The organism is Micromonospora sp. NPDC049049, assembly GCF_040649115.1.
Lineage (GTDB): Bacteria > Actinomycetota > Actinomycetes > Mycobacteriales > Micromonosporaceae > Micromonospora.
This window is the reverse complement of sequence record NZ_JBEZEX010000036.1, coordinates 1-56777: the sequence shown is the minus strand read 5'-3', so window position 1 is coordinate 56777 and position 56777 is coordinate 1. Positions and strand designations below refer to the sequence as shown.

At 71.8% G+C, this 56777-nt stretch carries 50 protein-coding genes and 2 tRNA genes (1 of these 52 running past the window's edge); 28 read left to right on the top strand and 24 right to left on the bottom strand.

The genetic code is table 11. The features are described 5' to 3' along the window. A protein-coding gene (locus AB0B68_RS27840; protein WP_357201534.1) for an ATP-binding protein crosses the window boundary here: on the bottom strand, positions 1-1016 show its 5' portion. Its footprint begins 409 nt before the window's first position; only the first 1016 of its 1425 coding nucleotides appear in the window; the start codon lies at positions 1014-1016; the stop codon falls past the left edge of the window. Positions 1017-1090: 74 nt separating this feature from the next. Further along, positions 1091-1747, bottom strand: coding sequence for a response regulator transcription factor (locus AB0B68_RS27835; RefSeq protein ID WP_355007020.1), 657 nt, complete (start codon positions 1745-1747; stop codon positions 1091-1093). A gap of 95 nt (positions 1748-1842) precedes the next feature. Between AB0B68_RS27835 and AB0B68_RS27830 the strand changes: the two genes are divergently transcribed. Next, positions 1843-2970 carry a hypothetical protein gene (locus AB0B68_RS27830; RefSeq protein ID WP_357263791.1) on the top strand — a complete coding sequence of 376 codons (1128 nt, stop codon included), beginning with the start codon at positions 1843-1845 and terminating at the stop codon, positions 2968-2970. A 67-nt stretch (positions 2971-3037) separates the two neighbouring features. Here AB0B68_RS27830 and AB0B68_RS27825 read toward each other — a convergent pair whose 3' ends face one another. Next, positions 3038-3664, bottom strand: a complete 627-nt coding sequence (locus tag AB0B68_RS27825; RefSeq protein ID WP_357201494.1) for an SGNH/GDSL hydrolase family protein — start codon at positions 3662-3664, stop codon at positions 3038-3040. Between the two features lie 146 nt (positions 3665-3810). On the opposite strand from AB0B68_RS27825, the gene AB0B68_RS27820 reads away from it, so the two are divergent. After that, the gene (locus AB0B68_RS27820) at positions 3811-6111 is read left to right on the top strand and encodes an ATP-binding domain-containing protein (RefSeq protein ID WP_357263788.1); all 2301 of its coding nucleotides are present in this window, start codon (positions 3811-3813) and stop codon (positions 6109-6111) included. A gap of 90 nt (positions 6112-6201) precedes the next feature. On the opposite strand, the gene AB0B68_RS27815 is transcribed toward AB0B68_RS27820, so the two are convergent. After that, the gene (locus tag AB0B68_RS27815; protein WP_357263785.1) at positions 6202-6621 is read right to left on the bottom strand and encodes a hypothetical protein; all 420 of its coding nucleotides are present in this window, start codon (positions 6619-6621) and stop codon (positions 6202-6204) included. Positions 6622-6812: 191 nt separating this feature from the next. On the opposite strand from AB0B68_RS27815, the gene AB0B68_RS27810 reads away from it, so the two are divergent. Both AB0B68_RS27810 and AB0B68_RS27805 read left to right on the top strand, forming a co-directional pair. Beyond that, complete coding sequence (locus AB0B68_RS27810) at positions 6813-8855, top strand: glycerophosphodiester phosphodiesterase family protein (RefSeq protein ID WP_357263782.1); 2043 nt, start codon at positions 6813-6815, stop codon at positions 8853-8855. Positions 8856-9033: 178 nt separating this feature from the next. Beyond that, positions 9034-9411 (top strand): hypothetical protein, encoded by a 378-nt coding sequence (locus AB0B68_RS27805; RefSeq protein WP_145784774.1) that lies wholly within the window; start codon positions 9034-9036, stop codon positions 9409-9411. Between the two features lie 67 nt (positions 9412-9478). Here AB0B68_RS27805 and AB0B68_RS27800 read toward each other — a convergent pair whose 3' ends face one another. The 3 genes from AB0B68_RS27800 to AB0B68_RS27790 all read right to left on the bottom strand — a co-directional run bounded on the left by AB0B68_RS27800 (position 9479) and on the right by AB0B68_RS27790 (position 11947). Next, entirely contained in the window at positions 9479-10447 is a 969-nt protein-coding gene (locus AB0B68_RS27800) for a sporulation protein (RefSeq protein WP_357263779.1), read from the bottom strand. Between the two features lie 418 nt (positions 10448-10865). Then, positions 10866-11087, bottom strand: coding sequence for a DUF397 domain-containing protein (locus AB0B68_RS27795; protein WP_355007027.1), 222 nt, complete (start codon positions 11085-11087; stop codon positions 10866-10868). Beyond that, positions 11084-11947 carry a helix-turn-helix transcriptional regulator gene (locus AB0B68_RS27790; protein ID WP_357201512.1) on the bottom strand — a complete coding sequence of 288 codons (864 nt, stop codon included), beginning with the start codon at positions 11945-11947 and terminating at the stop codon, positions 11084-11086. The genes AB0B68_RS27795 and AB0B68_RS27790 overlap by 4 nt, the downstream gene beginning before the upstream one ends. 330 nt (positions 11948-12277) lie before the next feature. Between AB0B68_RS27790 and AB0B68_RS27785 the strand changes: the two genes are divergently transcribed. Both AB0B68_RS27785 and AB0B68_RS27780 read left to right on the top strand, forming a co-directional pair. Next, positions 12278-12550, top strand: a complete 273-nt coding sequence (locus tag AB0B68_RS27785) for a DivIVA domain-containing protein (protein WP_357201515.1) — start codon at positions 12278-12280, stop codon at positions 12548-12550. Between the two features lie 86 nt (positions 12551-12636). Further along, complete coding sequence (locus AB0B68_RS27780; protein WP_357201537.1) at positions 12637-12873, top strand: hypothetical protein; 237 nt, start codon at positions 12637-12639, stop codon at positions 12871-12873. A gap of 28 nt (positions 12874-12901) precedes the next feature. Here the strand turns inward: AB0B68_RS27780 and AB0B68_RS27775 are convergent, their stop codons facing one another. After that, on the bottom strand, positions 12902-13678 hold the full coding sequence (locus AB0B68_RS27775) for a DeoR/GlpR family DNA-binding transcription regulator (protein WP_357201518.1): 777 nt from the start codon (positions 13676-13678) through the stop codon (positions 12902-12904). Position 13679: 1 nt separating this feature from the next. Further along, positions 13680-15698 carry a beta-galactosidase gene (locus AB0B68_RS27770; protein ID WP_357201521.1) on the bottom strand — a complete coding sequence of 673 codons (2019 nt, stop codon included), beginning with the start codon at positions 15696-15698 and terminating at the stop codon, positions 13680-13682. A 282-nt stretch (positions 15699-15980) separates the two neighbouring features. On the opposite strand from AB0B68_RS27770, the gene AB0B68_RS27765 reads away from it, so the two are divergent. From AB0B68_RS27765 to AB0B68_RS27735, 7 genes are all read left to right on the top strand, one after another. After that, positions 15981-17309 carry an ABC transporter substrate-binding protein gene (locus tag AB0B68_RS27765; RefSeq protein WP_357201524.1) on the top strand — a complete coding sequence of 443 codons (1329 nt, stop codon included), beginning with the start codon at positions 15981-15983 and terminating at the stop codon, positions 17307-17309. Positions 17310-17330: 21 nt separating this feature from the next. Next, positions 17331-18287, top strand: a complete 957-nt coding sequence (locus tag AB0B68_RS27760; protein ID WP_357263776.1) for a sugar ABC transporter permease — start codon at positions 17331-17333, stop codon at positions 18285-18287. After that, on the top strand, positions 18284-19198 hold the full coding sequence (locus AB0B68_RS27755; RefSeq protein ID WP_355007034.1) for a carbohydrate ABC transporter permease: 915 nt from the start codon (positions 18284-18286) through the stop codon (positions 19196-19198). Before AB0B68_RS27760 ends, AB0B68_RS27755 begins: the two co-directional genes overlap by 4 nt. Continuing rightward, positions 19195-21330, top strand: a complete 2136-nt coding sequence (locus tag AB0B68_RS27750; protein ID WP_357263773.1) for an alpha-galactosidase — start codon at positions 19195-19197, stop codon at positions 21328-21330. The genes AB0B68_RS27755 and AB0B68_RS27750 overlap by 4 nt, the downstream gene beginning before the upstream one ends. Before the next feature lie 94 nt (positions 21331-21424). Then, the gene (locus AB0B68_RS27745) at positions 21425-21826 is read left to right on the top strand and encodes a YciI family protein (protein WP_210786655.1); all 402 of its coding nucleotides are present in this window, start codon (positions 21425-21427) and stop codon (positions 21824-21826) included. Between the two features lie 3 nt (positions 21827-21829). Continuing rightward, positions 21830-23110, top strand: a complete 1281-nt coding sequence (locus AB0B68_RS27740; protein WP_357263797.1) for a sigma-70 family RNA polymerase sigma factor — start codon at positions 21830-21832, stop codon at positions 23108-23110. Positions 23111-23587: 477 nt separating this feature from the next. Next, positions 23588-23908, top strand: a complete 321-nt coding sequence (locus AB0B68_RS27735; protein ID WP_112585076.1) for a multidrug efflux SMR transporter — start codon at positions 23588-23590, stop codon at positions 23906-23908. A gap of 55 nt (positions 23909-23963) precedes the next feature. Here AB0B68_RS27735 and AB0B68_RS27730 read toward each other — a convergent pair whose 3' ends face one another. After that, positions 23964-25325 (bottom strand): cellulase family glycosylhydrolase, encoded by a 1362-nt coding sequence (locus tag AB0B68_RS27730; RefSeq protein WP_357263771.1) that lies wholly within the window; start codon positions 25323-25325, stop codon positions 23964-23966. 374 nt (positions 25326-25699) lie between these two features. On the opposite strand from AB0B68_RS27730, the gene AB0B68_RS27725 reads away from it, so the two are divergent. From AB0B68_RS27725 to AB0B68_RS27715, 3 genes are read left to right on the top strand one after another with little or no spacing between them, the layout of a single operon-like run. Further along, on the top strand, positions 25700-26662 hold the full coding sequence (locus AB0B68_RS27725) for a TIGR03557 family F420-dependent LLM class oxidoreductase (protein ID WP_357204517.1): 963 nt from the start codon (positions 25700-25702) through the stop codon (positions 26660-26662). Further along, a complete protein-coding gene (locus tag AB0B68_RS27720; protein WP_357204516.1) occupies positions 26659-27534 on the top strand; it encodes an alpha/beta hydrolase in 876 nt (291 codons plus the stop codon). The genes AB0B68_RS27725 and AB0B68_RS27720 overlap by 4 nt, the downstream gene beginning before the upstream one ends. Next, on the top strand, positions 27531-27659 hold the full coding sequence (locus AB0B68_RS27715) for a hypothetical protein (RefSeq protein ID WP_256443305.1): 129 nt from the start codon (positions 27531-27533) through the stop codon (positions 27657-27659). Before AB0B68_RS27720 ends, AB0B68_RS27715 begins: the two co-directional genes overlap by 4 nt. A gap of 24 nt (positions 27660-27683) precedes the next feature. On the opposite strand, the gene AB0B68_RS27710 is transcribed toward AB0B68_RS27715, so the two are convergent. From AB0B68_RS27710 to AB0B68_RS27680, 7 genes are all read right to left on the bottom strand, one after another. Next, a complete protein-coding gene (locus AB0B68_RS27710; protein ID WP_357263768.1) occupies positions 27684-28319 on the bottom strand; it encodes a hypothetical protein in 636 nt (211 codons plus the stop codon). Positions 28320-28384: 65 nt separating this feature from the next. Continuing rightward, the gene (locus AB0B68_RS27705) at positions 28385-29194 is read right to left on the bottom strand and encodes an endonuclease/exonuclease/phosphatase family protein (RefSeq protein ID WP_357263765.1); all 810 of its coding nucleotides are present in this window, start codon (positions 29192-29194) and stop codon (positions 28385-28387) included. A gap of 8 nt (positions 29195-29202) precedes the next feature. After that, complete coding sequence (locus AB0B68_RS27700) at positions 29203-30693, bottom strand: phosphatase PAP2 family protein (RefSeq protein WP_357263762.1); 1491 nt, start codon at positions 30691-30693, stop codon at positions 29203-29205. Between the two features lie 68 nt (positions 30694-30761). Continuing rightward, positions 30762-31763: a YihY/virulence factor BrkB family protein gene (locus AB0B68_RS27695; RefSeq protein ID WP_357204508.1), complete on the bottom strand. Its 1002-nt coding sequence runs from the start codon at positions 31761-31763 to the stop codon at positions 30762-30764. Beyond that, on the bottom strand, positions 31756-32760 hold the full coding sequence (locus AB0B68_RS27690; protein ID WP_357204506.1) for a diacylglycerol kinase family protein: 1005 nt from the start codon (positions 32758-32760) through the stop codon (positions 31756-31758). The genes AB0B68_RS27695 and AB0B68_RS27690 overlap by 8 nt, the downstream gene beginning before the upstream one ends. Positions 32761-32853: 93 nt before the next feature. Beyond that, positions 32854-33432 (bottom strand): Clp protease N-terminal domain-containing protein, encoded by a 579-nt coding sequence (locus AB0B68_RS27685; protein WP_357263794.1) that lies wholly within the window; start codon positions 33430-33432, stop codon positions 32854-32856. Then, entirely contained in the window at positions 33432-33668 is a 237-nt protein-coding gene (locus AB0B68_RS27680; protein WP_357263759.1) for an HTH domain-containing protein, read from the bottom strand. Before AB0B68_RS27680 ends, AB0B68_RS27685 begins: the two co-directional genes overlap by 1 nt. A 152-nt stretch (positions 33669-33820) precedes the next feature. Between AB0B68_RS27680 and AB0B68_RS27675 the strand changes: the two genes are divergently transcribed. The 3 genes from AB0B68_RS27675 to AB0B68_RS27665 all read left to right on the top strand — a co-directional run bounded on the left by AB0B68_RS27675 (position 33821) and on the right by AB0B68_RS27665 (position 37999). Beyond that, entirely contained in the window at positions 33821-34681 is an 861-nt protein-coding gene (locus tag AB0B68_RS27675; RefSeq protein WP_357263756.1) for a universal stress protein, read from the top strand. 67 nt (positions 34682-34748) lie between these two features. Continuing rightward, the gene (locus AB0B68_RS27670) at positions 34749-37142 is read left to right on the top strand and encodes a phosphoketolase family protein (RefSeq protein ID WP_357204521.1); all 2394 of its coding nucleotides are present in this window, start codon (positions 34749-34751) and stop codon (positions 37140-37142) included. A gap of 11 nt (positions 37143-37153) precedes the next feature. Continuing rightward, complete coding sequence (locus AB0B68_RS27665; protein WP_357204502.1) at positions 37154-37999, top strand: universal stress protein; 846 nt, start codon at positions 37154-37156, stop codon at positions 37997-37999. Positions 38000-38045: 46 nt separating this feature from the next. Here AB0B68_RS27665 and AB0B68_RS27660 read toward each other — a convergent pair whose 3' ends face one another. After that, complete coding sequence (locus AB0B68_RS27660; RefSeq protein ID WP_357263753.1) at positions 38046-40391, bottom strand: heavy metal translocating P-type ATPase; 2346 nt, start codon at positions 40389-40391, stop codon at positions 38046-38048. A 232-nt stretch (positions 40392-40623) separates the two neighbouring features. Here AB0B68_RS27660 and AB0B68_RS27655 point away from each other — a divergent pair, with 232 nt between their 5' ends. Further along, complete coding sequence (locus AB0B68_RS27655) at positions 40624-41607, top strand: nitroreductase (RefSeq protein WP_357263750.1); 984 nt, start codon at positions 40624-40626, stop codon at positions 41605-41607. A gap of 40 nt (positions 41608-41647) precedes the next feature. Then, positions 41648-43378, top strand: coding sequence for a GAF domain-containing sensor histidine kinase (locus AB0B68_RS27650; RefSeq protein WP_357263747.1), 1731 nt, complete (start codon positions 41648-41650; stop codon positions 43376-43378). Positions 43379-43393: 15 nt separating this feature from the next. On the opposite strand, the gene AB0B68_RS27645 is transcribed toward AB0B68_RS27650, so the two are convergent. Continuing rightward, the gene (locus tag AB0B68_RS27645) at positions 43394-44032 is read right to left on the bottom strand and encodes a response regulator transcription factor (RefSeq protein WP_124860098.1); all 639 of its coding nucleotides are present in this window, start codon (positions 44030-44032) and stop codon (positions 43394-43396) included. A gap of 193 nt (positions 44033-44225) precedes the next feature. On the opposite strand from AB0B68_RS27645, the gene AB0B68_RS27640 reads away from it, so the two are divergent. Then, the gene (locus AB0B68_RS27640) at positions 44226-45200 is read left to right on the top strand and encodes a nitroreductase (protein ID WP_357263744.1); all 975 of its coding nucleotides are present in this window, start codon (positions 44226-44228) and stop codon (positions 45198-45200) included. A 15-nt stretch (positions 45201-45215) separates the two neighbouring features. Here AB0B68_RS27640 and AB0B68_RS27635 read toward each other — a convergent pair whose 3' ends face one another. From AB0B68_RS27635 to AB0B68_RS27625, 3 genes are all read right to left on the bottom strand, one after another. Further along, on the bottom strand, positions 45216-46208 hold the full coding sequence (locus AB0B68_RS27635; protein ID WP_357263741.1) for an NAD-dependent epimerase/dehydratase family protein: 993 nt from the start codon (positions 46206-46208) through the stop codon (positions 45216-45218). Between the two features lie 93 nt (positions 46209-46301). After that, positions 46302-46769, bottom strand: a complete 468-nt coding sequence (locus tag AB0B68_RS27630) for a hypothetical protein (protein ID WP_357202241.1) — start codon at positions 46767-46769, stop codon at positions 46302-46304. After that, a complete protein-coding gene (locus AB0B68_RS27625) occupies positions 46766-47284 on the bottom strand; it encodes an RNA polymerase sigma factor (RefSeq protein ID WP_357202238.1) in 519 nt (172 codons plus the stop codon). Before AB0B68_RS27625 ends, AB0B68_RS27630 begins: the two co-directional genes overlap by 4 nt. Before the next feature lie 203 nt (positions 47285-47487). Here AB0B68_RS27625 and AB0B68_RS27620 point away from each other — a divergent pair, with 203 nt between their 5' ends. The 4 genes from AB0B68_RS27620 to AB0B68_RS27605 are packed head-to-tail and all read left to right on the top strand — an operon-like array spanning position 47488 to position 55067. Beyond that, complete coding sequence (locus AB0B68_RS27620; RefSeq protein ID WP_357263738.1) at positions 47488-48420, top strand: ABC transporter ATP-binding protein; 933 nt, start codon at positions 47488-47490, stop codon at positions 48418-48420. Continuing rightward, positions 48417-49139 carry an ABC transporter ATP-binding protein gene (locus tag AB0B68_RS27615; protein WP_357202232.1) on the top strand — a complete coding sequence of 241 codons (723 nt, stop codon included), beginning with the start codon at positions 48417-48419 and terminating at the stop codon, positions 49137-49139. Before AB0B68_RS27620 ends, AB0B68_RS27615 begins: the two co-directional genes overlap by 4 nt. Before the next feature lie 7 nt (positions 49140-49146). After that, positions 49147-52311 (top strand): ABC transporter permease, encoded by a 3165-nt coding sequence (locus AB0B68_RS27610; RefSeq protein WP_357263735.1) that lies wholly within the window; start codon positions 49147-49149, stop codon positions 52309-52311. Then, positions 52308-55067, top strand: a complete 2760-nt coding sequence (locus AB0B68_RS27605; protein WP_357263732.1) for an FtsX-like permease family protein — start codon at positions 52308-52310, stop codon at positions 55065-55067. The genes AB0B68_RS27610 and AB0B68_RS27605 overlap by 4 nt, the downstream gene beginning before the upstream one ends. 74 nt (positions 55068-55141) lie before the next feature. On the opposite strand, the gene AB0B68_RS27600 is transcribed toward AB0B68_RS27605, so the two are convergent. Continuing rightward, a tRNA-Val gene (locus AB0B68_RS27600) sits at positions 55142-55216 on the bottom strand. A 26-nt stretch (positions 55217-55242) separates the two neighbouring features. Next, a tRNA-Gly gene (locus AB0B68_RS27595) sits at positions 55243-55315 on the bottom strand. Positions 55316-55461: 146 nt separating this feature from the next. Here AB0B68_RS27595 and AB0B68_RS27590 point away from each other — a divergent pair. Continuing rightward, positions 55462-55704 (top strand): DUF6458 family protein, encoded by a 243-nt coding sequence (locus tag AB0B68_RS27590; RefSeq protein WP_091400768.1) that lies wholly within the window; start codon positions 55462-55464, stop codon positions 55702-55704. Between the two features lie 238 nt (positions 55705-55942). After that, positions 55943-56677 carry a GNAT family N-acetyltransferase gene (locus AB0B68_RS27585; RefSeq protein ID WP_357263729.1) on the top strand — a complete coding sequence of 245 codons (735 nt, stop codon included), beginning with the start codon at positions 55943-55945 and terminating at the stop codon, positions 56675-56677. Positions 56678-56777 lie beyond the last annotated feature (100 nt).

The following is a 56777-nucleotide window of genomic DNA, read 5'->3' as shown; positions in this document are numbered from 1 at the left end:
TTGGCCAGCACGCGACGCAACTCCTCGACCGTGCCGATCGTCCAGAGCGGGCCCGTCGGCGGCTTCACCCGCACCGGCGGCGACGGGTAGCGGGCGGCAACCTCGGTCAGCAACGCGCCCAGCTCCACCGGGCCGGTCCCCCGGGTCGGCGGAGTCTCGTCCAGGCGGGCCAGCAGCAGGAGATCGTCGACCAGGCGGCTCAACCGCTCGGTGTCGGCGAGCAGATTGGCCGTCACCGCCGTCCAGTCCGTCCGGTCGGCGAGGTGCTGGGCCACCTCCAGCTCCGTCCGGATGTTGGTCAACGGGCTGCGCAGCTCGTGCGCGGCGTCGGAGACGAAGGCCCGCTGCCGGACGCGGGCGGACTCCAGCCGGCCCAGCATGCCGTTGAGGGTGACCGCCAGACGGTGGATTTCGTCGGCCGACGCCGGCACCGGCAGCCGGCCGGCGCCGGCCCTCCCGGTGATCTCCTCGGCACCTCGACGTAACGCCTCGACCGGCCGCAGGGTCGCCCCCACCACCCGCCACGCCACCCCGGCCAGCACGGCCACCAGCAGCGGGAACGCCACCAGCAGGATGGTCCGGACCACGTGGGTGCTGTGCCGCACGTCGGCCATCGAGCGGGCGACCAGCACAGTGAGCGGGTCGGCCGCGGTGCCGGCGGGTACGGCGACCACCCGGACCGGGCCGACGAGCCCGACCCGCTCGGCCGGCACCTCAAGCCGCTGCCGACCGTCGCGGTTCAGCCGCTCCGGGCGGACCATCGGCACCAGACGGTCGGCGTCGATCGAGGCCGCCCGGATCCGTCCCTGCCCGTCGACGACCTGCACGCGGACCTGTCCGCCGGCCACCGGCAGCGGGTCGGGCAGCGCGTCCTCGGCGGCGAGCAGGGCGACCGCGTCGGCGGTGCGGAACGCCTCGGTGTCGACAGTGCGCTGGAGCACGAAGCCGAGCGCGCCGAGCAACACCACCCCGCCCACGGCCAGCCCGATGGTGAGACCGACCACACCGATCGCCATGAGTCGCCCGCGCAGTCCGAGGACCGGCATCCAGCCGGGCCTGACCCGACGGGTGGTGGCCGGGCCTTCGGCGGTCACGTCGCCAGCCGGTAGCCGGCACCCCGGACCGTCTCCAGCCGGTCCCGGCCGAGCTTGCGGCGCAGGTAGCCGACGTACACCTCGACGGCGTTCGGCGCGGTCTCCAGGCTGGCGTCCCAGACGTGGTCCAACAACTCGACCTTGGAGACGACCTGGCCCGGCCGGCGCATCAGGTAATCCAGCAACGCGAACTCCCGCGCGGTCAGCGCCACCTCGGTGTCCGCCCGGGTCACCCGTCGGCGGGCCGGATCCAACCGCAGGTCACCGACGGCGAGGACGGTCGGGCGCTCCGGCGCGCCCCGACGCAGCAGGGCCCGGAGCCGGGCCAGCAGCACCACGTACGAGAAGGGTTTGGTCAGGTAGTCGTCGGCGCCGCAGTCGAGGCCGTCGGCCTGGTCGTACTCGCCGTCCTTGGCGGAGAGCATCAGCACCGGAAGCCAGTGCTGTTCCGCGCGCAGCCGCCGGACCAGCTCGTACCCGGAAAGGCCGGGCAGCATCACGTCGAGGATCATGGCGTCGTACCCGCCGTGCCGGGCCGCGTCCAGGCCCGCCGGGCCGGTCGTCGCCACGTCCACCGCGAACCCCTCCGCCTGGAGACCCCGTTGCAGGGCAGCCGCCAACCGGGCCTCGTCCTCCACCACCAGCACCCGCACAGCTCAAGGGTGCCACCCGGGTCAATCGGAGCGGTTCGGTGTCCTCAGCGCGTTCACAGCACGGACGAGGCAAGATGGCCGCAGGAGGTGCCACCATGTCCGTCCTGAGAAGCCGTCCCGTCCTTCGCTGGCTGGTTCCGGCCACCGCGGCCGTCGCCGTCATCGGCGGTGGCGCGGCGATCGGCACGTTCGCCGCCGAGGCCGAGCCGAGCCTGCCGCCCCGAACCGCCGCTCAGCTCCTGGTCGACCTGCAGACATCCCGGCTGGAGGGGTTGTCCGGGACCGTCGTGCAACGCGCCGACCTCGGCCTGCCGTCCCTCGTCGGGCTGGTTCCCGGCAACGAGCTGACCACCCTGCTGACCGGCACCCACACCCTGCGCGTCTGGTATTCCGGGCCGGACAAGCAGCGGGTCGCGCTGATGGACACGCTGGGCGAGCAGGACATCATCCGCAACGGCCAGGACCTGTGGACGTGGCAGAGCCGCAGCAACACCGCCACCCACCGCACGCTGGGCGGCGACGCCGGAGCCTGGAAGCCCGCGCCGGAACCGGCAGCGAGCCTGCCGTCCACCCCGCAGCAGGCCGCCGACCTGGCGTTGAACGCGATCGACCCGAGCACCGAGGTCAGCGTGGGCCGGTCGGCGACCGTCGCCGGACAGGACGCGTACGAGTTGGTGCTCCAGCCGCGCGACCAGGCCTCCCTGGTGCACCAGCTGCGGATCGCCATCGACGCCAAGCAGCACGTGCCGCTGCGCTTCGAGGTGCTCGCGAAGGGCAGCGACCGGCCGGCGTTCGAGGTGGCCTTCACCCAGGTCGACTACCGCCGCCCGGACGCCGACCAGTTCCGCTTCAACCCGCCGCCCGGCGTGACTGTCGACGAGGAGAAGGCCGAGCGCCCGACGGGCAAGCCCGGTCACGTCGAGCCGGCGGGTGACCCGCAGGTCCGCGCTGTGGGCGACGGCTGGACGACAGTGCTGGTCGGCCGCCTCGACGGGGCCGATGCCGACCGGAAGCCCGCCCCGAAGCAGGCAACTCCCCCGGCCGGAGCCGGGCCGGACCTGGACATGTCGAAGCTGCTCGGCGGGTTGCCGGCGGTCAGTGGTGACTGGGGCAGCGGTCGGCTCCTCACCAGCAAGCTGTTCAGCGTGCTGCTCACCGACGATGGCCGGGTGCTCGCCGGAGCGGTGACTCCGGAGCGGCTCTACGAGGCCGCGCGCGGCTGATCTCCGCGGTGTTCGCGCCGGGTCGACCTCACGGTCGGCCCGGCGCTTCGCTGTGGGTCAGCCCGGGTCAGGAGACGCCGAGGGCGCTGAGATACGCGTCGGCGAGGACCGCGTGGCCGGGCAGGTACGGGTGGACCCGGTCGTCGGCCCAACGCGTCGCCGGACTCACCGCCAGCACCCGGTCGAACGCCGCCTGGTTGGGCACGTGCACCGCGTCGAACTCGGTCGCCAGCCCCGCCATGACCGCCGCGTACCGGTCGGTGTCAGCGCGCTGCGGGACGCTCCGGTCGGGCTCGATGAAGAACGGGTCACCGAGGATCAGTCGGCAGCCGGTCGCGTCGACCGCCCGACGCAGCAGGTCGCGCAGCGTGCGCTCGTACTCCTCGATGCCGACTGCCTCATCCGGCCGGTCACCGTAGTGCCGCCAGATGTCGTTGATGCCGATCAGCACCGCGAGCCAGTCGGGGCGCTCGGCGATGGCGTCGTCGTCCCAGCGGGCGGCCAGGTCCCGCACCGTGTCGCCGCCCACACCCCGGTTGACCCATTCCAGCTCCAACTCCGGGTGCCGCGCGTCGACCAGGGCCCGCACGAGACTCACATATCCGCTGCCGTAGGGCGCGGCGACGTCACGTCGACCACAATCGGTGATGCTGTCCCCGATGAAGACCACCCGTTGGCCGGTCCGCAGGATCATCTGCCGTCACCTCGCGATCACCGGCGCGCCGGACCGCCCGGCTTGGTGAGAACCGGCGGAACGCGCTATCTTCAACAGTTCGAAGGCACAAAAAAGAACGGCTAAAAGCCGTTCCTGCAAAGGATTCTAATCTTTAGGGAGACGGCTTGTCAAGGCACTCCGGCGGTTCCGGCGAATTGCCGCTCGACGACGAGATCGGTCGCGAGCAGGAGTACGTCTCGATGCTCTACAACCGGCTGGACCAACTGCGTCAGCAGGCCGCCCACCGGCTCACCGCCGAGCTGCACAACACCGGCGGCACCCTCCAGGACCGCTCGCAGCGCGACAGCTCGGTAGCGATGTACGCCGATCAGGTCGAACAGTTCTCCGCCGTGGAGAACGGGCTCTGCTTCGGCCGTCTCGACGGCGACGACGACTCCCGCCGCTACATCGGCCGGATCGGCATCTTCGACACCAGTGGTGACTACGATCCGCTGCTGATGGACTGGCGGGCACCCGCCGCCCGGCCGTTCTACCTCGCCACCGCCGCGAACCCGCAGGGCGTACGCCGTCGCCGGCACCTGCGTACCCGGCAGCGCAAGGTGACCGGGCTCAACGACGAGGTGCTCGACATCGACACCGCCTCCCCCGGCGCCCACGAGGAGCTGACCGGTGAGGCGTCGCTGCTCGCCGCGCTCAACGCGGGCCGTACCGGCCGGATGCGCGACATCGTCGAGACCATCCAGGCCGAGCAGGACGAGGTCATCCGCGCGGAACTTCCGGGCGTGATGGTGGTCCAGGGCGGCCCCGGCACCGGCAAGACCGCTGTCGCGCTGCACCGGGCGGCGTACCTGCTCTACACGCACCGGCGGGAACTCTCCAGCCGTGGCGTGCTGCTGGTCGGCCCGAACGCGACCTTCCTGCGCTACATCTCCCAGGTGCTGCCGACGCTGGCCGAGACCGGCGTGCTGCTGCGTACCCAGGGTGATCTCTTTCCCGGGGTGAGCGCCCAACGGACCGAGCCGGCCGAGACCGCGGCGCTCAAGGGCCGGGCGGTGCTGGCCGAGGTGTTGGCGCTGGCCGTACGGGATCGGCAGTGGGTGCCGGACGAGCCGCTGGAAATCGAGGTCGAGCGGGAGACGCTGACCCTCGACCCGGAGATCGTGCGCGCGGCCCGGGATCGGGTCCGCCGCGTCGACCGACCGCACAACCTGGCCCGCGCGCTGTTCGACGTGGAGATCGTGCACGCGCTCGCCGACCAGGTGGCCGAGCGGATCGGCGCCGACCCGCTCGGCGGGGACAACCTCCTCGACGAGGCGGACCGCGCCGAGATCCGGCGCGAGCTGCGCGAGGAGACGGAGATCCAGGCCGCCCTGGACCGGCTGTGGCCGGTGCTCACCCCGCAGCAACTGCTCGCCGACCTGTACGCCGACCCGGACCGGATCGCCGCCGCCGCGCCGATGCTCAGCGAGGACGAGCGGGCGCTGCTGCGCCGCGAGCGCGGTGGCTGGACGCCGGCCGACGTCCCGCTGCTGGACGAGGCCGCCGAACTGCTCGGCGAGGACGAACGCGCCGCCGCCGCCCGGCGGGACCGCATCCGGATGATGGAACGGGAGTACGCGGAGGGCGTGCTCGAGATCGCCAAGGGTTCCCGCTCGATCGACGTCGAGGACGAGGCCGAGGGCGGTGAGATCCTCGGCGTGACCGACCTGATCGACGCGGATCGACTGTTGGAGCGGCAGGAGGAGGCCGACCGGCTGACCACCGCGCAGCGCGCCGCCGCCGACCGCACCTGGGCGTTCGGCCACGTGATCATCGACGAAGCTCAAGAACTCAGCCCAATGGCCTGGCGGCTGTTGATGCGCCGCTGCCCGAGCCGGTCGATGACGATCGTCGGCGATGTGGCACAGACCGGCGCGCTGAGCGGCACGCCATCGTGGGCGGACGCCCTCGCCCCGTACGTCGAGCAGCGGTGGCGGCTCACCGAGCTGACGGTCAGCTACCGCACTCCGGCCGAGATCATGGCGGTCGCCGCCGACGTACTGGCCGAGATCGACCCGGCACTGCGTCCGCCGCGCTCGGTGCGGAAGAGCGGCGTACCGCCGTGGGACCGGGCGGTCCCCGACGGTCGGTTGGCGGCGGAGTTGGTCGCCGAGGCCACCCGGGAGGCGGCCGGGCTCAGCGAGGGGCGGCTCGGGGTGCTCGTGCCGGCCGGCCTGGTGGGTGAGTTGGGTGCGGCGGTGACCGCCGCCCTGCCGGAGGCTGCCGTCGGCGAGCATCCGGAGCTGGAGAGCCGCGTGGTGGTGTTGACAGTCGCCCAGGCCAAGGGGTTGGAGTTCGACTCGGTGCTGGTGGTCGACCCGGACCGGATGGTGGCCGAGTCCCCCCGCGGACGCAGCGACCTCTACGTGGCCCTGACCCGCGCCACCCAACGCCTAGGAGTCCTCCGCCCAACCCCAACCCGCTGAGTCGATCATGAGGTTGACGTGGACTGTGATCTTCCACAGCCACGTCAACCTCATGATCACGCCGCCAAGGGGGGCGGTGGGTCGGTGGGGTTAGTCGGTTGATTTGTCTCTGATGGACTTTGCTGGGGCGGTCGCCGACGTTGACTGGTCGCTGGTGCCGCCGCCCATCGGGGTGCTCAGGCCGCCGGTCGTGGCATCGCCGGTGGTGGTCGGTGCGACAGTGCCCGGGTGTCGCTCCGGTTGCCGGGCCACCCGCCGTACGCTCGCCGGCCCGGCAGTGCCACCGGTGGTGGTCACCGCGCCCTGCCCACCGACGGGGCCACCGTCGCGCAGCACCTGTGGGTCGATCCGTTCCTTCGCCGGGTCGAACGGGTCATCGCGCTGGATCTGACTCTCCACATCGGTGCGGGGCACCGTCACCTCGTCGAGGGCGCCCTTGCCGTACACACCGCCGGCGATCCGATCCTCGGCCTCGCGGGCGGCGTCCTGCCGCATGTCGTCCTCACGCACGTCCATCACCTCGCAGAAGCTGTGGAACTGACTGCGTGCCCGACCATCGGCCGACCAAACCCGGCGTGACCGGGAGGTCGTCCACGGCGGTTCACCGTCACGCCGTCCGCTGGCCGCCTGCCCGCAGCCCGAGATGTCCATGCTGTCCCGCGACCGGTGGGAGATGCCCGCCGGCAGGAGGGGATGACAGCGTGCGCACAGTACGCCGTACCGCCGTCGCTGCGCTGGTGGCCGCGACAGTGACGACCGGGCTCGCGGTGCCCGCTCAGGCGAAGCCACGACCGGACCGGACATTCGACGTGCAGGCCCACCGGGGCGGCCTCGGGCTGCGGGTGGAGAACACCCTCGCCTCCTTCGGCAACGCCCTCCAGCTCGGGGTGAGCACCCTCGAACTGGACGTGCAGATCACCGAGGACGGTCAGGCCGTGGTCACCCACGACCGGAAGGTCACCGGCACCAAGTGCGTCGACACCGCTCCGGTGACGCCCGGCGACCCGGAGTTCCCGTACGTCGGGAAGTACATCAACACGCTCAGCCTGGCCCAGGTGCGTTCGCTCGACTGCGGGTCGAAGACGCTGTCGGACAAGCCCGGTCAGGTCGCCGTCCCCGGTGCCCGGATGCCGCTGCTGCGTGAGGTCTTCGCGCTGGTCAACCGCTACCGGGCCAAGGACGTGACGCTCAACGTCGAGACCAAGGTCGAGGCCGGCGCGCCGACCGAGACCGCCCCCCGCGAACAGTTCGTCCGGGTCACCGCGGGCGAGATCCGCGCCGCCGGGCTGCTCAAGCAGGTCACCATTCAGAGCTTCGACTGGGGCGCGCTGATGCGCATGCGTCAGGTCGAGCCGAAGCTGCCGCTGGTCGCGCTGACCAACTACGACTTCCTCCAGACCGGTCAGCCGGGCGCGTCGCCGTGGCTGGGCGGGCTGGACATCGACGACTTCGGCGGCGATCCGATCGAGGCGATCCGCAGCTTCGGCGCCAGCGCCTTCTCGCCGGTGCACGGCATGCCGCAGAACGGCACTGTCACCGACCCGGGCTACCAGCCGTACGTCACGAAGGAGATGGTCGCCCAGGCGCACCGCTACGGGATCAAGGTGATCCCGTGGACGGTCGACGACGTGCCGACCATGACCAAGCTGATTGACGACGGTGTGGACGGTCTCATCACCGACTACCCGGACCGGTTGCGGGGCGTGCTGGCCCAGCGCGGTTACCGGCTGCCGAAGGCGTACGCCGCGCCGTTCGACATCCAGGCGCACCGGGGCGGTCGGGCCACCCGGCCGGAGAACACCCTGCCGGCGTTCGCGAACGCGCTGTCCAACCGGGCCATCTCCACGCTGGAGCTGGACACCAACGTGACGGCCGACGGAAAGCTCGTGGTGCTGCACGACCGCACCGTCAACGGGTCGCACTGCGTCGACACCAAGCCGGTGCGCCGCGGTGACCCGAAGTTCCCGTACGTGGGCAAGCCGGTGCACGAGTTGACAGTGGCACAGCTCAAGACCGTGGACTGCGGCACGAAGACGCTGCCCGAACTGCCCGCCCAGGTGCCGGCTCCCGGTGCCCGGATCCCGACCCTCGACGAGGTTTTCGCCCTGGTGAAGGCGAGTGGCCGCACCGACATCGGCATGAACATCGAGACGAAGATCAGCCCGGTGGTGAACGACACCGAGCCGTACCGCAGCTTCACCCGCAAGCTCGTCGACGCGATCCAGCGGGCCGGCTTCACCAGCCGGGCCACCATCCAGTCGTTCGACTGGCGCACCATCACGTACGCCCGTCAGCTCGACGGGCGGATCGGCACCGTCGGCCTGGTCTGGCAGTACGGCCCGGCCGAGTGCGCGACCCTCGCCGACGAGTGCTCGCTGGAGGCGGTCTACGGCAACCCGTCGGTGAAGAGCCCCTGGACCGGTGGGCTGGACTGGTGGAAGTACCAGGACCTCGGCAAGCTGACCCGGGCCGCGGGCGCTGGCACGGTCTCCGCCAACTGGCAGGTGCACGACCCGAAGCAGGGCACTGTCGCCTCGGCCGACTGGTACCTGCGGGAGAACCCGGCATACTTCCACGGACCGGACGTCCGGACCCTTCAGACGCGCGACAAGCTGAAGGTGATCCCGTACACCGTCGATGACGCGACCGTGATGCAGCGGGTCATCGACCTGGGCGTCGACGGCATCATCACCGACGACCCGGGCCTTCTGGTGAGCGTGGCGATGCGCAACGGCCTGCGCTGACCTGCCGACCACGCGATCGCCGGCCGGATTTTTCCGGCCGGCGATCGGTGTTACCTGCTCCGGGGCCTCGGGTAGTCGGGGGTTGTCCCCGCCACGAAAGCGAACCGTGCCGTGGCCGAAACGCGGTAGCGGGGCGAGGGAATGCAGGTACGACTCATCGCATCCTGAGGAGGACCAGATGAGCACGCAGGCTGCTTCCACCCGGCCGATGAACCGGCCCATGAACGACCCGCAGAACCCCGCTCAGATGCGGGACATGCAGACCCAGCAGATGCCGGTGATGCATGACGGGCGCCGCAACGACATGCAGGCACCCGGTACGGAGACAAAGCAGGCGTTCAAGACCACCGAGTTCTGGATCTACCTGATCGCGGTGGCCGCCGTACTGGGCGCGTCGCAGGTCGTCGGGCAGAACTCCGCTGGGGTGGACATCTTCCGGGCCGACAACGCCTGGTTCCTGATCACCCTGCTGACGCTTGGCTACCTCGGTAGCCGAGGCCTGGCCAAGGCCGGCAGCAACCACCGCAGCAGCGAGGAGCGCAAGGCCCGGCACTGATCGGCCTTAGCTCACAGTGGCCTCCGGGAGACTCTCCCGGAGGCCACTGTCGTCGTGCGTGGACTCGTTACTCGTCGCCGCCGAAGTCGCCGAAGTCGCCCTCGAACGCGTCCTCCATCATCTCGCCGGCGATCATGCCGCCGGCGACACCGAGCGCCGCGCCGGCCACCACGCCACCCACGCCCATCCCGCCGCGGCCGTGACCGCGCCCGTGGCCTGGGCCGTATCCGTGGCTCGGGCCGTACTGGGAGCGCAGGCTGCCGTAGCGGGACGTGGTCTCGCGCAGCCAGCCGTCGACGACCTGCGCCCAGTCCACCCGGTCAGCGTCGGTGTGCGCCACCTGGTAGCGGCCGAACGCGTCGTGCCCGGCGCTGAGGAACCCACCGCGCTTGTCGCACTCCAGGATGACCTCCACACCGCGCTGGCTGGTCACGAAGGTCAGCTCGACCTCGTTGATGGTGCTCGCGTACTGCGGGGAGGCGAAGAACTCGATCTCCTGGTAGAACGGCAGCGTCTGCTGCACGCCCCGGATGTGCCCACGCTCCAGGTCGGCGTGCTTGAACCGGAAGCCGAGCCGCTGGAACGCCTCCAGGATCCGCTCGTGCACCGGCAGCGGGTGCACCGCCACCTGGTCCAGGTCGCTCTTGTCCACGGCGCGGGCGATCGCCAACTCGGTGCGCAGACCCATTGTCATGCCGTGCAGGCGCTGGCCGTACACGTCGGTGATCGGGGTCTCCCACGGCACCGGCAGCTGGAACGGGATCGAGAGCTCCTGCTTCGGGGCGAGCTGGAGCGCACCGCTGACCGCCATGCGGTGAAACTCCATGATGCCCGCGTACTCGGTGTCGTGTCCCTCGACCTCGACGCGGGTGACCAGGCCGATCACCACCTGCTCGATGGCTGCCTCAGCGTCGCCGCCGACGAGGTTGACCTGCCCGTCGAGGGTCAGGCCGGGCCGGGTGTTGGGGTTGGTCAGCACGGTGTCCACGCTGGGACCGCCCACACCGAACGCGCTCAACATCTTCTTGAAGACCATCGGAACTCCTGTGCGACGCCGACCGCTCCAGGTTGGAGTCGGACGTTGACTCGAACGGCACCCTATCCGGCACCCCTGTGAGGTGGCTGTGAAGCGCGTCCCGCTGGCGGCGCTCGATGTCCGCCTTCCGTTCAGCCCCGGCGGAGAGCGGATGCCAATTGGTGAGCCTTTAGAGCTGATGTCGCAAACGAATCAGCCGCTCGACCACCCGCCAGCCACCCGCCAGCCAGCCACCCGCGAGCCCGGCTGCCACCCGGCTTGCCCCGCCACCCACCCGCCCGTCGATCAAGAGGTTTCCGTCAACAATCACGTGCAGAATGACGCAAACCTCTTGATCACCAGATAGGTCGACTCGGCTTCCTGGAAAGCGGGGTGTCCTGGCAACCGGGTTGCCCCGGTTTGCAGGAAGCCGAGTCGATCAGGGTTGGGTGCGGGCGAACGCGCCGTCCTTCACCTCGGCGACGAACGCGGTCCATCGGTCGGCGCTGTAGACGAGGGTTGCCGCCGCGCGATCCTTGCTGTCGCGCACCGCCACCCGACCAGACCCGTCCAGCACCGGACCGGCCTCGACACAGCTACCACCGTTGCTGTCACTCTTGCTGCTGATGTGCCAGGCGACATCGGGAATGCTCTCGTTCATGACAATTCCTCCGCGATGCTCGTGATCAACTTCGTTGATTCGCTCTCGGTGAGCGCTGAGTCCAGCAGACGACCATAGGCATGAACAAAGCGCTCAGCCTTCGGCCACTCCAGGTAGAGCCGCCCTCCCAGAGACTCCACGTAGGCCACCGCAGGATACGGCTCCGGCAGACGGAATATCCAGAACGTGCCGTCGAGCCCCTGATGCAGTGCCGCGTCGAACGGCATGACTCTGATTGCCACGTTGCTCATTCGCTGCGCCTGCGCCAGGTGGTGTAGTTGTCGCCCCCGTACCTCCGGCCCACCGACCATCCGACGCAGCGCACCCTCGTCGATCACCGCCGAAATCCTGAGTGGTCGTCGTCGTCTCAGGACCGCTTGACGGCTCATCCGAAGTTCCACCCAGCGATTGATCGTGCCTTCGGTAACTCCCGGTTCTGCTGCGTTACGAATCAAGGCCTCGGCGTACTCGCGGGTTTGAAGCAGCCCTGGAACCAATGTGAGGTGGAAGCAGCAGACCTGCTCCGCGCGACCCTCCAACCAGGGATATTCGATGAAGGAGGCGTCCACGACGTCGCCGTAGTCCTCGTCCCACCGGTCGGTGCGCCACACCTCCTCGGCAAGCGCCAGGAGGCGGGCCCGCTCTGTTGCGTGGTGGAACCCGTAGAGATCCAGCAGCGCGATCACATCACCCTTGCGAATCGGCCAGTCCGCGCGTTCGTACCGACCGAGCGCGGACATGTCTCGTTGCAGATGCTCGGCGACCAACTTGAGCGTCATCCCCCGCTCCTCCCGCAGGGTCCGCAATCGCTGACCCAGCCACTGCGCACGCAAGGTTCGGATGAACGGCTTGTGCGGCATGATCCACCTCTCAAATATGTTGGCGACGCCCACGCAGGAACCATTGCTCCAGCTCCGAGCCACTGGAAATGTGGCCTTCGGGTGAGGGTGATCACCGGCCCCCGGGGACGCCCGGTGCAAACACGGCAACCGCGGCTGTGCCAACAGCCGAGAAGGTGACGAGAGACGGCCTCGCGAGTGGCATCCGCATACCGGCTCTCGTCGGGTCTCAACTAGAGCGTCGGGATGTGCGAATCCCGGCTCCGAACCGACTTGAACGAATAACTACCACGGCAAAGGGCCCTTCGCGACCCTGACCCGCCCATTGGTCGACGACGCGCGAGGTGATGAATGACCAGAGGGTCGATCTACGACGGCACGCTCCACGGCAGCACCCGGCTGGCTCGGCTACACCCGAGCCAGGTCCGCGACCGGCACTTCACCGTCGTCGGTTTCGGCCGGCGAGGCCTGGACCCCGGGGAGGTACGACGGTTCCTGCACCGCGTCGCGCTCGACCTTGCGACGTTGCACCACGATGTCGCTCGGCTCAGCGAGGAGAACGCCCGGATAAAGCGGGCGCTGCGCGACTGGCAGAGCGCCTGGTCCGAGCGGGGTCAGCCGTGAGCCCGGGCTGGGAGCATCAGTACAGCGGGCTCTTCACGCCGTTGCCGCGGTTCGCCGTCGAGACGTACCCGCAGAGGCCTCGGCATGTGATCCACCTGCCGGTGGCGGTCACCGACCTGGCCGAGGCACTGGACCTGGCGCGGACGCTGGCCCGTTCGCTGGCCTCCATGCCGCAGGTCGACCTCGGCGGCACCACCGTCTCGGCCGAGGACGCGCAGCACGTACGACATTGGGTCTTCTGCGACCGGCTCATGCCCGGTCGCCGCCGCTGCGCGCGGCAGGCCGACCACGTCGGCGTCTGCCTCCCCGACGAGGACCCCTAGATCGCGGAAGCACAGCGCGGTCCGGTCGTCAGCCCGGTTCGACGATCACCAACTCGCCGACCTGCTCGCCGATCGTGGTGCGGGCCTCGGGCGGCAGCCCACGGTCGGTGATCAGCACGTCGGCGGCCTCCAGTGGGGCGATGGTGGCGATGCCAATCGTCTCCCACTTGGTGTGGTCGGCGAGCACCACGAGTCGACGGGCGGCACCGATGAGACACCTGTTGACCCCGGCCTCCAGCAGGTTGGGTGTGGTGAAGCCGGTTCGTGGGCTGAGGCCGTGCACACCGAGGAAGAGCAGGTCGACGTTGAGCGCGCTGATCGCCGCCTCGGCCACCGGCCCGGTCAGCGCGTCCGACGGGGTACGGATGCCACCTGTCAGCACGACGGTCTGGTCGGCGCGCGGGTCCTGGTAGAGCGCGTCGGCCACCGGGATCGAGTTCGTCACCACTGTCAACCCGCGTACGTCGGAGAGGAGCGTGGCCAGCGCGGCGGTGGTGGTGCCCGCGGAGAGCGCGATGGCCATTCCCGGCTCCACCATCGTCGCCGCCCGCTCGGCGATGGCCCGCTTCTCCGCCTGTTGGCGGATCGACTTCGCGGCGAAGCCGGGTTCCTCGGCCGAGCCGGGTCCGGCGAGGGTCGCACCGCCGTGCACCTTGTCCACCAGGCCCCGGTCGGCCAACACCTCCAAGTCGCGTCGGATCGTCATGTCGGAGACGCCGAACCGACTGACCAGGTGACTCACCCGTACCCCGCCGCGTTGGCGGATCAGATCGAGGATGGCGGTCTGCCGTTGTTGGGCGAGCAACTCAGGGAACCTCCTTCACAGCGAAGGCATCGGCCCGGTCCTCACGGACGACCGCCACCTCACCGGCCGGCAGTGCCAGCTCACCGGCGCAGTATCCCCCGGTCAACAGCTCGACGCCGCGCGCCGGTAGGCGTACCTCGGTGTCGGTGTGGTTGATCGCGAACAGCCAGGTCCGGTCGGCGTCGCGGCGGCGGACCACCTCGACGCCCGAGGGTGCCGACGCCGCCGGGCGGACGTCGGCCTCCGCGAGCAGCCGCGCCACCAACCGGTCGGTGGCCGGATCGTCCAGCCGGGTGCCGACGTACCAGGCGGCGCCGTCGCCCACCCGGTGCCGGGTCAGCGCCGGCACGCCCGGCAAGGGCCCATCGGTGTACGAGGCGAGCACGTCGGCGCCGTCCGGGTGCACCCACTCGGTCCACACGTCGGCGGTGCTGCCGTCGTCCAACTGGACCTGCTCACCCGCACGCAGCGGGAAGAACTCCTCGGTCCGGACGCCGAGCAGCTCCCGGAACGCGCCCGGGTAGCCGCCCAGCCGGATGTGGTCGTCGGCGTCGACGATGCCGCTGAAGTAGGTGACCGCCGCCGTGCCACCGGCCTCGACAAAGCGGTGCAACGCGGCGACGTCGGCGTCCCGGACCAGGTAGAGGGTCGGCACCAGGACCAGCCGGTAGCCGTTGAGGTCGGTCGACGGGTGGACGATGTCGGCCGTCACACCGGCACGCCAGAGCGAGCCGTGGAGGGCGTTCAGCCGGTCGGCGTAGGTGACGTCGGCGCTGGGGTGCGAATCCAGCTCGACGCCCCACCACGCCTCCCAGTCGAACAGGATCGCCACGTCGGCGTCCACCCGGCTGCCGCGCACCTCCGCGAGGGCCTTGAGGTCCGCGCCGAGCTGGCAGACCTCGCGGAACACCTTGGTCTCCGGCCCGGCGTGCGGGACCAGCGCGGAGTGGAACTTCTCCGCCCCGGCCCGGGAGGCGCGCCACTGGAAGAAGAGCACCCCGTCGGCACCGCGGGCGACGTGCGCGAGGCTGTTGCGGCGCATCTGCCCGGGCAGCTTGGCAACGTTGCGGGGCTGCCAGTTGACCGCGCTGGTGGAGTGCTCCATCAGCAGCCACGGGTCGCCGCCGGCGACGCCCCGGGTGTGATCGGCGGCGAGCGCCAGCCCGAGGTGCGCCTGCGGGTCGGCGGCGGTCAGGTAGTGGTCGTTGGAGACGAGGTCCACGTCGGACGCCCAGGAGTGGTAGTCCATGTGTTTGATGCCGAGGCCGATCATGAAGTTGGTGGTGATCGGCTGCCGGACCAGCGTCTGCAACACCTTCCGCTCGGCGCGCAGCTGGGCGCGCTGCTCGTCGGAGGAGAACCGCAGGAAGTCCAGTTGCTGCGTCGGGTTGGCGAAGGTCGGCGCGACACGCGGCGGGTTGATCTCGGCCCAGTCGCCGTAGCGCTGGCTCCAGAACACGGTGCCCCAGGCGTCGTTGAGCCGGTCCAGGTCGCCGTAGCGCTCGCACAACCAGCCGCGGAACGCCTCGGCGCTGACGTCGCAGTAGCAGTGCACGTTGTGGCAGCCCAGTTCGTTGGAGACGTGCCACATGACCACGGCGGGATGCTCGGCGTACCGGCCGGCCACCGCGCGCACCAACTCCAGCGACCGCTCGCGGAACACGGGTGAACTGGGGCAGTACGCCTGCCGTCCGCCCGGCCAGAGGATCGCGCCGTCGGCCCGGCGGGGCAGCGTCTCCGGGTGCGCGCGGGCCAACCACGGCGGCGGGCTGGCCGTGGCGGTGGCCAGGTCGACCTGAATGCCACCGTCGTGCAGCAGATCCAGCACCCGGTCCAGCCAGCCGAACTCGAACCGCCCCGGGGTGGGCTCCAGCAACGCCCAGGAGAAGATGCCGACGGAGACCAGGTTGACCCCGGCCTGGCGCATCAGCTCGACGTCCTCGGACCAGGTTTCCTCGGGCCACTGCTCGGGGTTGTAGTCGCCGCCGAAATAGATGCCGTCACCCTGCCAACGTCGCATGACAGCTGAGGGTGCACCCGCTGGTCCAGCGAAGTCAACAGGTTCCAACATCGAGCTTCTTTCCAACGTTTGCCGGGTAACAGCCGGATCACGACTGGGTTATCAGAGGCGAACTGCCCTCTTGACAGGGCCCGACCGCAGGGTAGCTTGAGGCCCCAATGGCCGTTCGTGTTCGCCAATGTGGATTCTCGGTGGATCTCAATGTGTGATCACGACGCTGGACCTGCCTTCACCACCCTGAGGCCCTTGGGCGTAGCTCCTTCTCATCCGCAGGAGGCACAGATGTCCCGTCCCCAATCCCAAGCCGAGTACCTGGCTCGGCTCGTACCGCCCTCAGTCGCCGGCATCAACCGACGATCGTTGCTGGCCGGCGCGGCCGGCACGGGCGCGCTGCTCGGCACCGGCCTGCTCGCCGGCTGTGGCGACGACTCCGGCTCCGGCGGGTCCAGCAAGGACGTGTCGCTCGGCTCGAACCAGTCCGACCCGAAGCCGAAGGACGTCGTCGTCAAGGTCACCGACGGCTTCAAGACCTCGTCCGGTGTGCAGGTCGCGATCAACACGGTCGACCACAACACGTTCCAGGAGAACATCAACAATTACCTACAGGGCAAGCCGGACGACGTGTTCACCTGGTTCGCCGGCTACCGGATGCGCTTCTTCGCTCAGAAGGGCCTGGCCAGCGACATCAGTGACGTGTGGGGCAAGCTCTCCGGCTACTCGGAGGCCTTCAAGAAGGCATCGACCGGCGACGACGGCAAGCAGTACTTCGTCCCGGCGACGTACTACCCGTGGGCCGTCTTCTACCGCAAGTCGGTGTGGCAGCAGCGCGGCTACCAGGTGCCGAAGACCATCACCGAGTTCACCGACCTCGGCGCGCAGATGAAGAAGGACGGCCTCATCCCGATCGCCTTCGCCGACAAGGACGGCTGGCCGGCGATGGGCACCTTCGACATCCTCAACCTACGCATCAACGGCTACCAGTTCCACATCGACCTGATGGCCGGCAAGGAGGCCTGGACCTCCGACAAGGTCAAGAAGGTCTTCGACACCTGGGCCGGCCTGCTCCCCCTGCACCAGCCGGACAGCCTCGGTCGCACCTGGCAGGAGGCCGCGCAGTCGTTGCAGCAGAAGAAGAGCGGCATGTACCTGCTCGGCCTCTTCGTCGGCCAGCAGTTCAGCAACGACGAGCAGGACGACCTCGACTTCTTCACCTTCCCCGAGATCGACCCGGCCATCGGCGCCAAGGCCCTCGACGCGCCGATCGACGGCTACATGATGGCCCGCAAGCCCAAGAGCGAGGACAACGCGCGCAAGCTGCTGGAGTACCTCGGTGGCAAGGCGGCCGCGGACATCAACCTCAAGAACGACCCGGCCGTCCTCGTCGCCAACAGCGGCGCGGACGTCAACGGCTACACCGCGCTGCAGAAGAAGGCCGCCGAACTGGTCGGGTCGGCCACCGAGATCGCCCAGTTCCTCGACCGCGACACCCGGCCGGACTTCGCCTCCACCGTGATGATCCCGGCGATCCAGCAGTTCATCAAGAACCCCAAGGACATCGACGGCCTGACCTCGTCCATCGAGAACCAGAAGAAGTCGATCTTCACTGACTGACGGCGGAAGGGGGAGGACATCGTGTCCGACCTGCCCCTGATCCAAGCGGATCGCGCCGTGCCGCCGCCGGCCACGACCACCTCCACGGGTGGTCGTCGTCGGCGGCTACGGCTCTTGTCCCGCACCGACCGCGTGGTCATCACGCTGATGGTGCTCGTCCCGCTGCTGCTCGTCACCGGGTTCGTCTGGTTGCCGGCGGCAGCCACAGTGCTGCTCTCCGGCACCAACTGGGACGGCATCGGCCCACTCAACGAGATCGAGTTCGTCGGCGCCCGCAACTACAGCGACGTGGTGAACATCTACCCGCCGTTCGTGCCGGCGATCCAGCACAACCTGCTCTGGCTGGCGTCGCTGTTCGTGGTCGCCACCCCGTTCGGCATGTTCCTGGCCGTGCTGTTGGACAAGGAACTGCGCGGCAGCCGCTTCTACCAGACCGCGCTCTACCTGCCGGTGGTGCTCTCGCTGGCGCTGATCGGCTTCGTCTGGCAGCTGCTCTACTCCCGCGACCAGGGGCTGATCAACGCTGTCTTCGGCAGCAGCATCGACTGGTACGGCGACTCGAACGTCAACATCTGGGCGGTGATGGTCGCCTCCGGGTGGAGGCACGTCGGGTACATCATGCTGCTCTACCTGGCCGGCCTGAAGGGCGTCGATCCGTCGTTGCGCGAGGCCGCGGCGGTCGACGGCGCCTCGGAGCGCAGGACGTTCTTCCGCGTCGTGTTCCCGGTCATGCGGCCCATCAACATCATCGTGCTGGTGGTGACCGTGATCGAGTCGCTGCGCGCGTTCGACCTGGTCTGGGTGGTCAACAAGGGCCGTAACGGGTTGGAGCTGATCTCCGCGCTGGTCACCCAGAACGTGGTGGGTGAGGCGAGCCGGATCGGCTTCGGCTCGGCACTGGCGACGATCATGCTGGTCGTCTCGCTGGTCTTCATCACCATCTACCTGGCGACCGTGATGAGGGAGAACCGGCAATGAGCACCGCGACCGTCACCCGGCGTACCGAGGGCGGGGCCGACGCGCCGCCGCCCCGCCGCAAGCTGACCCCGTTACGGATCCTGCTGCACGGCTTCCTCATCGTCGTCTCGCTGGCCTGGCTCTTCCCGATCGCCTGGGCGGTGCTGACCTCGCTGCGCTCGTACGACTACACCGCCGCGAACGGCTACGTCTCGTTCGGCGGCTGGACCTTCGACAACTACGTCACCGCCTGGCGGACGGCGGAGTTCGGACAGCACTTCCTCAACTCGGTCTACATCACCGTGCCGGCGGTGCTGCTGACCCTCTTCCTCGCGTCCTGCGTGGCGTTCGTCATCGCCCGGTTCAGTTGGAAGCTCAACCTCGTCCTGCTCGGGGTCTTCACCGCGGCCAACCTGCTGCCCCAGCAGGCGCTGCTCATCCCGCTGTTCCGGCTGTTCACCGAGGTGCCGCTGCCGGAGTTCATGAGTGACTCGGAGCTGCTCTACGACAGCTACTGGGGCCTGATCCTGATCAACGTGGCATTCCAGTGCGGTTTCTGTGTCTTCGTGCTCAGCAACTACATGAAGGCGCTGCCCCGTGACCTGTACGAGGCGGCGATGGTCGACGGGGCGAGCATCTGGCGACAGTACTGGCAGGTCACCATGCCGCTGTGTCGGCCGGCCCTGGCCGCGCTGGCGACGCTGGAGGTGACCTGGATCTACAACGAGTTCTTCTGGGCCACCGTCCTCATGCGCACCGGCGACAAGTTCCCGGTGACCAGCTCGCTCAACAACCTGCGCGGTGAGTTCTTCACCGACAACAACCTGGTCTCCGCGGGCAGCGTGCTCGTCGCGATCCCCACCCTGGTGATCTTCTTTATGCTCCAGCGGCACTTCGTTCGGGGCCTGACCTTGGGAGCATCCAAAGGATGACGATCCTGCACCTGCGCCGGGCGCGGACCAGCCTGGTGCTCGACGCGCGCGGCCCGGGGCTGCCCCGGGTCGTGCACTGGGGCGGCGACGTGGGCGCGCTCGACGACGACGACCTGCGCCAGCTCTGCGACGCGACGGTACCGCCGGTGGTGCCGAGCAGCTTCGACGAGCCGACAGTGTTGTCCCTGCTGCCGGAGGCGAGCGCCGGCTGGAGCGGCCGACCAGGTCTGGCCGGGCACCGCGACGGACGAGACTGGTCCACCGCGTTCCGACTGGACGGGTTGGACGTGCACGACACCGGGCCGGGCGGGGCGCTGCTGACCGTGCGGGCGTCGGACCCGGCCGCCGGGCTGACAGTGACCATCGAGATCACGCTCGACCCGTACGGCCTGCTGACCGTTCGGCACCGGCTGCGCAACGACGGCGACAGCGCGTACGAGCTGCGGGAGCTGACATCGGCGCTGCCGGTGCCGGCGGTCGCCACCGAGCTGCTCGACCTGACCGGCCGATGGTGTCGGGAACGGTCCCCGCAGCGGCACCCGTGGCAGCACGGCACCTGGGTCCGCGAGGGCCGGCGCGGCCGTACCGGGCACGACGCCACTCTGCTGCTGGTGGCCGGGACCGCCGGGTTCGGCTTCGGCCATGGGGAGGTCTGGGCGGTGCACACCGCCTGGAGCGGCGACCACGTCACGTTCGCCGAACGTCGGCCCACCGGCGAGTCCACAGTGGGCGGCGGCGAGCTGCTGGCCCCCGGAGAGGTCCGGCTCGGTCCTGGCGAGTCGTACGAGACTCCCCTGCTCTACGCGGTCTGGTCCGACACCGGGCTGGACGGGCTCAGCGACGTGCTGCACAACCACCTCCGGGCCCGCCCCGGGCACCCGCGCTCCCCCCGTCCGGTGACCCTCAACGTCTGGGAGGCGGTCTACTTCGACCACGACCTGGACCGGCTGCGGGCGCTCGCCGACCGGGCCGCGCAGATCGGCGTGGAGCGGTTCGTGCTCGACGACGGTTGGTTCCGGGGCCGGCGCGACGACACTGCCGGGCTCGGCGACTGGTACGTCGACGAGGGCGTCTGGCCGGACGGCCTGCAACCGCTGATCGAGCACGTCACCGGCCAGGGCCTTCAGTTCGGCCTCTGGGTCGAGCCGGAGATGGTCAACCCCGACTCGGACCTGTTCCGCGCGCACCCCGACTGGGTGCTCGCCGTGCCGGGGCGGCTGCCGCCGGCCTGGCGTCACCAGCAGGTGCTCGACCTGGGCCGCCCCGAGGCGTACGACTACGTGCGGGAACGTCTCGACACGCTGCTCACCGACCACCCCGGCATCCGGTACCTCAAGTGGGACCAGAACCGGGACCTCACCGAGGCCGGGCACCACGGCCTCCCCGGGGTGCACGGGCAGACCCTGGCGGTCTACCGGCTCTTCGACGAGTTGCGCGCTCGGCACCCGGGCGTCGAGATCGAGAGCTGCTCGTCCGGCGGAGCCCGGGTCGACCTCGCCATCCTGGCGCGTACCGACCGGGTCTGGGCCAGCGACTGCAACGACGCCCTGGAGCGGCTCAGCATCCAACGCTGGACGGGGCTGCTGCTGCCACCGGAGCTGATCGGCACCCACGTCGGCCCGGAACGCTCACACACCACCAACCGCGTACACGACCTGGGTTTCCGGGCGGCGACCGCGCTCTTCGGCCACCACGGCATCGAGTGGGACATCGCCTCGATCAGCGCTGCCGAGCAGACCGAGCTGGCCGCCTGGGTGGCGCTGCACAAACGGCTGCGCCCGCTGCTGCACGCTGGTCGGGTGATCCGGGTCGACCACCCCGACCCGGCCGTCTGGGCGCACGGCGTGGTCGCCCACGACAACACCCGAGCGGTGTACGCGGTGGCCCGGCTGACCACATCGGTGACGCAGGTGCCCGGCGCCGTGCGGCTGCCCGGCCTCGACCCCGGCCGGCGGTACCGGGTGCGACAGGTGTCGGGCGTACCGGGCCCGGCGAGCATCCACCTGTCCCCGCCCACCTGGCTGGCGGGTGGTCTCACACTCAGCGGGGCGGCGCTGGCCCGGGTGGGTGTGCAACTGCCCGCCCTGCACCCGGAGCAGAGCCTGGTGCTGGAAGTCGACGCCGTCGGCTAGAAATTTCTTTGCTCGGGGTGTCGAGAACGGCGGGGCCGGCTTCTACCTCAGGGTGAGAGCACCGACGACGGTGCCCAGGCGTGAGGAGCCAACAATGAAGTACATGCTGCTGATGCAGTTCAGCGCCGCCGGGACCGACTTCCCGAGCATCGACACCTGGACCCAGGACGAGGTCCGGGCGCACATCGCGTTCATGGGCGAGGTCAACGCCAAGCTCACCGCCGCCGGTGAGTGGGTCGACGGGCAGGGTCTCGGCGGCCCGCAGCAGGCCCGGATCGTCCGCGCCGGTGAGGGCGGGGCACCGGTCGTCACCGAGGGGCCGTTCGCCGAGACGAAGGAGTTCCTGGCCGGCTTCTGGATCGTCGACTGCGAGAGCCCGCAGCGGGCCGTGGAGTTGGCCGCGCACATCTCCACGGCGCCCGGCCCCGGTGGTCGTCCGCTGAACATGCCGATCGAGGTGCACCCGGTGATGTCCGCCCCGGCACAGGAGCTGTGAGGGCTGAACACCGATCCCCGCATCGAGGACCTGCTGCGCGAGTTGGCGCCGCAGGTCCTCGGCGTGCTCAGCCGCCGCTTCGGTGACTTCGCCACCGCTGAGGACGCGGTGCAGGAGGCGCTGCTGGCCGCCGCCACCCAGTGGCCGACCGAGGGACTGCCGGCGAACCCCCGTGGCTGGCTGATCCAGGTCGGCTACCGGCGGATGATCGAGCTGGTCCGCGGTGAGCAGGCCCGACGCCGCCGGGAGGACCTGGTCGCCCGCCGGGATCCGGACGACCAGCGGTACTCGCCAGCCCCGGACGAGGAGTTGACCGCCGAGCGGGACGACACGCTGGTGCTGCTCTTCCTCTGCTGTCACCCGGCGCTCGCGCCGACATCGGCGGTGGCGCTGACCCTGCGCGCCGTCGGTGGGTTGAGCACCGCCGAGATCGCCCGCGCGTTCCTGGTGCCCGAGGCGACGATGGCGCAGCGGATCAGCCGGGCCAAGCACCGTATCCGGGTATCCGGGCTGCCGTTCCGGATGCCCGAGCCGGCGGATCGAGCGGACCGGTTGGTCGCCGTACGACAGGTGCTCTACCTGGTCTTCACCGAGGGCCACACCAGCACCACCGGCCCGGACCTGCGTCGCGTCGACCTCGCGGCGGAGGCGATCCGGCTGACCCGCGCGCTGCACACGCTGCTGCCGAACGACAGCGAATCAGCCGGGCTGCTGGCGTTGATGCTGCTCACCGAGGCCCGTGGACCGGCGCGGACCGGGCCCTCCGGCGAGCTGATCTCGCTCGCCGATCAGGACCGCAGCCGATGGGACGCGACGGCGATCGCCGAAGGCGTCGCACTGGTCACCCGGGCCCTACCGCGCGGGCCGGTCGGTCCGTACCAGGTGCAGGCCGCCGTCGCCGCCCTGCACGACGAGGCGCCGAGCACCGAGCAGACCGACTGGCCGCAGATCCTGGCGCTGTACGAGGTGCTGGAACGCTTGGCCGCCAGCCCTGTGGTGGCCCTCAACCGGGCCGTGGCAACTGCCATGGTGCACGGACCAGCCGCCGGCCTGGCTGCCCTCGACGCGTTGACGGACGACCCGCAGTTGGCCGGACACCACCGGCTGGCCGCCGCCCGCGCCCACCTGCATGAGATGGCCGGTGACCAGGCCCGCGCGGTCGCCGACTATCGGATCGCCGCCGCCCGCACGAGCAGCCGCCCCGAGCAGCTCTACCTGACGATGCGAGCAGCCCGACTGGCCGCCCAGCCCGGGGACTGCCCGCCTCGCGGGTGGTCGCCGTGACGAGGGCCCGTTTGGGTGCGACGGCAGCAGCCTCACGCACCACCGCTGGCAATCTTGGACAGTTTCCGTCAGCACGGAACGGAAAGTGTCCAAGATCTACCCTGCCGGCTCCTTCGCACGCCCCTGCCGGCGTCGCCGGCTTGGCCGGGACCAACGGGCGAGCCAGCGCCCCTCACTCGACGCGGATCAGCGGGCGGGTGTGTGCCGGGACGCCTTTGGAGTTGATGCCGTAAACGATTCATCCATGGCCTGAGCGCCGGGGCGACGCCGCCCGGCGGCGCGGCGGCCCGGCGCGGCGGCCCGGCGCGGCGCGGCGCCATGTGGCCGATTCGTTTGTGGCATCAGCTCCAAAGGCATTCGTCGGTAGGTGCCGGGGGGTGCGCGGACGTCACGTGCACGGGCCCGCCGGGCGGGGACCTCGCCGGCACTAGCCTGGGTGGCGATGGGCTCATCGATCACGGAGGACCGAGGGGACGCATGGCGTACGTGCTGCTGGGGATCGCCATTCTCGCCGAGGTGGTGGCGACCAGCCTGATCAAGAGCACCGCCGGGTTCAGTCGGCTCTGGCCGACGGTGGCGTGCCTCGGCGGCTACGCGCTGGCGTTCCTCCTGCTGGCCCAGGCCGTCAAGGAGATCCCCGTCGGGGTGGCGTACGCCCTCTGGTCGGGTCTGGGCACCGCGGCCATCGTGGCGATCGGGGCGGTTTTCCTGGGTGAGTCGGTGGGGCTCGCCAAGCTCACCGGCATCGCACTGATCATCGCCGGGGTGGTCATCGTGAACCTCGCCGGGGAGCACTGACCGGGACGGTTTCCGGTGGCCGGGCCCGGTGCGGGCCCGGCCACCGGTCCGACGGTCAGCTCGCCGTGCAGCTCATCGCCGGCAGGCTGTTGGTGCCGCTCCAACTGCCGAGGAAGCCGAAGCTGGCGCTGGCCCCGGGGGCCAGTCGTCCGTTGTAGTCCGTGTTGCGGGCGGTCACCGTGGTTCCGCTGCTGGTGAGCGCCACATTCCAGGACTGGGTGACGCGCTGGCCGTTGGCGAAGGTCCACCCGGCGGTCCAGCCGGTGATCGCCCTCGCGCCGGCGGTCACCCGTACCTCACCCTGGAAGCCGCCCTGCCACTGGTTGGTCACCGTGTACGTCGCCGTGCAGCCACCGCTGGGGGGCGGCGTGGTCGGCGGGGGCGTCGTCGGGGGTGGGGTGGTCGGCGGGGGCGTCGTCGGCGGTGGGGTGCCGCCGAAGACGGTGGCCTCGCGGGCGGTCTGCCGGATGCCGTTGACCCCGTTGAAGAGGCGCTGACCCCAGTCGGTCAGGCTCGCCGGATTGAAGTTGGTGGCCAGGTCGAGATACTCGACGCCGCCGCCGTTGCCGCTCCACGACCAGCCCAGCCAGCCGACCCCGTTGGCCTGGCTGTACGCGAGGATGGCGTCCTCGTCCGGGTTGCCGTCGGAGTGGTTGAAACCGAACTCACCGACCACGATGGGCAGCCCCGCCGTGCGGAACCGGCCCAGGTAGTCGCTGATCTCCGCGGCGGTGTCGAAAACCCCGTACATGTGGATGGAGAACACCGTGTTGCGGGCCGGGTCGGCGGCGAAGACCGACGCGGCGTTGTCGCGCATGGTGAACGACCAGTCCTGCCCCCAGTTCGGCGCGTCCACCATGATCGTGTGGGTCAACCCTCCGGCCCGCAGGCGCTTGATCGCGTTGGCGTTGTCGGTGGCCCACGAGCCGTAGTTCTGGTTGCCGTACGGCTCATTGCCGATGTTGACGATGACGTACCTCTCCTGGCCGGCGAGGACGTCGGCGAGGCTGAGCCAGTAGTCGACGGCGCGGTCGAGGGTGATCGCGCCGCTCTGCTCGCCGTACCCGGTGGTGTCGTGCACCTCCAGCACGCAGATCAGCCGGTTGGCCTTGCAGAGCGAGATGACGTTGGCGACGTCGGCGTTGGTGTTGCGGGTCCACCGGTCGCCGCTGGAGAGCACCACCCGCACGGTGTTCGCGCCGAGCGCCTTGACATCGGCGAACGAACTGGTCTGCTGCGGGTACCAGGTGTGCGCGTGGTTGACGCCGCGCATGATGAATTCGGCGCCGTTGGCGTCGTACAACTTGCCGCCAGCGACGGAGAACCCAGCCGCGGCGTGTGCCGGCTGGCCGAACGCCAGCACGGTGACGAGCAACGCGAGCAGTGTCGCGCCGGCGGCGGAGAGTCGAGTCTTCATGGCCTTCCTCAGGGAGGACCCCCGGTGCCCGACAGGGGTGGGGACGTGACGGGGAAGGCGGCTGCAGCCCGGCAGCCGCGCCCGGCTCCCGGCGCAGGCATCAGCGTAGGACGATGGATTGGTCCTCGCAACCGGTTCAGTTGACGGGCCCGCAGCCCGGACAGCCGCAACGGCCCACGCGGACGCAGGCCGTCACGGGGCGGTCATCCCCACCACAGGATGTGCGCCACACCCGGGTCTTAACCGGTTAAGAGCGACGGTAGGCAGGCGGTCGGCTCCCGTCAAGCATCGCGGCAACCGAACCGGACGGGAGGGTTGACCGCCGTGCACCGGGGTATCCCGGGAACGATCCGTCAGTGAGAGGGGATACCAGGATGGTCAGCGTCGGCTACACCCTGATGAGCGAGCAGGCCGGGCCCAAGCAGCTGGTGGACCATGCGGTACGGGCCGAGGCGGCTGGCTTCGACCAACTGGTGGTGTCCGACCACTACTACCCGTGGCTGGACTCCCAGGGCCACTCCCCGTACGCCTGGTCGGTGCTCGGCGCTGTCGCCCACGCCACCTCCCGCGCGGAGCTGATGTCATTCGTGACCTGCCCGATCCGCCGCTACCACCCGGCCGTGGTGGCGCAGAAGGCCAGCACCATCGGCGCGCTCTCCGACGGCCGGTTCACCCTCGGCCTGGGTGCCGGGGAGAACCTGAACGAGCACGTGGTCGGCGGCTGGCCGCACGTGCAGCAGCGGCACGAGATGTTCGAGGAGGCGTTGCAGATCATCCGGCCGTTGCTCAACGGCGAGACGCTGACCTTCTCCGGCAACCACTTCGACGTGCCCGACGCCTACGTCTGGGACCGCCCGGAACGGCCGGTGCCGATGGCCGTCGCCGCGTCCGGTCGACAGTCCGCGACGTTGGCCGCCGAGTACGGCAACGGCCTCATCTCCACCGAACCGGACCGGCACATCATCGAGATGTACGACGATGCCGGGGGCGCCGGCCAGCCCCGCTACGGCCAGGTGGCCATCTGCTACGGCCCCGACGAGGCGGAGTGCCGCAAGATCGTGCACGACCAGTTCCGCTGGTTCGGAATGGGTTGGAAGGTCAACGCCGACCTGCCCGGCCCGGAGTCGTTCGCCGCCGCCACCCAGTTCGTCCGCGAGGAGGACGTCGCCGAGGGCATCTCCTGCGGCCCGGACGTGGACGCGCACGTCGAGGCGTTCCGCAAGTTCGTCGACGCCGGCTTCACGCACGTGGCGATCATCCAGGTGGGTGGGGAGAGCCAGCCGATGTTCCTGGACTGGGCCCAGGAGCAGCTGCTGCCCCGGTTGCGCGAACTGTGAGCCAAGGCGCGGCACCCCGGCCGCCCGGGTCGACCCACCGCAGCGCCCTCGGCCGGTTCGGGCCGGCCGAGTTGCGGCTCGCCATGGCCGCGCCCCGGCCAGCCGCAGGCCTCACCAGTGAGTGGCGACTCGTCGACGGACTGCGCACCCACACCCGCCGCAGCGCCGACCCGGGGACCGGCACGCCACCCGTGGTGCTGGTGCACGGCCTGGCCGTCTCGCACCGGTATCTCACCCCGCTGGCCGTCGCGCTCTCCACCACCCATCAGGTGTACGTGCCGGACCTGCCCGGCTTCGGGCTGACCGAACACCCCCGAGGCGCGTACGACGTTCGCCGGCACGCCGAACACCTGGCCGCCTGGCTGGCCGCGTACCAATTGCCTCCGGCCTGTCTGCTGGGGCACTCGTTCGGCGCGGAGGTGGTCGCCGCGGTCGCCGCGCTTCACCCCAATGCGGTACGCGCGCTGGCGTTGGCGGGACCGACGAGCGACCCGGCGGCCCGAACCCGACGGGGCCAGTTCGGTCGTTGGCTGGTGGACAGCCTCCGCGAAGCGCCACTCCAGGCCCCGATCCTGGTGCGGGACGTGTGGAACGCCCGGCCCTGGCGGGTCCTCGCGACGCTGTCGCACTCGGTGCACAACGCCATCGAGGCGGACCTCGTCCGCGTCACCGCGCCGACCGTCGTCGTGGCCGGCGATCGCGACACTGTCGTACCGCAACGGTGGCGGGACGAGGCGACACGGCTGGTGCCGCAGGCGTCCCTGGTGGTCGTTCCCGGTGCCGCGCACAACGTGGTCACGACCGCTCCAACTGCCGTCGCTGACGCGATCCGGCACCTGCTCGCCCCTCATCCCGCACTCACGGACAGGTGACCATCATGCGCTTCGGCAACACGGAGATCCGCCCGCTCGGCGGTGGCCTCGGCTGCCTCCTGATGATCCTCTTCTCGATCGTGGCGTCGGTGGTGCTGACCGTCCTGTTGAATCTGGTGCTCTGAGCCCTCGCGCCACCGGCACGACCGTCACCGACCAGACCCACCGGACTCCGGACAGCAGCGGGCGCAGCAGCAGTCGGTGGAGCAGTCGCAGCACCCGGCCGTCCGCCACGCACCGACCACTGCGGCGACGACCAGCCGACCGACGGGCGTCAGCACCGTGCCCAACCATCGCAGCGGCCACAGGACCAGGTACCTGGCGAGCCAGACCAGCACGCGCCCCAGGACCACGAGGGCCGGACGCAGCCCATGACGGGTCAACCAGACCAGCGCGGGCCAGATCACCGTGCGGACGACCCACACCAGCGGGAGCCACAGCAGGTGCCGGGCGCACCAGACCAGCGGAAGCCAGACCAGCCGGTGCAGCAGCCAGGCCAGGGGGGCCAGCAGCCAGCGACGCAGGAACCGGCCGGCCGGGCGGAGCAGGTACCGGTGCAGCAGTCGGCTGGCAGCCACGATCAGCTCCCAGAGCAGGCGTACCGGCAGCACCACGACCAGCGCCACACCACGCGCGACGGCCGCGACGAGCGGAGGCGCGACGGCGGCCGGCTGCGCCCTGCCCGAGACCGGCGGGTCGGCGGCCGGAGGAGCCCACGCCGGCGCGGCCCGGTGATCGTTCGGCGGACCTGGCAACGGCGAGCGGAGGGTGCGGCGGTCGGTCACGGTGGCACGGTAATCGGCCGGCGCCACGCCCTGGGTGGCACCGGCCACGCGAGCCGACGGCGGCGTCAGCCGGGAGACAGCTCCAGCGTGGCGAGCAGCGGATAGTGGTCGGAGGCGGTGGCCGCCACCCCGTCGCGGATCACCCGACAGTCGCGCACCCGCTGCGCCACCGCCGGACTGCCGAGCAGGTAGTCCAACCGCATCCCGGCGAACTCGGCCCCACCCAGCCCGGTGGGCACCGTGTAGCCAGCGGCTTCCGGTGCGTCGGCGTTTCCCGACGGCCAGAGGTCGACGAGACCGGCGGCGAGCAGCCGGGCGACCGCCCGGGTGTCCACCGTGTCGCCGGAGCGACGCAGGTGCCGCCGCCGGTAGAGGGTGGGCATACCGGCCAGCCGGTCGGTGTGGTCGACGGTCGGATCGAGCGAGTTGAGGTCACCGGTGATCAACGTCAACGGCCCCTGGTCGCGGCGCATCGCGGCGATCAACCAGTCCACCTCCATCCGCCGCCGACCCCCGGAGTACGGGTAGAGGTGGGTGCCCAGCACAGTGAGCGGGCCGGCCGACGTGGCCACCACGACGCGGGCGGCGGCATGGTGGAACGGCCGACGCACCGGCCTCGCGTCGACGACCCGGTACGGCGGCCGGACCAGCACCGCCACCGGCTGCCCGAAGCAGGACCGGGCCAGGTGGGGAACCATCCCCACCCGGCCCGCCACGCCGGCCATCAAGCCGTCCCTGTCGAAGCCTCGCAACTCCTGCAGGGCCAGCACGTCCGGTGCCTGCTCGTCGATGACCTGAACCACCTGATCCAGCCGGTCGAGGCCGCCGCGGTCCCGGCCGCCGGTGCGGATGTTCCAGGTCATCACCCGCAGCACGACGGCACTCAGTCAGCTCTGCCGGCCCGCGCCAGCTCGTCGTCGAGGGTGTCCACGTCCTCCGACTCGATGGCCGGTTGGTTGCCTTCCTTCAGGTCCTCGTTCGGTCGGATCACCAGGTAGAGCAAGCCGATCCAGAGCGCGGAGAGCAGGATCGCGCCCATGAAGTCGGTGGGGTGGTGCATCCCCCGGTACATCCGGGACGTGGCCACCCCGACCGGCATGATCACGGCCAGCCCCACGAAGATCCAGCGCCACCACCGGTCGGTACGCGGGAACACGATGAGGGTGATCGCCAGCCAGACGCAGATCGTGGCCGCGATGTGCCCGGACGGGAACGACGAGGTGGGCATCTGCCCGTCCAGGTTCTCCACCGGCGGACGCGGCCGGTCGACCGCGCGGGCCGACGCGAGGAAGAGCGTCAGCTCCCCCACCATCGCCAGCGCCACGAAGAGCACCGGGCGCCAGCGCCGCCACACCGCAAGCACCAGCGGGCAGAACACCAGCGAGATCAGCAGGATGGCATGGGTGTCACCGAACTTGCTCCACCACCAGCTGATGTCGGTCAGCACCTCGGTGTGCCGTTCGGCGAACCACCGCGGCACCTCCGTGTCGAGGGTGTCGAAGAAGGTGCCCTTGGCGTGGTAGCTGACGTACGTGCCGAAGCCGTACAGCGCGCCGAACACGATCACCCAGCCGACCAGCAGCTCGGCCACCGCCGACCGGGGATGGGCCAGCACGTGTTCCTCGGCCGGGGCGGGGGCGATGTCGTGCCCCGCCTCCGGCTCCAGGCCCTCGGTCAGCGGCGGCACCGGCTTACCCCGCTCCCGCCGCCACAGGCGGAAGGCGTACGCGGTGACGCCCAGCCAGGCGGCCCCGAGCAGCCAGGCGGCCAGCACGTCGGAGACGAAGTGCACGCCCAGCGCGATCCGGGTCAGCCCGACCAGTGCCACCAGCACACCGACGCCCACGATGGCCGGCTTGCGCCAGCGGGGTGCCATCGCCGGCAGGAACACCAGCAGCAGCGCTCCGTACGCGACGAACGAGCCGAGCGCGTGCCCGCTCGGGAAGCTGTTGCCGGGCGCGCTGGCGATCGGCACGTCCACCACCGGGCGGAGCCGGCCGACAAGCGTCTTCAGTGACGGGTCGAGGATCAGGCCACCGACCCCCGTGATGATCAGGTAAACGGCGAGTCGGGGCTGCCGCCGGATCAGCAGACCGACCACGGCGATGGTGACCAGCCAGATGAGGATCGGCCGACCGCCCAGGTCCGTCACCGCCTGGAGCACGGTGACCAGCGCGTGGTGCGGGGCGACGAGCCCGTTGAACCACTCGGCGAGCCCGTGGTCGACGTCCTGCAACGGGCTCCACTGCACCCGGACGAGCAACAACAGCAGCCCGAAGGCCACCCCGGCACCGGTGACGGCCACCAGACCGGCAATGCTCCGTTCGGCGAAATGACCGACCGGACGGTGCGCCACCTCTTTGACCGCGGCCACCCCGCACCTCCCTTTCCTGTCTGGCGAGGCGCTTTACCCGATCTGCGTCCGTCGTACACGCCACAGCGCTAGAGCGCCGACATGTCCCCGGTGTCGTACAGCTCGGCGCGGTCCGGGTCGGGCTCCCACAGATCCGGTTGGGCGGGCTCCCGCACGCCAATGCGCAGCGCCTCCAGTTGCGCGGCGAAGGACAGCCCGCCGAAGAGCGCCATCCCGGTCAGGTTGGCCCAGAGCAGCAGCGCCATCATGCCGGTCAGGGCGCCGTAGGTCTGCCCGAAACCGTCACTGAACCGCACGTACGCGGCGAGCAGCAGGCTGGCCAGCCACCACAGCGCGGTGGCGATGCCGGCTCCGAAGAACAGCCAGGACAGGCCGGGCTGGTTGCGGCGCGGCGCGTGTCGGAACAGCACGGCGACGGCGACGATGGTCAACCCGAGGCTCAGCGGGAAGCGGATCACGTCCCAGATGCCGTTGGCGAGTGCGCCCCACTCGTAGTGTTCGCGCACCGAGTCGCCCATCGCGCCGCCGCCGACCAGGATCAGGAAGCCGGCGAGGGCGGGCAGGCCGGCGGTGACGGCCAGCACGGCGGCCCGCAGGTATTTGCGCAGCGCCGGGCGGTCCCGCTCGACGCCGTAGATGCGGTTGGCGCCCCGCTCGATCTGGGCCATCGTGGTGGTGAGCGCGAACAGGCCGGTGAGCAGACCGAGGGTGAGCGCCAGCTCGCCGGCGTCCTCGACGCGTTCGCCCTCACCGAGCAGCTCGGAGACCACCTGCTCGCTCTGGCCGGGGGTGAGCGCCAGGACGGTGTCGGCGACCACCTGGCCGCCCTCCCGGACGCCCAGCTCGCTGATCAGCCCGGTGAGGGCGATCAGGAACGGCACCACGGCGAGGCAGAGTTGCAGCGCGAAGGCCCGGGAGTGGCTGAACCCGTCGCCGTAGCGGAACCGGATGAACGCGTCCCGCAGCAGGTGCCAGCCGCCCTGCCGGCGCAGTGTGTGCCAGGCGTCGTCGGCGGACAGCTCCTCGTCGGCCATCAGCCGGGTCTCCGGCACGATCCGGGTGCTACTCACGGCGCGCTTCCTCGATCAGCTGCTCGCCCCGCTCCCCGGCGCCTTGCGCGTCAACGGCCAGGTCGGGGGCGCCCTCGGGCTGCGGAACGCAGAGCCAGAGCGCCTGCGGTCGGATCTCCGCCCGCAGGTGCCGACCCGGGGAGATCAGGTCGCCGTCCAACTCCCGAGGCTGCGCCCGGTTGCTGCTGACCACCACGCGCCGACCCCGGAACACCTCCAACTGCGGCACCTGACCGCTGCGGCGGATCACCGCCCAACCGAGCGCGAGCCAGTGCCGCAGGTTTCGTGGGGTGAGCACGGCGACGTCGAGCCAGCCGTCGTCCGGCTCGGCCTCGGTCAGCAGTGTCACTCCGCCCTGCAGCCGGCCCACGTTGGCGATCAGGACCGAACGGGCCCGGCGGCGCACCACCGGCCGGTCGTCGATGCGGATCTGCACCCGCATCGGCCGGTCCCGCAGGTGGCGGACGGCACCCACCACGTACGCGGGCCAGCCGATGCGGGCCTTCGTCGTCTCGTTTGTGGCTTCGAGCATCTGGGCGTCGAAGCCCATGCCGGCCATCACTGTGAAGTACTTGTCCTCCACCGCGCCGACGTCGAGCAGCCGCCGGCCGCGTTCGACGGCGACCTGGAGCCCGGCGGCCAGATCGGTGGAGAGCCCCAGGTTGGCGGCGAGCAGGTTGCCGGTGCCCTGCGGCAGCACGGCGAGGGCCACGTCGGTGCCGACCAACCCACTGACGCAGGCCATCACGGTGCCGTCGCCGCCGCAGGCGAAGACCAGGTCGACGCCGGCCTTGACGGCCTCTTCGGTCTGGCCCCGACCGGGGTCTTCGACAGTCGTCTCGTACCACTGCGGCTCGGGCCAGCCGGCCGCGGCGAGGGCGTCGTCGACGGTGCGGCGCAGCTCGTCGAGATCGTCGACCTTCGACGGGTTCACCACCACGGCAGAGCGCAACCCGCCGTCGCCGCCAGCGGGCCGCCTGTCCTGTCCAGCATCCACGGCGTCAGTGTGCAGCACCCGGGCGGCTTCAGCGACCCGGCGGCGACGTGGCGTCGGAAGTGCCACAGACAGGTTTCAGAATGCTCGTGCCCGTCAGGCCGCCGCCCGCAGGGCGATCTCCACCCGTCGGCGCAGATCATCGAGGTCGACCCCGGACTCGGTGAGCACCACCGCTCCCAGCCCGTGGCCCTCCCGGAGCACCCCGAGCAGGATGTGCTCGGTGCCGATGTGTTTGTGTCGCAGTCGCAGGGCCGCCCGCAGGGACAGCTCCAGCGCCTTCTTGGAGCGGGGCGAGAACGGGCCGCCGAGGTAGCGCTTACGCCCCCAGCGGCGACGCGGCGCCGGCACCGCCTCCCGTAGCGCGTCCGGGCCGAAGGACTGCTCGATGCGGGCCACGATCGCGGCCAGGTCGATGCCGATCTCCCGCAGGGCCGCCGCGTCCGCGTCGCCGAGGCCGGCGCCGCCGCTGACTGTGTGCCGGCGGACGCGTTCGCGCAGGTCGTCGGCGCGTACCCCGGCGTCGGCGAGCACCCGGCTGGCCAGCCCGGCGTCGTCGGCGAGCAGGGCGAGCAGCAGGTGCTCAGTGCCGACCGGGCGTTGGCCCTCGACCCGCGCCTCCTCCAGCGCCCGTCGCACCACGTCGCGTGCCCGGTCGGTGAACCGTTCGAACATCACGCCTCCCAGGATGAGTTGACCGCCGGTCGCCCGGCGTGCTTCTTGTGCACTGCCTGCCGGCTGACCTCGAGCGTGTCGGCGATCTCCTGCCAGGACCAGCCCTGCCGTCGGGCGTTGTCGACCTGGACCACCTCGAGCCGCTCGAGGAGCCGGCGTAGCGCGCGGACGGCGCGCAGGCCGACCCGGGGGTCGGTGCTGCCGGCTTCCGCCGCTAGTTCTGTCGCCTGACTCATGCCGTCAACATACGTTGACAACTCCCCGCCTGTCAACCCTGGTTGACGAGCGGCGACCGCAGCGGATCGGACCCGCCACCGTGCTCATCCGACTACCCTCGGTCAGGGACAGCTTGGTCGTGCCGGGCGCGACGCCCGGGAGGTGATATCGGATGGCCGCACCCGCCGACGCAGCGGTGCTGGTCGGCCTCGGGTCGGAACTCGACCTCCCGGTCGTCGAACAGGCCGCGCAGGAGGCCGCCGGACACGGCCGGCCACTGCACCTGCTGCACACCTTCGACTGGCGCGCGGCCTTCGCCGCGGACACCGTCGCCGCACCCCGCGACCAGGCCGAAAAACTGATCACCCGCGCCGCCCAACTCGCCCACCAGACCGAGCCAGGGCTGACCGTACGCGGGGAGATCGTCGAGAGCTCCGTGCTACCCACCCTCATCCGCCGCTCGGAGGTCGCCTTCCTGCTGGCCGTCGGCGACAGCGGCATGGCGGGCAGCGGTCAGTGCGTTCCAGCCGAGACGACAGCCGTGCAGTTGGCCGCCCGGGCCGGATGCCCCCTGTTGGTGGTCCGACGTGAACCGCCGCCACAGGGCCCGGTGCTGGTGGGCGTCGACGGCTCCCCCAGCTCACACCTCGCCCTGCGATGGGCCCTGACGTGCGCGGCCCGCCGCGACGCCCGACTGCTGGCCCTGCGGGTGGTGGAGTACGACGAGGACACCGACGCGGTCGCCGAGCAACTCAACGAGGCAATGGCCCGGCACGCCGGCCGCGACAACACCGTGCCGACCGAGTGTCGCGTGGTACGCGGCGACCCCGCCGACGTGCTGATCGACACCTCCCGCAACGCGCAGGTGGCGCTGGTCGCCGCCCGCGGCGACGAGCCGGGGCGGGCCATGCTGGGCGCGGTCGCCCAGTCCCTGCTCTACCACTCCCCGGCCCCGGTGGTCGTCGTCCGCGGCCTGGCCGAGGCGCCGCTGACCGGGCCCGGTGCCCGCCCGGCGCGGGACCAACGGCCCTGACCCCGGGCGTCCGCACCGGCCAGGCTGGACGCCGGAGGCCCCACTCCTACCCGCGAGAGGCAGCATGATGGAGACCGCTCTCGACGTGCACCACGCCCTCACCGACGACGAGCTGCGCCGGCTGGACGCCTACTGGCGCGCCGCGAACTACCTCACCGTCGGGCAGATCTACCTGCTGGACAATCCGCTGCTGCGCGAGCCGCTGACCCCCGACGACATCAAACCCCGACTGCTCGGGCACTGGGGCACCAGCCCCGGCCTCAATCTGATCTACGCCCACCTCAACCGGGTGATCGTGGCGCGCGACCTCAACGCCATGCTGGTCACCGGCCCCGGCCACGGCGGCCCGGCCATCGTGGCCAACACCTGGCTGGAGGGCACCTGGTCGGAGCGCTACCACGACGTGGCGCGCGACGAGGCCGGGATGTCCCGGCTGTTCCGCCAGTTCTCCTTCCCGGGCGGCATCCCCAGCCATGTCGCGGCGGACGTGCCGGGTTCGATCCACGAGGGCGGCGAGCTGGGGTACGCGCTGAGCCACGCCTACGGCGCCGCGTTCGACCACCCGGACCTGCTGGTGGCCTGCGTGATCGGCGACGGCGAGGCGGAGACCGGGCCGCTGGCCGGCAGTTGGCTCTCCGACGTGTTCCTCAACCCGGCCCGTGACGGCGCGGTGCTGCCCATCCTGCACCTCAACGGTTACAAGATCGCCAACCCGACGGTGCTGTCCCGGATCCCCGAGGACGACCTGCTGGACCTCATGCGTGGATCGGGCTACCAGCCGTACGTCGTGGCCGGTGACGAGCCCGCCCGGGTGCACCGGACCCTCGCCGCGACGCTGGACCGCGTGCTGAGCGAGATCGCCGAGATCCAGCGGAGGGCGCGCTCCGGAGGCGTCGTCGAACGCCCCCGCTGGCCGATGATCATTCTGCGGACGCCGAAGGGCTGGACCGGCCCGAGTGAGGTCGACGGCACCCAGGTGGAGGGCACCTACCGCGCCCACCAGGTGCCGCTGTCGGGCGTACGCGACAACCCGGCACACCGGGCCGAGTTGGAGCGCTGGCTGCGCAGCTACCGGCCGGAGGAGCTGTTCGACGCGACCGGCGCGCCGGTGGAGGAGCTGCTGACGCTGCCGCCGCGCGGTGACCGGCGGATGAGCGCCAACCCGGTCACCAACGGCGGCGTGGTGCTGCGCGACCTGACTCTGCCGGACTTCCGCGACTACGGCGTGGAGGTTCCCGAACCTGGTACGCCGATCGCCGGCGCGACCGGGGTGCTCGGCCCGTGGATCCGCGACGTCATCAGCGCCAACCCGGAGACGTTCCGGCTGTTCGGCCCGGACGAGGTCGCGTCCAACCGGCTGGGTGCGGCGTTCGAGGTGACCGACCGGGCCTGGGTGGCCGCCACCGTGCCCGGCGACGACCACCTCTCCCCCGACGGGCGGGTCATGGAGGTGCTCTCCGAGCACCTGTGCCAGGGCTGGCTGGAGGGCTACCTGCTGACCGGCCGGCACGGCGTGTTCACCAGCTACGAGGCGTTCATCCACATCGTCGACTCGATGCTCAATCAGCACGCCAAGTGGCTGAAGGTGACCCGGGCCATCCCCTGGCGGCAGCCGATCGCCTCGCTGAACTACCTGCTCTCCAGCCACGTCTGGCGGCAGGACCACAACGGCTTCTCCCACCAGGACCCGGGCTTCATCGACCACGTCGTCAACAAGAAGGCCGAGGTGGTGCGGGTCTATCTGCCGCCGGACGCCAACACGTTGCTCGCCACGATGGACCACTGCCTGCGCAGCCGGCACTACATCAACGTGGTGGTGGCCGGTAAGCAGGCCGCCCCGAACTGGTTGACGATGACCGAGGCGATCCAGCACACCCGGCGCGGCCTGGGCATCTGGGAATGGGCCAGCAACGACGGCGACACCGAACCGGACGTGGTGCTCGCCTGCTGCGGAGACGTGCCCACCCTGGAGACGTTGGCCGCCGCCGAACTGCTGCGCCAGCACCTGCCGAGATTGAAGGTGCGCCTGGTCAACGTGGTCGACCTGATGCGCCTCCAGCCGGACACCGAGCATCCACACGGTCTGACCGACAACGAGTTCGACACCATCTTCACCCAGGACCGGCCGATCATCTTCGCGTACCACGGTTATCCATGGCTGATCCACCGACTCACCTACCGCCGCACGAACCACGAGAACCTGCACGTGCGCGGTTACAAGGAGGAGGGCACCACCACCACCCCGTTCGACATGGTGATGCTCAACGACCTGGACCGCTTCCACCTGGTCATCGACGTCATCGACCGGGTGCCCGGGCTGGCCGCCAGCGCCGCGCACCTGCGCCAACGGATGGTCGACGCCCGGCAGGCGGCCCGCGACTACACCCGCCAGTACGGCGAGGACGACCCCCAGGTCGCCGAATGGCGCTGGGTCCGCGAAACCGACCCGACCACCCCCTGAAGGAGGACGACGTGCGCAACGCGGAGATCCTGGTCGGCTATGACGGCTCCACCGACGCCTCGATGGCCGTGAACTGGGCCATCGACGAGGCGCGGCACAGCGGCCAGCCGGTGCGGCTGGCGTACGTCTTCGAATGGCTGACGGTGGCCAGTTGGGTCGGTCCGGGCGTGGCCCCCGGCGTGTGGCCGGACGACACCGCCCGCCGTCAGGTCGACGACCTGGTGCGCAAGGCCGCGGCGGACGCCACAGCGGCAAACCCCGGGCTGACCATCACCGGCGAGGTGTACGACGGGCCGCCCGCGCTGGTGTTGCAGGAACGCTCGGCGGACGCCGGGATGCTGGTGCTCGGCAGCCGGGGTCACGGTGGATTCGGTGGCCTGCTGGCCGGGTCGACGGCGGTCTCGGTCGCCGCGCACGCCCACTGCCCGGTCGTGGTGGTCCGGGACGGAGCCGACAAAGCCCTGGCCGGCCCCGTGGCGGTCGGCGTGGACGGCTCGGAACCGTCGCTGGTGGCGCTCGGCTTCGCAGCCGAACGGGCGGCACAGCGTCAGGTGCCGTTGCGTGTCCTGCACGCCTGGACACCGGGCCCCAACGCCGAGGCCGGGGTGCCCGACGAGCGGGCCGCCGTGGAGCAGGCGCTGGAGCCGTGGCGGCGGACGTTCGCCGAGCTGACCATCGCCGTCGATCTGGTCCCGACCAGCCCGGCGGCCATGCTGATCGAGGCGAGCCGGGACGCGCAGCTGGTGGTGGTCGGCAGCCGCGGCCGGGGCGGGCTGGCCGGAATGCTGCTCGGCTCGGTCAGCCAACAGCTCATCCAGCACGCCCACTGCCCGGTCGCCGTGGTCCGCGAACGCTGACGTCCACCGGGCGGGGCCGCACCGGGATGCGCGACCTGGCCCGAAGTCACCGCCGGGCGGTCGTCGGGTCGGACGGGTCGAGGGAGAAGAACTCCTCCTCTTCCTGAGCCAGGTGCAGGCGCAGCACCGCGTCCAACCCGTAGAGGGTGGCCAGCAGGTCGGGAACCTGATCGGGGCGCGGCCGGCCGTCGGCGGTCTGGGCGAGTTGGGCGCCGAGCAGGTCCACCTGGCGGCGGATCTCCACGTGTGCCCGACTCATCGTCGACGTCGCCTCCTCGCTGCCCAGCGGGGCGGCCAGCGCGGGGTAGAGCTGTCGCTCCTCGGCAGTCACGTGCGGCAGCACGCGTTCGGTCAACCGGCGGTACGTCTCGCGTACCGCCGGCAGGCACCTCGGCGAGGCCGGGTCGGTGGCGACCAGGTCGGCGGTGTCCCGCAACCCGGCCAGCACGTCGCGGACCGCCTGATGTTCCGCCCCGTAGTGGGCGAGCAACTCCCGGGTACGCGGCGGGACGTCGCGCCGGCGCAGCCCACCTCCCAGTGCCCGCAGCGCGTTGAGGATCACCAGCACGTCGATGCCCTCCTGAAGGAACGCGCCAGCGACCGGGGGCAGCCGACCGGCCGCCGCCACGAGCATCGCCAGCACGGCCAACCCCATCCCGACGGTGGCGCTCTGCACGGCGATCCGCCGGGCGTACCGGGCGATCTCCACCGCGTCGGCGAGCCGGTCCAGCCGGTCCACGGTGAGCACCGCGTCGGCCACGTCCGCCGAGGCGCTCGCGCCGGTCGCGCCCATCGCCACGCCGACGTGCGCCTCAGCCAGCGCAGGAGCGTCGTTGACCCCGTCGCCGACCATCACGGTGACCGCCCGGTCGGCTTCGGCCCGTACCCGGGCCACCTTCTCCTGCGGCGTGCAGTGGGCGAGTACGTCGTCCACGCCGACCGCCTCGGCGACCTGAGCGGCGGTGGCCGGCTGGTCACCGGTGACCATCACGATGCGCCGCAGCCCTGCCGCGCGCAGCCGACGTACGGTTCGGCGGGCGTCGGGGCGCACCGGATCCTCCAGCAGGATCGCGCCGAGCACGCCACCCTCGTCGCTGACCCACACCGCGGACCAACCGGCCAGCTCGGTGCGGGCCCGCGCCCGGTCCGCCCAGTCGGGCAGCTCACCGGTGAACTGGCCGACCTGGATCAGCCGCCCGTCGACCCGGCCGCTGACCCCCCGGCCCGGCTCCTCGGTGACCCCGGTCGGCTCGGTCAGCGCCAGCCCGCGCTCCCGGGCCTGCCGGACCAGCGCGGCGGCCAGCACGTGTGGGGAGAGCTGTTCAACCGAGGCGGCCAGCCGCAGCACCTCGTCCCGGTCTCCGCCCGGGGCGACCACCGTCTCGGCGGCGCGCGGGCGGCCGGCCGTCAGCGTGCCGGTCTTGTCCACCAGCAGTGTCCGAGCCCGGCCGAGCAGCTCCAGCGCGCCGCCGTCGCGGACCAGGACCCCGCGCCGGGCCACCCGGGACAGGCCGGACACGATCGCGATCGGGGTCGCCAGAAGCAGCGGGCAGGGGGTGGCCACCACCAGCACCGCCACCGCCCGGACCACGTCGCCGGAGAGCAGCCAGCCCAGCCCGGCCAGGACCAGCGTGAACGGCACGAAAGCGGCGGCGTACCGGTCGGCCAGCCGCACCATCGGGGCCTTGCGGGCGGTCGCCTCCTGGGCCAACCGGACGATCCCGGCGTACGTGCTCTGCGCCGCGCTCCTTGTCGCGCGCATGCCGAACCCCGCGCCGGCGTTGACCACACCGCTGGCCACCGCCTCCCCGGCGGCCCGCTGAACCAGCCGCGACTCTCCGGTCACCACCGACTCATCCAGCGTGGCCGCCTCGTCGACGGTCCCGTCGACCGGCACCACGTCTCCCGGGCCGACCAGCAACCGGTCCTCCACCGCCACCTGGTCCAGCGGCACCACCTCGATCGCGCCGCCAGGCCCACGCCGACGTGCGGTACGCGGAGCGCGCTCCAGCAGGGCCCGCAGGTCGCGGGTGGCCCGGCGCTGCGCGTACGCCTCCAATGACCGTCCGGTCGCCACCATCACCGCGATCACCGCCCCGGCCAGGTACTCCCCGACCCCGAGCGCACCGGCCAGCGCCAGCACGGCGATCACGTCCACGCCGAAGTGCCGGTGCCAGAACGCCCGCAACATCGACCAGACGGCGGGCAGTAGCGCGACCACCGTGACGGCCGCCCAGATCAGGTCGGCTGCGCCGGCCCGGCCGGCGATGCGCAACACCGCACCCGCCAGCACTGCGGCGGTGAGCCCGACCAGCGGCGCCCACGCCCACCACCGCCGGACACGTCCGCGGACCGGCTGCTCCGGTACGCACTCGTTCGGCTCGGCCCCCACCTGCGCATCGTCGCAGCCGGTGGGCGGCCAGCGGCCGGACACCGGGCGTTTTACCCGGTGTCCGGACGTCGTGGCGGTGTGCCGGACCTGGTAAGGCGGGCGTAACGGCTCGGCGTGGTCGGGACCTGCGGCCCCTGCGGGCACACCACCGGATGGCACAGGATGAGGCGGCAACCCCAGACACGGCGACGCGCCGTACGGCACGATGAGCAGAGACGGAAAGGTCGTGACCATGAGTCAGGAGAGTCAGCTGACCACCGCGCTGGCGGAGGCCGCCGCCACAGCCGGCCACGCCCCCTCGGTGCACAACACCCAGCCGTGGCGTTGGCGGGTGCTGCCCGACGCGCTGGAGCTGCGCTCGGTCGCCGACCGACAGCTCGCCGCCAGCGATCCCGAGGGTCGACTGCTCGCGATCAGTTGCGGCACCGCCCTGCACCACGCCCGACTGGCGCTGGCCGCCGAAGGGTGGCGAGCCGTGGTGGAACGGCTGCCCGACCCGGCCGACAGCGAGCTACTGGCCCGGCTGACCGACCTCAGCCACACCACGGCCGACCCGGACGCCATGCGCATGGTGCAGTGCATGCAGGTCCGGCACACCGACCGGCGGCCGGTCAGCGACGAGCCGGTGCCGCCGACCGCGATCGAGGAGATCACCCGGGCGGTCACCGCCGAGGGTTGTCGTTTGCAGATCCTCGACCGCGACGAGATGTTGGAGTTGGCCGCCACCGCCGGGCACGCCGACACGGTCGAGGCCGAGGATCCGAAGCTGCGCGCCGAGCTGGCGTACTGGACCAGCCGGGCCGACCCGGGCACCGGCCTGCCGGCGGAGGTGCTGCCCGAGCAGCCCCCGCAGACCACAGTGCCGGGCCGCGACTTCGGCCGTCCCGGCAGCCTGCCGATAGGTCCGGGCCACGACCGGATGGCGGTGTACGCGATGCTGCACGGCGACGAGGACGAACGGGACAGCTGGTTGCGCGCGGGCGAGGCCCTCTCCGCCGGTTGGCTGACCGCCACTCGGCTTGGCGTGTCAGTGGTGCCGCTCAGCGCGGTGGTGGAGGTGCCGGGCACCCGGCAGACCCTGCGTCAGATGCTCTCCGGGATCGGCTTCCCGTACATCGCGTTGCGGTTGGGCATCGCGGACCCGACGCAGGCGGGTCCGCCGCACACGCCTCGGTTGACCACCGCGCAGGTGGTCGACACCTCCGCTGTCCGTTGACGGGTCTGGGGACGAACGGCACCGGCGCTACCATGCCTCGATGACCAGCAGCGTGCCGCCGCCCCGTCCGGAACCAACGGCGACACCGTCGCTCGGGCTGAGCCCGCTGTCGCGGGTCCGCCTCGACGAGCTGCTACAGGAGATGCTGGTCCGGGTCGGTGAGGTGGTGACCAGCCGGGAGCGCTTGCGGGCCCTGCTCGACGCGGTGGTCGGCATCGGCACCAACCTGGATCTGCGCACCACCCTGCAACGCATCGTGCAGGCGGCCTGCGAGTTGGTCGGCGCCCGGTACGGCGCGCTCGGTGTGGTCGGCCCGGACCGGCTGCTGCACGACTTCATCGTCCACGGCATCACGCCCGAGCAGCACGAGCAGATCGGCGACCTGCCGCACGGGCGGGGCGTGCTCGGCCTGCTCATCGACGATCCCCGGCCGCTGCGGATGCCCGACATCACCCAGCACCCCCGCTCCTACGGGTTCCCGGCCAACCACCCGCCCATGCACAGCTTCCTGGGCGTGCCGGTCCTCATCCGTGACCAGATCTTCGGCAACCTCTACCTGGCGGAGAAGCAGGGCGGTGCCCAGTTCACCGAGGACGACGAGGAGATCGTCGTCGCGCTCGCCGCCGCCGCCGGCGTGGCCATTGAGAACGCCCGCCTGTACGCCCTGGCGCACCGGCGGGAACGCTGGCTCGCCGCCACCGCCGAGATCACCTCGGTGCTGCTGGGCGAGGTACGCCGTACCGACGCGTTGGCGTTGGTCGCCCGTCGAGCCCGCGAGGTCGCCGAGGCCGAGCTGGCGCTGGTGCTGCTCTACGACACCGACACCGAGCAGTTCTCCGTGGAGGTGGTCGACGGCCCCGACGAGCAGGCCCACGCGCTCGTCGGCGCGGTCCTGCCCGCCGCCGACACCAGCTTCGGCGCGGCTGTCGCCGAGGGCCGGCACGACCAGGTGGACGACCTGGCGCACGCCGCGCCGTGGCCGGCGCTGCTGCACACCGGCCCGGCGATGATCTCGCCACTCACCACCGCCGAGGCCCTGCACGGCGTGCTGATCGTGGCGCACCGGCCGGAGCGCGGCGGTGGTGCCAGCGAGGAGGACCTGACGCTGCTGGGCAGCTTCGCCGGGCAGGCCGCGCTGGCCATGGAACGGGCGCGCGGCCAGGAGGAACGGGAACTGCTGGTGGTTCTGGAGGACCGCGAGCGGATCGCCCGCGACCTGCACGACGTGGTGATCCAACGACTCTTCGCCACCGGCCTGCAACTCCAGAGCGCCGCACCGATGGCCCGCCCGGAGGTGGCCAAGCGAATCAACGCGGCCGTCGACGATCTGGACGCCACCATCCGCGACATCCGCCGGACGATCTTCGAGTTGCGTACGCCGATGACCTCGGAGCTGCGCACCGAGATCCGTGCGGCGGTCGAGGCCGCCGCCGAAGCGCTGGGCTTCAAGCCGCACCTGGAGCTTTCCGGGCCGGTGGACAGCGCCGTGCCGGACGCCATCCGCCCGGACCTCACCGCCGTGCTGCGCGAGGCGCTGTCGAACGTGGTCCGCCACGCGCAGTGCACCCGCGTCGATGTCGCCGTACGCGTCGACTCCGGCCAGGTCACCGTGACGGTCACCGACAACGGGGTGGGCTGCGACCCGGCCGCCGCCCGGGGTGGCCTGGTCAACCTGCGCGAACGCGCCAGCCGCCTCGACGGCACCTTCACTGTCACCGCGGCCGAGTCGCGCGGCACCGAGGTGTGCTGGGCCGTGCCGCTGCGCGACTGACTCCCGCGACCCGGGTCAGGGCGCCTTGCCGAGCAGACGCGTGGCCAGAACGGCGGCCTGCGTGCGGCGCTCCAGGCCCAGCTTGGCCAGCACGCTGGAGACGTAGTTCTTCACTGTCTTCTCCGCCAGGAACATCCGACCGGCGATCTCCCGGTTGGTCAGCCCCTCGGCCACGTACTCCAGGATCCGCCGTTCCTGCTCGGTGAGCGACTTCAGCTCGCGCGGCTGCTCGACGCCGTTGCGGATGCGCTCCAGCACCCGGGTGGTGATCGCCGGGTCGAGCAGCGACTGCCCGGCCGCGACGCGACGCACCGCGTCGACCAGGTCGGTGCCACGGATCTGCTTGAGCACATACCCGGCGGCACCGGCCATGATGGCTGCGAACAGCGCCTCGTCGTCCTCGTACGAGGTGAGGATCAGCCCCTTGATGGACGAGTCGACGGCGCGGACGTCACGGCATACGTCGATGCCGTTGCCGTCGGGCAGCCGCGCGTCGAGGATCGCCACGTCGGGCCGCAGCGCCGGGATGCGGCGGGCCGCCTCCTGCGCCGAGCCGGACTCGCCGACCACCTCGATGTCGCCGCTGCTCTGCAACAGGTCGGCCAGGCCACGGCGGACGACCTCATGGTCGTCGAGGAGGAAAACCCGGATCATCCCTCTTTTCTACCCGCTGCCCGTGGCCCACCGCACGGGCCGAAGGTCCCGATCGGCACGGAACGAGCGGGCGCTCGGACCCGACTGGTCGGGACGTCCGGCCCTGCTGGGCGACGACCGAACGACGGACCGTGGAGGTACGCCAGCACAGCGGCACCACCCGCCGCCGGCCCAGCGGGAGAGGAGCACCGACATGGACATCGGCTACACCGCAGCCCAGTTGCGGACCGCCGCCGCGGACGCGGTCCGGGCACCGTCGTTGCACAACACCCAACCGTGGCGGCTACGGCTGCGCGACGGCGGCATCGAGGTGCTGGCCGACCCGGCCCGCCGGCTGCCGGCGACCGACCCGAGCGGGTGGGGTGTCCGGATCGCCTGCGGCGCGGCGTTGTTCAACCTGCGCATCGCCCTGGCCGTGGCAGGAGTCCCAGCCCGGGTGCGGCTGCGCCCCGACCCGGCCGAGCCGGACCTGCTGGCCCGGCTGGTACCGGACCTTTTGCGTCGACCCACCCCCGCCGAGCAGAGCCTGCACGGGGCCATCCCGCGCCGGTTCAGCAACCGCCTGCCGTTCTGGCCGGACCCGGTGCCGGCCGACGCCCGCTGGCGCCTCGGCGAGGCGGCCCGTGCCGAGCAGTGCTGGTTGGAGCTGCTGATCGGGGTGAGCGCGGTCTCCGCGTTCGGGGAGATCGCGCGCAGCGCGCACCGGGTGCTGGAGCGCGACCCCGCGTACCGGGCCGAACGGGATCGGTGGCTGCGCCGGGAGTCCACCCCGGACGGCGTACCCGTCTCAGCCGGAGGACCGCAGGGCGAGCCGCAGGACGTCCTCCCGACGCGCGGCTACGGTGGGCGCGACCGCGCCCCCGGGCGGGACTTCGAACCGGAGCCCCTGGTGGGGGTGCTGGGCTCGGCGGGCAACACCGCCGTGGACCAGGTGATCGCCGGGCAGGCCCTGCAACGCCTGCTGCTCACCGCCACGGACGCCGGGCTCAGCGTGTCGATGCTCTCCCAGCCAATCGAGGTGCCCACCGCGCGGGAGCAACTGCGGCAGGCACTGGGCCGGTTCGGCACACCGCAGATGGTGCTGCGGATCGGGTACGGCCAGCCGGGTCGACCGACCCCCCGACGTGGTGTCGACGAGGTGCTGGACCTGCCGGTGGTGCCCGCCTGACCCGCCGGGGCACGGTCAGGCGGCGAGCACGGCGGCCTCCAGGGTCGGGTTCAACCCGATCGAGCTGCGGTGCGGTCGCCCGGCGCGCGGCGGAACCGCACCGACCTCGCGCAGCCACCGCCAGGTGTCGGCGACGGTCTCGGCCACCGGCCGGCAGGTCAGCCCGGCAGCGAGGGCCCGGGTCACGTCCCGCTCCAGCAACCCCCGGGACGGGTGCCCACGCGGCAGCCAGATCGGCAGGTCGCTCCACGGCTGCACCCCGGCGGCGAGGATCGCCGCCGGATCCGTCCACCGCAACCGGGCGTCGGCACCGGTGGCGGCCACGCACGCGTCGAGCAGCTCGCCCATCGTGGTCTGCGTCGGAAGGCCGACCGCGTTGAACGTGCCGCCCACCCGCTGGGCGCCCGCGGCCAGCATCCACCCCGCCAGGTCGCGGACGTCGACGTACTGCACCGGCAGGTCGGCCGGGGCGGGGGCGAGCACGTCCCCGCCCCGCTCGATGCGCCGAAGCCACCAGGGCAGCCGGCCGATGTCCTCGCCCGGGCCCAGGATCAGGCCGGCCCGGGCGACCAGCGCACGCCGGCCGAACACTTCCCGCACGGCGCGCTCGGCACCGGCCTTGAGCTGCGGGTAGTCGCCGTCGACGGAGCCCGGGTCGGCGTCCACCACCGGGGAGTCCTCGTGCAACCCCGCTGCGGCATGGTCGGTGTAGACCGAGCCGCTGGACACGTACACGTAGTGGCCGACCGCGTCGACCAGGGCGCGTGCGGCGTCGCCGGCGGCCCTCGGCGCACCGTCCCAGGTGTCCACAGCGACGTCCCACTCGCCGTCGGCGAGCGCGGCCAGACCGTCCGGCGCGGTGCGGTCACCCCGCAACCGGTGTACGCCGGACGGCACCGTGCCGTGCAGCCCCCGGTTGAACACCGTCACCGACCAGCCGCGGCGTACCGCCTCGGCGACGGTGGCCCCGCCCACGAATCCCGTACCACCCAGCACCAGCAGTCTCATGCGCTCCACCCTGCTGGCACCGGTCGGCGAAGGGCACCCCCGTTCGCCGGCAGCGGATCTGCCCGTGGCAGAACCGGACGATGATGCCGCCGTTCACCTGCTGCCGGTCGCCGGTCCGGCCAGCACCCTCCTGCGGCGCAGCAGCGCCGCGCGCGCCCGACGGGCCGCCCGCAGGTTCAGGGCCGCCACCGCGCCGAGCAGGAACACAACGCCCAGCAGCGCCGGCTCCAGTTCGTGTCGCAGCAGGCTGATGACCAGCGCGCCAACGCTGAATGCCAGCCAGGCTCCGACGCCGAGCCAGCCGGCGACCACGCGATCCCGGGCGAACAGCGGAGTCCGTCGAGTCACTGCCCAACCACCGAACACCGCCCAGCACAGGCCGATCGCCACCAGGACGGCGAAGGCCACGTTGGTGCGCGTCGGCAACCCGGGCTCGGTGGCCCAGAGCAGGCCGATCAGGGCGCTCGCGGTGAGACCGGTGAAGGCCAGGGCCAGGTAGCCGACCCGCCTGCGCAGCGACAACGGCGCGTCCAGTCGCGCCAGCACCTCTTCCGGAGTCATGCCTCGTACCCCTTCCGCACCAGCTCGTGACGTAACAACCTGCGGGCCCGGTTGAGCCGCGACTTGACAGTGCCGACGGGTACGCCGCAGATCAGCGCGCAGGCGTCCAGCGGCTGGTCCTCCAGGTAGAACAGCAGAAGCACCTCCCGTTCCCGGGCGGGGAGCGCCGCCAGCGCCCCGGCCAGCGTCTCCCGGTCGACGACCTCCTGCGCCTCGTCGCCGCCGGGCAGGTCGTCGATCGGTTCGGGCTCCGGGCGGGCGTACGCGTCCCGCAGCCGGTTCATCACCGCCCGCCGGGCGATGATGAACAGCCACGGGGTGAACCGGTCCGGCTGCCGCAACGTCGGCAACCCCTTGAAGACCGCCAACCAGATTTCCTGCACCACATCGTCGTCGGACCCACCGAGCATCCGCCCGACGTACCGTTCGACCGCCGGATGCCAACCCTGCACCAGCTCGGCGAACGCCTCCCGTTCACCCAACTGGCAGCGGACCACCAGCAACTCATCGCTCATCGGCCCTCCTTCGCCTGTTCAGTCGGCGTGGAAGCCCGGCAGGTTCACGACCCGCCACAGCGAAACCGGCCTCGGCGGGCGGGAGGGTCGCGACGGTAGCCCCCCGCCCAGAATGCAGGAAAGCCACCCCGGGCATGGTCAACGAAGCCGCCGATTGCGAAACTGCTTCAATCTGCCTCAGCACAACCCGGACGGAGCAGGGAATGTCCAGCACCCCGCTGTCCCTGCCGCAGCCCTCCGCGCGGGCACCCGAGTTCGGCCACGACGCGCTCATCGTCTGCGAGAACCTGGTGCGGATCTACCAGACCGGTTCGATCGAGGTGCAGGCACTGCAGGGACTGGACCTGGCCGTGAAGAGCGGTGAGCTGGTCGCCGTCGTCGGTGCCTCCGGATCGGGCAAGTCGACACTGCTCTCCATCCTGGCCGGCATCGACGCCCCCACCGCCGGGCGGGTCCGGGTCGAGGAGTGGAATCTGCTGGCGATGTCCCGCGCTGACCGGGTGGACTACCGACGGCACACCGTCGGGTTCGTACGGCAGCAGACGGCGAGCAACCTGATCCCCTACCTGACCGCACGGGAGATGGTGGACCTGCCGATGACGGCGGCCCGTACCCCGAAGCAGGAACGCCGGGACCGCGCGGCCGAGCTGCTGGACAACCTCGGTGTCGCCGACTGCGCCGATCGCCGCCCCGGGCAACTCTCCGGAGGGCAGCAGATGCGGGTCGCGATCGCGGTGGCGCTGGCCAACCAACCGCGGGTCCTGCTCGCCGACGAGCCGACCGGCGAGCTGGACGCCGCCACGTCCGCCGAGGTCTTCGGTGTGCTGCGCGATGTCAACCGGCGTTACGGCGTCACCGTCGTCGTGGTCACCCACGATCCGGAGGTCAGCGGCCAGGTCGAACGGACCGTCGCGATCCGGGACGGGCGCACCAGCAGCGAGGTGCTGCGCCGCACCACCACCGACGCGGAGGGCGACACGCACATGATCGCCGAGGAGTACGCCGTGATGGACCGGGCCGGGCGGGTCCAGGTGCCCCGCGAGTTCCGCCAGGCGCTGGCGCTGACCCGACGGGTCCGGCTGGCCCTGGAACCCGACCACATCACGATCCACCCCGACTCGGGAAGCGGCGAATGAGTAGCGAGCCGCTGCTGAGCGTCCGCGGCGTCCACCGGCGCTTTCGTACCGGGCCGACCGTCGTGCACGCCCTGAACGGCGTGTCGCTCGACGTGGCCGCCGGTTCGATGGTGGCGCTGGTCGGCCGGTCCGGCTCGGGCAAGACCACCCTGCTCAACGTCATCGGTGGCCTGGACCGCCCGGACGCCGGCACCGTGCACGTCGACGGCACCGACGTGACAGCGCTCGACGAGGACGGCCTGTCCCGGCTGCGACGCGAGAAGGTGTCGTACGTCTTCCAGAGCTTCGGGTTGATCCCGGTGCTGTCAGCGGCGGAGAACGTCGCGGCCCCGCTGCGGATGGCCCGCGTCGCCCCACCCGAGCGCGAGCGGCGGGTCGAGTTGCTGCTGGAGCTGATCGGCCTGGCCGACCACGCCCGGCAGCGGCCGGCCGAGCTGTCCGGCGGCCAGCAGCAGCGGGTGGCGATCGCCCGCGCGCTGGCCGCCTCACCCAAGCTCCTGCTCGCCGACGAGCCCACCGGGCAACTGGACGCCGAGACCGGCCTGTCGGTGATGGCGCTGCTGCGCGGGATAGTGGAATCCGAGGGCGTCACGGTACTGGTGTCGACCCACGACGCGGTGATGATGGCCCTGGCCGACCGGGTGATCCGCATCCACGACGGGCACCTCGACGAACAGGCGGCCGGGCAGCCGTACGTACCCGTGCCGGACGCCGGGTGACGCGACGATGAGGTTGGTCAGCCGGCGCGCCCGCGCGCAGTGGCCGTTGCTGGCAGCCCTCCTCGGGGTCGTCACGATCGGCGCGACCCTGCTGGGCACCTGCACCCTGCTCGTCACCCGCACCGCCGAGCGGGCGCTGGAGGTCGCCATGGCTCGCGCCGCCCCCGCCGACGTCGACGTGACCGTCTACACCGGCACCGTCGAGGGCCGCGACACGCAGTCCGTCGCCGCCGACACCCGTACCGTGGTGGCCTCCACGCTCGCACCGATCCCGGTGACGACAACCGCGCGGGCGTCGACGGTGCTGCGGGCGCTGCCGCCCACGCTCGCCACGGGCACCACAGTCCCGCCGCAGGCCTACCTGTCGGGGCTGGACGACCTGCCGACCCGAGCCGAGCTGGTCACCGGGCGCTGGCCACAGCACCCGGGCGACGCGGTGCTGCTGGAGTCCACCGCACAACTGCTCGGCCTCACCCCCGGTGACCGGGTACGCCTCGGCGCCGAACTGGCCCACGCGCCCGTCCCGGCCATCGACGTGACAGTCGTCGGTGTGGTGCGCCCCCTCGCGGGACGCGGCTGGGACCGTGACCCGCTGGCCGCGGCCGGCTCCGCCATCGGCTACCGGGACGGCCGCTTCATGCAGCCGGTCAACGCCTACGGCCCGTTCCTCGTCGACCTCGCCGACCTGCTCACCACCGGCGCCACAGTCGACCGGATGGAGGTCACCGCCCATCCGGACCTGTCCCACAACAACCGCAGCAACCTGGAGACCGTGGCCGGGGCCGTCGACAACGCCGACCGCCGGCTGGCCGGCACCCTCGGCGAGCGCGTCCAGCTCGCACGGGTCGCCTCCGACCTGCCGCTGACCCTGCGGGCCGCCGACGACCAACGGCACGTCACCGCCGCCGTCGTGCTCGCCGTCGCCGTCCTCGGCGGTGTCCTGGCCGCGACAGCACTCGTCCTCGCGGGCCGGCTGACCGCGGGCATCCGCGCCGACGAGACCGCCCTGCGGGCCGCCCTGGGCGCCAGCCGTCGCCAGCTCGCCGCCACCGCGACACTCGAGGCCGGGCTCGTCGCCGCCGTCGCCGTCGCGCTCGCGATACCTGCCTCGTCGGCCCTGCACGCCGGTCTGACCCACCTGCCACCGCTGGACGACGCCGGCCTGACCGTCCGGCCAGCCGTCTCCAGCGTCCAGGTCCTCGCGGTCGTCGGTGGCGCGCTGGTGCTCGCCGCCGTACTCACCGTCCTGGCGATCCGACCGGTCCCGGCGGCCGGCGAGCGGCGCACCCGCCGCGAACTGCTGGCCCGATCCGGCGCCGACCTGCTGCTCGCGGTATTCGCCGCCGTCGGGTGGTGGCAGCTGTACGCGCAGCCCACCACCGCCAGCCCACGCGCCGACGCGGTCCGGGTGCTCGCGCCGGCACTGCTGCTCACCGCGGGTGCCGCCCTGGCTCTCCGGGTGGTACTCCCCGCCCTGCGCGGTGCCGACCGGCTGGCGTACCGCGCCCGCGGGCTGGCGCTTCCGCTGGCGGTCTCCGAGGCTGCCCGCCGGCCACAAGCGGTCGCCGCCGGTCTGCTCGTCGGGCTGGCCTGCGCGGCCGGCACCTTCGGCCTCGCCTTCGACAGCACGTGGCACCAGTCGCAACGCGACCAGGCCGCGCTCGCCGTCGGCACCGACCTGGCACTCACCCTCAGCACGGCGCCGGTGGCCGGAGACGGCGCTGTCGTCAGCGCGGCCACCGCGGGGGCGGTGAGCCCGGCCCTCGACCGTGGCACCACGGTCGGTCAGTGGCTCGGCACCGCCGGCGACGCGCCGCGTCTGGTCGCCGTCGACACCACCCGCGCCGACGCGCTGCTACGCGGGCGGCTCGACAACGAGCGCGGATGGGCGGACGTCGGCACCGCGCTGGCACCACGCACCCGGGTCACCGGCCTCCCCGTCCCGGCCGGCGCCCCGCTCGTCCTGAGCGGAACCGCCTCCGGCGGCACCCCGCTCACCGTGACGCCCCAACTGCTGCTGCAGGACGCCACCGGCCTGCGCACGTCCTGCACCAGTCCCCCCGTACCGCTCGACGGTCGGGAGGTTCGGCTGCCCGACTGCGCGTCCGCCGACGGACTGCGGCTCGTCGCGGTCGCCCTGCCGATCGCCGCCGACCCGGTCGGCGGACGCGTCGCCGTCGCCGTCACGCTCACCGTGCCACCCGCCGGGTCGCAGGACAGGTCCACCGACGGGTCGGACTGGACCGCCACGTCCGCGCCGCCGGTCCCCGGCAGGTTGGTCGACCCGACGGTCATGATGTCCGCCACGCCGACGGGAACCGCGCTGCGGATGGCAACGACAGTCGACCTCGCCGGCGCCGACGACGCCGCCCTGACCCTCGTCGCCACCGCCTTCCCGGACCCCGGCCCGGTGCCCGTCGCCGTCTCCGACCACTTCGCCAGCGAGGTCGGCGCCGAACGCGGCAGCGAACTCAGCGTCACGGTCGGCATCACGCCCGTCCCGGTCGTCGTCACCGAGGTCATCCCGACCGTACCGTCCGCCCCCGGCGCCGCCGCCGTGCTGGCCGACCTGGACACGCTGTCCCGCGCACGCGTCGTCACCGGCGACCTGACGTTCCCGGTCGACGCCTGGTGGGTCGGCCGCCCGACCGAGCCCGGTGCCGCCGAGCGGGCCACCGCCCTGCACCTGGGCACCGTCGCGACCCGCGAGGCGGAGACCGCCCGTCTCACCGACGGCCCGCTGAGCGCCGGGCTGCCGGCAGCTCTCCGGCTCATCGTCCCGGCCGCCGCCCTGCTGCTGCTCGCCGGCGTCGTCCTGCACGTCACCTGTGATCTGCAGGTCCGCGCCGTCGAGGTGGCGCGGCTGCGCGGCCTGGGGATGTCCCGGCGCGACATCCGGGCCGTGCTGCTCGGCCAGCACGCCGGCGTACTGCTGCCCCTGCTCGCGGCGGGCACGGCCGTCGGCGCGCTCGCCACCCGCGTCGTCGCTCCCCTGCTGGTGCGCTCCGACACCGGCGCGGCGCCCGTCCCGGTCGCCCAACCACACTGGCCGTGGCCGGCCGAGACCGCACTGCTCGCCGTCCTGCTGGCCGGATGCGTGCTGGCGGTCGCCGTCGTGGTCACCGTCCAGGTCCGCCGGGCCGATGCCGCGCACCTGCGGGTGGCACCGTGAACCGGTGGCTGACCCGCCGGTGGCCGACGCCGCACTGGCCCAGCGTCCGCAGCCGTGGCCGCACCGACGTCGGGCCGCTGCTGCTCACCGCCGCCGTCATCGCGACCGTCACGCTGCTCGCCGGGGCCGTACCGCCGCTGCTGCGCGCCGCCGCCGACAACGCCGTGCAGGGCACGGTCCGCGACGCCGGCACCGACTCGAACGTCCTGGCACACGCCGACTGGGAACGCGACGACGGACCGACCGGTGGTCGGGTCCGGATGCCCAACCTCGCCGAGGCGGTCGACGCCTTCCTCGCCCGAACGACGTCCGCGCTCGGGCCCGACCTGGACGCCGCGCTGCTTCCGCCCGTCGCCGTCGTCAACGGCCCGATCCTCAAGATCACCGACGGCAACGTGCCGCGTACCTTCCAGTTCACCTACCTGGCCAGTGACCTCGGCGGCCCGGACGTCACCTGGATCGCCGGCAGCCCGCCCGGTCCCGCCGTCTCCGACGAGTACGTCGAGGTCCCCTACGACGGACCCCCCTGGCCGGTGCAGATCGGCCTCTCCGAGGCGGACGCCGCCGCACTCGACCTCGACCCCGGCGACCGGATCCCGGTCAAGGACGGCCAGGGTGGCGACAAGGACGTCCGGGTCAGCGGGATCTACCGACCCGCGGACAGCGCCGACCCGGCCTGGCGACTCGCCCCGGCACTGCTGCGCCCCGTACCCGGCGCCGACGGCGTCGGGACCACCCGGTTCAACGGCCTGCTGTCGCGCGACTCGTTACCGGACGCACGGCTCGCCGTCGACGAGGACCAACTGCGACGCACCGTCCACTTCGCACCCGTTCCCGACGCGCTCACCTCGGACTCCACTACGTCGCTCGCCAGCCAGGTGGTCAAGCTCAAGGCGACCTCCGGCTCGTCGAGCGACCGCGACCAGTCCCTGAAGTGGGAATCGCAGCTCGACACCGTCCTGCGCGACGCCCGTACCCGCAACAACGCCGCTGCGGCACAGGCCGCCATCCTGCTCGCCGGCGTACTCACCGCGGCGGTGCTGGTCCTGCTGCTCGCCGCCGACCTGCTGGTCCGCCGCCGCACCCCGGTGCTGAGCATCGCCCGGCAGCGTGGGGCGGCGCTCCCCGACCTCGGCGCGGAACTGGTCATCGAGTCCGCAGTGGTGTCCCTGTCGGCCGCCGCCGTCGGGCTCGCACTCGCACGCGCGGCCGCTCCGGGCGTCGCCTGGACCTGGGCCGTTCCCGTGGTCCTGGCCGGCGCCGTCGCCGGGCCGGCGTTCGGCACCCTCGCCGCCGCCCGCGCCAGCCGTGACCGACGCCAACCCGCCAACCCGGCCGCTCGGCGCTGGATCCGGGCCACCGGCCAGCTGCGCCGCGCCGCCGTGGAGGCCGCTGTCCTGATCGCCGCGATCGCCGCATTCGTCACACTGCACCAGCGTGGGCTCGTGCCCGCCGCCTCCGACGGCGACACCGGTGAACTGACCGGCGACCTGATCCTGCCGATCAGCGCCCTCTCCCTGGGCGCGCTCGTCGGCGCGCTCGTCCTGCTCCGGCTACTGCCCCTCGGGGCGCGGTTCGCGCTCCGACAGGCCCTGCGCTCACGCCGCCCCCTGGCCGTGTTCAGTGCCGCCCAGGCGACCACAACGGCCGGACGCGCGCTGCCCCTGCTGGTGCTGGTCAGCACCACGGCGCTCGCGTCGTTCGCGCTCATCCTCGGCGCCACCGTCACCCGGGGCCAGACCGACGGCGCGTGGAGCACCGTCGGCGCCGACGCCCGCCTCGACGTCGGCGCGGACGCCGAAACCGCCACGCCCGCACTCGCCGAGCGCATCGCCGCCGCACCCGGGGTAGGGCAGGTCGTCGTCGCGCAGGTGACCGACTCGGCACGCGTCTTCGCCGAATCGACGCTGCTCACCCCACGCCTGGTCATCGTGGACGCGGCCGCGTTCCAGCACCTGCTGGCCACCACACCGCTGCCCGACGCGCCGGCGCTGGCACGGCTCACGGCTCCCGGTCCGGGCCCCGGGGAGGTCCCGGCGCTGGTCCGCTCGAAAGCCGGCGATCTGCGTACCGGCTCGCGGCTGCAACTCCCCCGCAAAGGCGCACCGGCGATCCGCCTCGCCGCCGTCGGTACCGCTCCCTCCGTCGGCGGCGTCGACGACGTCGTCATCGTGGACGCCACGGCCCTTGCCGACGCCGGGCTGCCCGCCGTTGCGAACACCGTCTGGGTGACCGGTCCCGGCGCGGGGCGGGCCGTGTCGAACACCGGAGTCGCCTCCGACGTCGTGCTGCGTACTGACGTCCTGCGGGCGCAGCGGGTGGCTCCTTTGACGGCAGGGCTGACACGGCTGGCGTGGACAGCTGCCGCGGTGCTGCTGGCGCTGGGGTTGCTCGGCCTCACGCTCGCCGCCGCCGCCGGTGCGTCGCAGCGGTGGCAGACCCTGACCCGTCTGCGGACCCTCGGCCTGCGGCCACGCGACGTCCGCTGGGTCGCCGCCGGCGAGTTGCTTCCGCCGGTCGTGGTCACCGCGGTGTGCGGTCCGCTACTCGGGGCCGTGCTCGCCCGCCTGGCGCTCGGCCCGCTCGACCTGCGGCTGCTCACCGGCCAGGCCGCCGACCCGGCGGCGGTCCTGCCGTGGTGGCTGCTGGGCCTGGTGAGCGTGGCGCTGCTGGCGGCGGCGGCCACCGTCGTACCCGTCGAGTCGGCGCTGCGGCGACGTGACCGGCTGAGCGAGGTACTCCGCGCCGGCGAATGACCGATGGTCACCCATGGAGAAAGAGGCCCGTCACCGGATATCCGGCAACGGGCCATCTGATCGCTCTGTGTGGATGGTGGGCGATACTGGGTTTGAACCAGTGACCTCTTCCGTGTCAGGGAAGCGCGCTCCCACTGCGCCAATCGCCCGTGGCGGCCCCAGGGGGCACATCGCGAGCGGACGACGGGATTCGAACCCGCGACCCTCACCTTGGCAAGGTGATGCGCTACCAGCTGCGCTACGTCCGCACGTCCCCGGCAAGCGCCGGCGACAGGTGAACTCTACCCGATGCCAAGATCGCTTGGAACGGCACCCTGGCCGGTCGCGGTTGCGCTGGTGCCGGCTGGGGTACTGAACGATCCGACAGCGCACCACACCCCCTAAGGAGGCTGTCGTGGGTATCGGCACCAGCATCTTCCTGATCGCGCTCGGCGCGATCCTCACCTTCGCACTGGACGCGAGCGTCGGCGGCATCAACCTCGACGTGGTCGGCTGGATCCTGATGGGTGCCGGCGTGCTCGGCCTGATCATGACCACGCTGATCTGGGGTCGCCGCCGCCAGGTCGTCACCACCACCGAGCAGCCGGTGGAGTACCGCCAGGTCGAGGAGCGGCGGGACATCGCCCCGCCGCTGTGACCCGGACAGGTCCACCGCTAGCGGAGTCGCCAGACCACCGCTGGCGGAGCCGCCAGACACACAGCGCATACGGGCCGGCCGCCGCACCGACGGCGGCCGGCCCGTCCGCAGACGCGATCGCTGGCGGGGCAGGAGAGACACGAGGCAGACGAGGTGCCGGCCGCCGCCGGCGATGCCGTCCACAGTGCCTGTTTCCGCTGGCCGAGGGGGTTGCCGCCCCCGCGTTACGATCCAGATCATGGAGCCTCTCGACACGGTCCTGGCCGCGCACCGGGCGTACCTGCTCGGTTGGAACATCGGCGTCGCCGGCGGGCCGGACCTCCCGACCTACCGCAGTGAGGTGCCGCACGCACCCCTCAACGGCGTGCTGCGGGTGGTCGGGCGCACACCGCAGGACGCGCTCAGCGAGGCCCGGAAGCGCCTGCACGGCGTACCCCGGATCTGGTGGGTCGGCCCGGACAGCGACGCCGGCACCGCGGACGGCCTGGTCTCCCTCGGCGCGGCGCAGGTCGCCCGGATGCCGATCATGACCGTGGGGATCGGGGCGGTGGCGGAGGTGCCGACTCCGGCCGGTGTGCGGATCGCCGAGACCACCGACCTCGCCACGTTCGTCCCGGCCTATGCCCGGGTGTCCGGAATCCCAGCGGACGGCGTGGCGGCGACGATCGAACGGGAGAAGGCATTCACCGGAGAGGGCACAGTGCTGCGGCTGGCCGGCCGCCTCGATGACGGCCGGATCGTCGCGACGGCCGTCGCCTGGATCAGCCACGGTCTGGTCACCCTCTACTTCGTCGGCACCCAGCCGGAACAGCGCCGCAGAGGCATCGGCGCGGCCATGACCAGGGCCGCCCTCGAACTGGCTGCCGAGCGGGGCGCCCGCACCGCCGCGCTCACCTCGTCGGCCGTCGGTGAGTCGGTCTACCGCTGCCTCGGCTTCCAGCCGGTGGGCGAGTTCCGCCTGTTGACCTTCTGAACCGGCCCGCACCGCCCGCCGCCCGCCGCCCGCCGCCCGCCGCCCGCCGCCCGCCGCCCGCCGCCCGCCGCCCGCCGCCCGCCGCCCGCCGCCCGCCGCC

What these genes read in the sequence shown, in the direction of transcription:
- AB0B68_RS27745 (WP_210786655.1), top strand. Translation starts at nt 21,425, where the DNA reads ATGAAGTACATGCTGCTGATGCAGTTCAGCGCCGCCGGGACCGACTTC.
- AB0B68_RS27635 (WP_357263741.1), bottom strand. Translation starts at nt 46,208, where the DNA reads ATGAGACTGCTGGTGCTGGGTGGTACGGGATTCGTGGGCGGGGCCACC.
- AB0B68_RS27730 (WP_357263771.1), bottom strand. Translation starts at nt 25,325, where the DNA reads ATGAAGACTCGACTCTCCGCCGCCGGCGCGACACTGCTCGCGTTGCTC.
- AB0B68_RS27640 (WP_357263744.1), top strand. Translation starts at nt 44,226, where the DNA reads ATGGACATCGGCTACACCGCAGCCCAGTTGCGGACCGCCGCCGCGGAC.
- AB0B68_RS27650 (WP_357263747.1), top strand. Translation starts at nt 41,648, where the DNA reads ATGACCAGCAGCGTGCCGCCGCCCCGTCCGGAACCAACGGCGACACCG.
- AB0B68_RS27680 (WP_357263759.1), bottom strand. Translation starts at nt 33,668, where the DNA reads ATGAGTCAGGCGACAGAACTAGCGGCGGAAGCCGGCAGCACCGACCCC.
- AB0B68_RS27785 (WP_357201515.1), top strand. Translation starts at nt 12,278, where the DNA reads ATGACCAGAGGGTCGATCTACGACGGCACGCTCCACGGCAGCACCCGG.
- AB0B68_RS27805 (WP_145784774.1), top strand. Translation starts at nt 9,034, where the DNA reads ATGAGCACGCAGGCTGCTTCCACCCGGCCGATGAACCGGCCCATGAAC.
- AB0B68_RS27675 (WP_357263756.1), top strand. Translation starts at nt 33,821, where the DNA reads ATGGCCGCACCCGCCGACGCAGCGGTGCTGGTCGGCCTCGGGTCGGAA.
- AB0B68_RS27765 (WP_357201524.1), top strand. Translation starts at nt 15,981, where the DNA reads ATGTCCCGTCCCCAATCCCAAGCCGAGTACCTGGCTCGGCTCGTACCG.
- AB0B68_RS27795 (WP_355007027.1), bottom strand. Translation starts at nt 11,087, where the DNA reads ATGAACGAGAGCATTCCCGATGTCGCCTGGCACATCAGCAGCAAGAGT.
- AB0B68_RS27615 (WP_357202232.1), top strand. Translation starts at nt 48,417, where the DNA reads ATGAGTAGCGAGCCGCTGCTGAGCGTCCGCGGCGTCCACCGGCGCTTT.
- AB0B68_RS27585 (WP_357263729.1), top strand. Translation starts at nt 55,943, where the DNA reads ATGGAGCCTCTCGACACGGTCCTGGCCGCGCACCGGGCGTACCTGCTC.
- AB0B68_RS27830 (WP_357263791.1), top strand. Translation starts at nt 1,843, where the DNA reads ATGTCCGTCCTGAGAAGCCGTCCCGTCCTTCGCTGGCTGGTTCCGGCC.
- AB0B68_RS27625 (WP_357202238.1), bottom strand. Translation starts at nt 47,284, where the DNA reads ATGAGCGATGAGTTGCTGGTGGTCCGCTGCCAGTTGGGTGAACGGGAG.
- AB0B68_RS27770 (WP_357201521.1), bottom strand. Translation starts at nt 15,698, where the DNA reads ATGCGACGTTGGCAGGGTGACGGCATCTATTTCGGCGGCGACTACAAC.
- AB0B68_RS27645 (WP_124860098.1), bottom strand. Translation starts at nt 44,032, where the DNA reads ATGATCCGGGTTTTCCTCCTCGACGACCATGAGGTCGTCCGCCGTGGC.
- AB0B68_RS27655 (WP_357263750.1), top strand. Translation starts at nt 40,624, where the DNA reads ATGAGTCAGGAGAGTCAGCTGACCACCGCGCTGGCGGAGGCCGCCGCC.
- AB0B68_RS27620 (WP_357263738.1), top strand. Translation starts at nt 47,488, where the DNA reads ATGTCCAGCACCCCGCTGTCCCTGCCGCAGCCCTCCGCGCGGGCACCC.
- AB0B68_RS27670 (WP_357204521.1), top strand. Translation starts at nt 34,749, where the DNA reads ATGGAGACCGCTCTCGACGTGCACCACGCCCTCACCGACGACGAGCTG.
- AB0B68_RS27790 (WP_357201512.1), bottom strand. Translation starts at nt 11,947, where the DNA reads ATGCCGCACAAGCCGTTCATCCGAACCTTGCGTGCGCAGTGGCTGGGT.
- AB0B68_RS27725 (WP_357204517.1), top strand. Translation starts at nt 25,700, where the DNA reads ATGGTCAGCGTCGGCTACACCCTGATGAGCGAGCAGGCCGGGCCCAAG.
- AB0B68_RS27735 (WP_112585076.1), top strand. Translation starts at nt 23,588, where the DNA reads ATGGCGTACGTGCTGCTGGGGATCGCCATTCTCGCCGAGGTGGTGGCG.
- AB0B68_RS27685 (WP_357263794.1), bottom strand. Translation starts at nt 33,432, where the DNA reads ATGTTCGAACGGTTCACCGACCGGGCACGCGACGTGGTGCGACGGGCG.
- AB0B68_RS27800 (WP_357263779.1), bottom strand. Translation starts at nt 10,447, where the DNA reads ATGGTCTTCAAGAAGATGTTGAGCGCGTTCGGTGTGGGCGGTCCCAGC.
- AB0B68_RS27755 (WP_355007034.1), top strand. Translation starts at nt 18,284, where the DNA reads ATGAGCACCGCGACCGTCACCCGGCGTACCGAGGGCGGGGCCGACGCG.
- AB0B68_RS27750 (WP_357263773.1), top strand. Translation starts at nt 19,195, where the DNA reads ATGACGATCCTGCACCTGCGCCGGGCGCGGACCAGCCTGGTGCTCGAC.
- AB0B68_RS27630 (WP_357202241.1), bottom strand. Translation starts at nt 46,769, where the DNA reads ATGACTCCGGAAGAGGTGCTGGCGCGACTGGACGCGCCGTTGTCGCTG.
- AB0B68_RS27825 (WP_357201494.1), bottom strand. Translation starts at nt 3,664, where the DNA reads ATGATCCTGCGGACCGGCCAACGGGTGGTCTTCATCGGGGACAGCATC.
- AB0B68_RS27610 (WP_357263735.1), top strand. Translation starts at nt 49,147, where the DNA reads ATGAGGTTGGTCAGCCGGCGCGCCCGCGCGCAGTGGCCGTTGCTGGCA.